Here is a 57,671-nt window from a genome sequence, read left to right on the forward strand (position 1 = left end):
CTTCCATTTCGAAAAAATCCGCTTCCACCGACGGTTTGCTGTCCGAATACCGATACAATTTCCATCGCTTTCGATTGTATTCCAGCGCAGTAAGATTCTCGATCCAGTCGCCTGAGTTTAAGTAGGTGGTTTTGCCGTGCCGGTTTGAAACCTCGGTGATTTTCGGCTCGTGGATATGGCCGCACACCACGAATTCGTATCCGTTTTCAATCGCGAGATCGGTAGCGGTATTTTCGAAATCGGATATGAATTTGACCGCCTTTTTCACACTTCCCTTTATTTTTTTGGAGAACGAATACGGCTCTTTGCCCATTTTGCTGAGGCACCAGTTCACGAAGCGGTTGAGCAAAATCAGGTAGTCGTAGCCCCAACCGCCGAGTTTGGCGATCCATTTCGAATGTTGGACGGAGGCATCGAACACGTCCCCATGGAAGATCCAGGCTTTTGCCCCGTCGAGTTCGAGCACGAGTTTGTCGTCGAGTTTGAAGTTTCCGAAATTGGTTCCACTGAACTTGCGCAGCATCTCGTCGTGGTTGCCCGTGAGATAATACACCTTGGTTCCTTTCGAGGTAAAATCGATGATCTTCCGGATGACTTTTAAGTGGGATTTGGGGAAATACGATTTGCGGAACTGCCAAATGTCGATGATGTCGCCGTTCAGGACCAATGTCTTCGGCTTGATCGAATTGAGGTAGTGGAGCAATTCCTTGGCGTGGCATCCGTAAGTTCCCAGATGCACATCCGAAAGGACGACGAGTTCAACTTTTCGCTTTTTCATGAAAGGACGTTTCGCAAATAAACTTCCTTTATGTTACCTGAAACTGAACCGCCGGTTAAGAAATTAAAAAACGAAAAAGTAGTACAAGGCGCCCCAGGTTCCCAAAAAGAAGAGTCCGGGTATGAGGATTTCCCGCATCTTGTGGCGCGGTTGTTTCTTGATCAAGGCCAAATAGGCGATGTAAAGCACAAAGGCAAAGGCGAGCAATATGGGCAGGAAAATATACATATCTCGATTTTTTCTAAATATAATCGTTTTTTGCCGATGTTGATTCCGTTTAAGACATAAAAAACGCGTCTTTTTGCTCGATAATGCTATTTTTGTAAAATGGCAGGAAATTCATACGGTACGCTTTTCAGACTCACGACATTTGGCGAATCCCACGGAGCGGCCCTTGGCGGCATCATAGACGGTTGCCCTGCCGGAATAACACTCGATTTCGAGGCGATCCGGCGGGAGATGGACAGGCGAAAACCCGGTCAGTCCGCCATCGTCACCCAGCGAAAGGAAGAAGATGAAGTTCAGTTCCTCTCGGGAATTTTTGAAGGGAAAACCACGGGAACGCCCATTGGTTTCATAATCCCGAACACGGACCAAAAATCCCACGACTATTCCCATATCAAAGACCAATATCGTCCGAGCCACGCCGATTATGTCTATGAAAAGAAATACGGCTTGCGCGACTATCGCGGCGGCGGACGCAGCTCGGCACGGGAAACGGCTTCGCGCGTAGTGGCTGGTGCGATCGCAAAGCAATTTCTCGGAGATATCGAAATCCATGCGTTCACGTCATCGGTTGGCGATATTTTTATCGATAAACCCTACCAGGCCCTCGATTTTTCAAAAATCGAATCGAACGACGTGCGATGTCCGGATGCCGCGACCGCCGAAAAAATGGAAGCCTACATACGCGAGATCCGCAAACAGGGCGACTCGGTTGGCGGCACGGTGACCTGTGTGATCCGCAATGTGCCGATAGGATTGGGCGAGCCCGTTTTCGACAAGCTCCATGCCGAATTGGGAAAAGCGATGCTTTCGATCAATGCCGTGAAAGGGTTTGAATACGGAAGCGGTTTTTGCGGGGCCAAAATGAAAGGAAGCGAGCACAATGACTTGTATAACGAGGATGGGACGACAAAATCGAATCTTTCCGGCGGCATCCAGGGCGGAATATCCAATGGCATGGACATTTATTTTCGCGTCGCCTTCAAACCGGTGGCCACCATTCTGCAGAAACAACCGGCCCTTGACAACAAGGGGAATATTGTCGAGATGCAGGGCAAAGGCCGTCACGATCCCTGCGTCGTGCCACGGGCGGTGCCGATTGTAGAGGCTATGGCCGCAATCGTATTAGCCGATTTCCATCTGATAAATAAAACATACGCAAGATAAGTTTACCTAATTGAGTCCCGACACCTTGTCCGCAAGCCCAGTCGACCGAATCGAATACCACCATTTGTTTTCAAAACAACCAATATGACCCAAACCACGAAAAAAACGTCATTTTTCAAGAGCCTTACCGGGCAGATCATCATTGCAATGCTACTCGGTGCCGGTCTCGGCATTTACGTACACGGCAATTACAGTCCGGAGTCGGCTAAGGAATTCAGCAATATCATCAAGCTGCTTGCTACGATATTTATCCGGCTTGTACAAATGATCATCGCGCCTTTGGTTTTTACAACACTTATCGTGGGGATTGCCAAGCTCGGCGATCTCAAGACGGTTGGGCGGATAGGAGGAAAGGCTCTTGGCTGGTTTTTTACGGCCTCGTTCATCTCGTTGCTCATCGGGCTTTTTTACGTCAACGTACTCGCTCCTGGCGAAGGGTTGCAGCTTGGCGGCATCGATACGGACGCGGCTAAGGAAGTCACCGAAAAGACACAGGTTTTTTCGGCCCAGAACTTCGTCGAACACATCATTCCAAAGAGTGTTTTCGAAGCGATGGCCACGAACGAAATCCTGCAGATCGTGGTGTTTTCGATTTTCTTCGGATTGGCGGCTGCCTCTATGGGCGACTATTCCAAACCCGTCGTGAACGCTCTCGACAAAGCGTCCCACATCGTGCTCAAAATGGTCAATTACGTCATGAAATTTGCGCCGATCGGTGTGTTTGGTGCCATTGCGGGAGTTTTCGCGATCCGGGACGTAGAGGAATTGTTGGTTACCTATGCGCGTTTTTTCGGCTCGTTCCTCGTGGGGATCAGCTCGCTTTGGATCGTTTTGCTCCTTGTCGGAATATTGTTCCTGGGAAGGTCGATGTTTGATTTGCTCCGACGCATCGGCGGGCCACTCATCATTGCCTTCAGTACCACAAGCAGCGAGGCCGTCTTCCCGAAGTTGACCGAAGAATTGGAACGTTTCGGGATAAAAAATAAGGTGGTTTCGTTTATGTTGCCGCTGGGTTATTCCTTCAATCTCGACGGAAGTATGATGTACATGACGTTTGCGAGTATTTTTATCGCCCAGGTTTATGGCATCGACCTGGATTTGTCGACCCAAATGACGATGCTTCTGGTCCTGATGCTAACCAGTAAGGGAATCGCGGGAGTTCCACGAGCGAGTCTTGTCGTTGTGGCGGCAACCTGCGGGATGTTCGACATTCCTGTCGAAGGGATCGCGCTGATTCTTCCGATCGACCATTTTTGCGATATGTTCCGCAGTGCGACGAACGTGCTCGGAAATGCATTGGCGACGTCTGTTGTGGGCAAGTGGGAAAAGGACGAGCCTATCGTTGGTTCCCCGTCAATAAATTAACAGATTTGTCGTGTAAATATTTTGTTTTTTGATTGTTATATTGTTTAATTTCGTTACAAACAATCCTTAATCAGATATTTATGAAAAAATCTTTACTCTTATCTTTTGCATTCTTCACCGTTTCCCTGGCAAGTGCCCAGTCGTTGTTCAGTGAAAATGCTTCATCGCTCACCGTCGGGAATATCGGTACTGATATGACCGGAGTCACGCCTGGTCAAGGCGGTTGGCTCACTACCGTAACTGCTGGCGCCAATTCTGATTTCCAGGTTGTGAACGTCGGAGGAACCAACGGAAATCTGATCCAGATTACAGGATCGAACTCCGCCGTGAATACAAGGCGGATGTTTAGGGACGTTTCGTCTGTGTGGGGCTCACGCACCGCAGGCAATGACGTCGCCCAGGTTCAGTTTGACTTTTTTACGGGCCCCGCAACCACGAGTGCAAATTCCCTGCGTGTAGCCGTTTACAATGCCGACAACACCAGGATTATCGCCGGTATGACCTACATTGCCGCCACACGCGAACTGCGCGGGCTTGGCTATTACGACAACGCAGGTACTGTCGGTAACTTTTCGTTTACGCTGGGTTTCAACGGAACGACCTATTCCCCTTTGATCCTGCAACCGAGCACCTGGTACACGTTAGGCTTTAGCTTCAACAAAACCACGGGCGAACTGAAATTCAAGGAAGTTTCCAATACGCTTATCACAGCGCCGCCGATCGCAGGAGCTTCTGCAGGAATCGACTTTACCACGCTCAACATTGCGGCGACCGCCATCTCGACAACCGGGCAAACCAATTCGGTTTCGGCTGTCGGCCAATTCGACAACATCAGCCTTCGCGCCCTCGTTGCCGATGAGAATTTGTTGAAGGTCAAGGATCCAATCGTTGCCGCCGACGTACAGGTCTATCCGAACCCGGCTGTCAGTGAAATTAACGTCTCGTCTTCGGCAGTGGTTAAAAGTATCTCCATTGCTGATCTCAACGGTCGAGTCGTAAAAAGCCAATCGTTTTCCGATGCTGCGGACATCCAGGTCAATGTTTCCGATCTTTCATCAGGAATTTACGTGATGACAATCAATGGGGACGGTGGCACGTTGACGCGAAAAATCGTCAAACAGTAACACTTATGAAAATGCAAAAGCCGGTTCAAGTGACCGGCTTTTTTTATTCAAGGAATTTTGCTTTGAGTTCCGGTGTCGGAATCATGCAGCTTTCTTTTTTTCCGTACCATTTATAACGGTTACGGGCCACGAAATCATAAAGGCCGTTTCTCACGAAATTGGGAAATATCTTTAAAATCGACGCGAGCCGCAAAAATCCGCCGAGGCTGTTGGCGATCTCTATCGCGGCGCCGGATTTGTAAAAGTAAGCGATGCCGGGTTCATACAGGATAATGCTGTCGATGCGCTGCCGGTCGATCCCGATGTGTGCGAGGATACTTTCGCCCAACTCCGACTGTAGCGGCACGAACCGGAAAACGTCGTTGCTGTCGCGCCTGATCACGAATTGCACGAAAGAATCGCACAGGTTGCACACACCGTCGAACAATATGATTTTTTTGCCTTTTGGAAGATCGGAGAGTTTCATGGGTAAGTCCTAACGTGTCGAAGCACTGTCGCACGAAAGTAGTTCAAAAATGAAATTTAACGCATTCGGTTTAACAACAGTTTATTTCTTTTTGGCTTCGACAAGCTCGAGTTCGTCGAGGCTGACCTTCGAAGTGAACAATCCGTAATTGACCGTCGCCTTGTTCTTTTCAATCGCGTCGATGCTTCCGACCGCCTTTCCGTCGAGCATGCGCACGCGATCGCCAACTTTTAAAGGAATATTGAGTTTTGGCGCAGCGGCTTCCTTTTTCTTCTTTTCCTTTTTTTCCTGTCGGATTTCCTCAACCACGACTTTAACTTCCTGGATGACCTCCTTTTTCTTTTGCTCTTCGACCTTTTTTTCTTTGGGCGTGACCTTCTTGCGCTTGGAGTTTTCTATTTCGACCATTTTGAGAAATTCCCCTATGAGCAGTTTTTTGTCCTTGTTGCCAAAATACTTGTCGGCCATATCTTCAACCTTTTGGCCGAGGTATATCGTCTTTTGGTTGCTGTCGTACAATTCCTGGTAGCTTTCGAGTTTTTGGCGGATGCGTTGATTCGTATCTTCCAGCTTTCGGCCTTCTTCTCGCGCTTTTGTTTCCTCTTGTTTGAGATTCTCCGACGTTTTCTCGAGCTTGGAGCGCTCCTTCTGCAAGGTGGCGATGGTTTTGTCAAACCGGACTTTCCCGCCTTCGATCTTCTTTTTCGCCCGGTTGATCAAACCGAACGGAATACCGTTCTTTTGGGCCACTTCAAACGTAAACGAGCTTCCGGCCTGGCCCAATACCAATTTGTACATCGGCTCTAGCGATTTTTCGTCGAACAGCATGTTGGCATTGGTCATGTGCGGCATTTCGTTGGCCAGCATTTTGAGGTTCGCGTAATGAGTTGTGATGATCCCGAACGCCTCGCGGTGGTAGAATTCCTCGAGGAAAACTTCCGCCAAAGCGCCTCCGAGCTCAGGGTCGGATCCCGTACCGAATTCATCGATAAGGAACAACGTCCTGTTGTTGCACTTTCGAAGGAAGTAGTTCATGTTCTTGAGTCGGTAACTATAGGTACTCAAATGATTTTCAATAGATTGGTTGTCGCCGATGTCTGTCATGATCCTGTCGAACAAAAACGTTTCGCTTCGTTCGTGAACCGGGATCAGCATGCCGCTCTGTAACATCAATTGCAGCAATCCGACCGTTTTCAACGAGATTGTTTTTCCTCCGGCATTCGGGCCCGAAATCACGATGACGCGGCTCTCCTGCGACAGCTCAAAGGTCTGCGGATACGTCTTTTCCTGTTTGCGTTTGTTGGTCAGGAACAAAATAGGGTGGAAGGCTTCGCGAAAATACAGGCGCCTATTTTCGGTAATGTTCGGCAACAATCCATTGATGCGTTGGGCGTATTTGGCTTTGGCCGAGACGACGTCAATGTCGGCAAGGAATTCCTGGTACTGGATCAGGATGTCCACGTACGGTCGGATATCATCCGAAAGCTTGCGCAGAATCCTGTTGATTTCCTGTTTCTCCTCATATTCGAGATTGGAGAGTTCGCGAGAGAAACGCAAGGTTGCCTCGGGCTCTATGTAGGTAATGCTTCCGGTTTTCGAACTTCCGAGAATTGAACCCTTGACTTTTCTGCGGTACATGGCCAAAACGGCAAGGACGCGACGGTTTTCGACGATGCTTTCCTTGATGTCGTCGAGATAGCCAAGGCCGTTGTAAGACGTCAACGCCTGGCCGAAACTTTGGTTGACCTTGACGCGAACGAGGTTCATCTCGCTTCGTATTTCCTGCAACCCAACCGATGCCGTATCCTTGATTTCCCCGTATTTGTCGATGATGACGTCGATTTTGGCCACGATGTCCTTCGTGAATTCCACCTCGGCGGCCCGCTTATGGAGCTTCGGGTAGTAATCGTCGAATTTTTTCAGGAATTGGATCAATGTGTTCGATGTCTCGGAAATGTTGGCGATTTTGCGAAACGAAGCGGAATCGAGAAAACTGTCTTCGATCGACAAAAACTTGATTTCATGCGCGATCGGCTCAAAACCGTGATTCGGAAGGGCATTGTTGTTTTGAAACGACGAAGCATATTCCGAGGTTTGGGCGAGGGCATCCATCAATTCCTCGCGAACGCGGAACGGCCGTATCGAAAGTGCTTTTTCTTTTCCGAGATCCGTGACGCAGGATTCTGAAATCGTCTCAAGTATGGTGGGGAACTGCAGGTCTTGCAGAATCTTATCTGTAACTATCATGAAATGTCCTAAAAGGTTTGCAAATTTACTCAAAATTCGCCAGTGTCAGATCGGGCGAAACCCACCGTGGTCGTATATTTGGCGCAAAATGACGCCATGGAGATCGAACAACGCTGGAAGTCGGAACTACAAACCGAATTTGAACAACCTTATTTCAGGCAACTCATCGAGTTCGTACGCTCCGAATACGACGTGAAAAACGGGAAAATCTGCTATCCGCCCAGTCCCAAAATTTTCGCGGCCTTCGATCACAGCCCGTTCGACAAGGTCAAGGTCGTGATCATCGGGCAGGATCCGTACCACGGCCCGAACCAGGCTAACGGTCTTTGTTTTTCGGTTGCGGAAAATGTTCCGGTGCCGCCTTCACTGGTCAATATCTTCAAGGAAATCCGCGACGATGTCGGCAAACCGATCCCGTCAGACGGCAATCTCGAGCGCTGGGCTGACCAAGGCGTATTGCTGCTCAACGCCACCTTGACCGTGCGCAAGGGCGAGCCCGGAAGCCACCAAAAAAAGGGTTGGGAAACCTTTACCGACGCGGTAATAAAACGCATTTCGGACGAAAAATCAAATGTAGTGTTCCTGCTTTGGGGCAATTACGCCCAACAAAAGGGTAAAAATATCGACATGGCCAAGCACCTTGTACTCAAATCCGGACACCCGTCGCCAATGAGCGCCAATCAGGGCAAATGGTTCGGAAACCGGCATTTCAGCCAGGCAAACGCTTACTTAAAATCGAACGGACTTCCCGAAATCGACTGGTAATTAATTGACGGTAAACGTGTAAAATCCTTGCGGATTGAGCTGGGTCGTCGCCGAATTGATATTGAGGAACAAATTGTTGCCCTGCGTAAGGGAACGCAGTTCGACCAGGTTCGCTGCGTCGCTGTTGACACCGAAGCTGATCCTGTAATTTCCCGCTGACGTCAACGGATAACCGACTCTGTATTCGTATGATTCATCGGACGAATCGTATTGCGCCGTTCCCAACACATAAGAGGATGCCTGAACGGAACCTTTATCGATAAGCATTTGCGCGGCCGTTACAGTCACTTCCTGCCAAACTCCCGCCGAGGTTTCCCGTTCCACGATATAGGAAAACCGGAATCCCGTTGCGCCGCTGGTGGTCTCGAAAAGATCGAGTGGCGTTGCAAAACCGGGTTCGGCCTGATACCGCGAGATGTCGGCAGAAATGTAAATGAACTCTCCAACGAGGTAAACATCCTGATTTTCTACCGTGACGAGATTGGGGACGTCAATGTATTTCTCGTTGTAGAATCCGTCCTCGTCGTCGCAAGAGGAAAAGAATAGGGCCGATAAAGCCAATGCGAAATATCCAAACTTTTTCATAGTGCAGTTTTTAGAATCTGTAACCAAGGTTCAAACCGATGCGCGAGATCACGTCCGGGCTTTTATCGCCGTCGAGAAGGTTGAATCCCGCACCTACCAGAAACTCCAGTGCGACGCGCTGCGCAAAATAGACTTTGTATCCGAGGCTTGCACCGGGAGCGACAGAAAAATATTCCTCCTTCGATATTTTGTAAAAGCCGGTTGCACCATCGTCTACCCTTACGATCTCGCGAAAATCCCCACCGTTGGCCGAGATAAAGCCTTCAACGAAATAGTAATGGGCGTCGCTGTTCGACATTTTGTAACGTATGTAGGGCACGACTTCATATTTCGGCAATGTGCTGCGATAGCCTTCGTCGAAATCGTCCTCAAATTTGTCTCCGAAGGCAAAACTTCCGGTAACGCCATAGGACCATTTGGACGACCCAAACCTTTCGTACGAAATATTGGCCTTGCCGAATGCGATTAGCGATAACGCGTCGATTCTGATCTCGTTTTTCCTGGAGGCGACCGGTCCTTCCGTATCGCCCTCAGAGTCTTGCGCAAACGCCATTCCAGAGAACAGCAAACACAACAGTAGCTTTTTCATAAGCAGGATTTTGCGGCTAATTTAGTGTTTTTGGGTTGTTTATTTGCCTAACTGTTTATTTGTTTGTCAGAGGTTCGTCTATTCGGATCGGCGGCTTATCGGTTGATAGGAAAAAAGGTAAAAAAAGAGCGATGCAAAACAGCGATCAGCAACAAGCTCAATCCAACGTCAGCGCCCCTAAAATCTCCTCGTGCATAAAAGGTCCGCCGGGATAAGTGGCGGTGTAGTCGAGGTTGAGCCACACCTGTCCGCGCTCATCAATGTGGTAATGGATGGTTTTGTCCTTGCTTTCCTTTACGAACAGGATTTTTTTGATCAGGTAGTTGATGGTTTCAAGGTCGCGTTTGTCGCCGATCAGGATTTCGGGATAAATATGCCCGCCGGTGTGGATGAGACGAGGCGTTCCACCGATCGCCTTTACGCAGGCCGACATAAAAATCGAATGGTCATCGCAATCGCCCGAAAGATGGCGCAACGATTCGGAGGCGGAAGCGATATACTCCCGTCCTTTGGGATCGCTCACGTAATTCCACCGACTGTTGATTTCCTTGAACACGGCAAAACATTGAATGATCGTCCGGTAATCGCCATAGCCTTTCACATCCTTGAAGTGTTTGGTGGTGGCCGTCACAGAAAAATTACGCACTTGCGGATTGTCGTATTGCACCGCTTTGAGGATGCGCGATTTGTTCGGGAACGGAAGCAGGCGCGAAATGATAAGATCCTGAGGATTGGGGCTGTCATCCATCGCATACACCATATAGCGATAATCTTCGTATACGTCGTTGAAGCCGTAATTTCCAAAAAGCGTTCCCCATCCTAAAAACAACAGGTAGAGAAAAATCGCGAATATGATGATTTTCCGGAGCAGGCGCAAGATCAACTGGATCGCGATCAAAATGCCCAGGAACATCAGGATGCGATCGAGATGGAAAGGCCAACCCGGGTCGATAGTGTAGCGATGGCAGATGATGAACACCGGGATGGCGATCAACACGTTGAGCAAAAAAATGATGACACTGTCCCACGGCTTCTTTACGGTGAGCCGCTCCTTGATTTTCGAGAAAGGAATTTCGCTGAATTTGACCATGGGACGTGGGCGCGGATTACCCGTGCACGATATCGGCAAAAGTACCTTTTTTGTCAATAATCCCTAAATCGGCCAACTGATTTTGGACATTGTTTAACATCGGCTCGTCAAAGTTCGATTGTGACCAGTGCGTAAGGTCGAGCCATTGCCGTATGTCTTCGGGTTTTTGCCCGTAGCGGCGGGACAATATTAAATCGATATCGGGAATTTGCTTGAATTTCGAAGTTTTTTGGTTGATGACCGACAACATCGTCTCAATGATTTCCGAATTGTCTTCGAGAATTTCGCTCCTCACGGCAATCACGAAACACGGCCAGGGCGTCGGGCAATCCCCAAGGCGACGGAACGTTCCGTTGTCGACAAGCGGTTTTGTCATGAAGCGTTCCCACATGAAATAATCGGCACTACCGTTTTTTAACGCCTGGACGGCTCCATCGATGGTATGCACGATCTCGAATTTCAGGTTATCCTTTGGCCAGCCCTGGTTGTCGGCATTCACGAACGCCATCAGTTGGGAGCCTGATCCTATTCTCGAAATGGCCGCGGTCGACCCTTTGAGATCCGAAATTTGGCGATAATCCGACTCCGATGCTACGTGTACGCCCCAAATCAATGGCGACTGCACGTAAACTTGGACGATTTTCGACGGATTGCCCGCAACGATATCCTTGATGATTCCTTCGGTCAGGATCACGGCCACGTCGGTCTCTCCAGATCGCAACATCTGGCAAAGCTTGCCCGTTCCCTCGGGAACATCCGTCCAGGAAACGTCGAGCCCGGCTTTTTCAAAATCGCCATCTTCGATACTCAAATGCCACGGGAGGTTGAAATGTTCGGGGACGCCGGAAATCTTCATTTTTCTAGTTGTTGAATTGTTGAAATGTTTAGCTGGAACGCGTCTATCCTGCTTGCTTAGGGCGTTGCGCCGGAACGGCATCCAAACCCGAACTAAACCGGTGCCGGCGCCGGGCTTTCCGCTGTATCTTTTGCACGCCGCTGGCGCGTCATTCAAAAGGATGCCGCTTCAATCCCTAACGCTTGCCTCAAATTACGCCATTTGTGCAAATCACAAACCCGATTTTGCCAAAAATTAACGAATGCCCGAACCTGAATCGATCTGTCGCAGGTGGCCACCGAGATGATCGGCGTAGTCGCGCATCAGGAATTCGAGGTCTTTTGTCGTGCCGTCGGCAAAAACAACGGCAATGGAGCGATCGCCCGGCCCGACGTTCGCAATCAGGAACGCAATGCGCTTATTGAGCGAAAGCCAAAGCACGAGCAAATCTTCGGTTTCCTGGTTTTGGTAGTCGTTCAAACGCACGAGTTCGTCCTGGTCGTAAGGCCGGTGGCGATACGGCTGGGTGTGGCAGCGCGCTTCGGTAAAACGCACGAGGTTGTGTACCGCGGAATCGATAAGGTGGCCAAGAATCTCGCGTTTCGACCATTTGTCGGGCGAAGGCTTGCGCGAGAGCTCGTCTTCGGACGCGTGCATGAAAAATCGCGTGCCTTCCCTTAAAAGCGCTTCTATCTGTTGTGAGACGTTTTCCATCGTTACCAAGCTGCGATTTTGTCGAGCGTGTACGTGATGAGTTCATCCACCGCTTTGTAGGGATCGGCGCTGAAAGTTCCGGTAGCCCGGTTGGCGATGATGGCGTTCAGCGACAGCGCGTCGTGTCCAAGCAAAGCCGACAGGCCGTAAATGGCGGCAGTTTCCATTTCGAGATTGGTGATTTTTGAGCCCTCGAACTCAAAATTGTCCATCGTGGAATTGAGTTCCGCATCTTGCAAGGCCAGGCGAAGCACACGTCCCTGGGGCGCATAAAAACCGCCTGCGGTCGCCGTTATGCCTTTGTGCATTTTTTCGCCTTCAATCATCGCCTCCAGTTTTTCGGAGCAGCGCGTCACGTAAGGACGGCCCTTTCTGGAATCCCAATCGGTGTGTTTTATGAAAGCGTCCTCGAGATTCGTATCCGAGACCGAATCGATCTGGTAGGAGCGAAGCATGTTGTCGAGACCAAGCCCGAATTTCGACATCACGAAACTATCAGTCGGAATGTCGGCTTGAAGCGAACCGGATGTGCCTATCCTGATGATGTTCAACGAGGTCAGGTTTTCTTTTGGAAGACGCGTCCCAAGGTCTATATTGGCTAGGGCGTCGAGCTCGTTTATCACGATGTCGATGTTGTCCGGCCCGATTCCGGTTGACATAACCGATATCCGCTTGCCTTTATAAATACCGGTTTGTGTCTTGAACTCCCGCTTTTGTGTCGAAAATTCAATGCGATCGAAGAACTGCGTGATCTTCTCCACTCGATTTTGGTCGCCCACGAAAATGATGTCGTTGGCTATGTGCTCCGGACGCAGGTTCAAATGGTAAACGCTGCCGTCTGGATTCAATATAAGTTCAGATTGTTGGATCATTTGGTTGGGAGGGAGGTTTCAGGTTTCCGATTTAAAGTTTAAGGGTTAAGGTTCGAAGTTTTAGGTTTAAGGTTTGAAGTGTTAGGTTTGAAGTTTTAGGTCTAAAAACACGCTGTCGCATACAGATTTCCCCAATTTACCAATTATCCAATTTTTAAATTATCTAATTATCCAATCATCTAATTATCCAATTATCAAATTTCCAAATCATCTAATTATCCAATTTTCAAATTTTCAAATTATCTAATTATCTAATTATCCAATCATCTAATTATCCAATTATCCAATTTTCAAATTATCTAATCATCTAATTATCCAATTTTCAAATTATCCAATTATCCAATTTTCAAATTATCTAATTATCCAATTATCCAATTGACAATCTATCCGCCAACGCGCTTCACATTATATCCCTCAGCCTTTAAAATCTCCATGACCTTGTCGCGGAAATTGCCCTGGATGATGATTTCGCCGTCTTTGGCCGCTCCGCCTACGCCACACTTTGTCTTGAGTAATTTGCCGAGTGCTTTCAGGTCGTCTTCACTTCCTTCAAAGCCTTTGATCACGGTGGCGACTTTTCCGCCCCGGTTCTTTTTGTCGAGATGCGCCTCGAGCCGTTGTTTTCCGGCTTCGGGAGTTTCGTCGGTAGATTCGTCGGCATCGAATTCAAAGTCTTTGTTCGTAGAGAATACGAAACCGCCCAGATCGTTCAGCGATGTAAGTTTTTTTGCCATCTTGAGATCAAAAGTGTAAGGTTTAAAGCTTAAAGTTGCCTACGTAACCTCAAACCTTAAACCTTAAACAAATTATAACGTTTACTTTTTTATAAGTCCCAGTTCCACCAAGCGCTCGTGCAGGAATTCGCCGGCCGTGATATCTTCAAATTGCTTCGGATGGTTTTCGTCGATCGTGTGTTCCAAAACGTCGAGTTTCATCTCACTTATCGGATGCATGAAAAACGGGATCGAAAAACGCGAAGTTCCCCACAATTCGCGAGGCGGGTTTACCACTTGGTGAATCGTCGATTTGAGCTTGTTGTTCGTATGGCGAGAGAGCATATCGCCCACATTGATCACCAATTCGTCAGGTTCGGCTATGGCGTCGATCCATTGGCCGTCGTGGTTTTGCACCTGGAGGCCTTTGCCCTGGGCGCCCATCAACAACGTAATCAGGTTGATGTCGCCATGGGCTGCGGCGCGCACGGCTCCGTCTGCGGGTTCGTCCGTGATGGGCGGGTAGTGTATCGGACGCAGGATGCTGTTGCCGTTCTTGATGTAATTGTCGAAATAGAATTCGTCCAATCCTAAATATATCGCCAGGGCGCGCAGAACGTAAATGCCGGTTTTTTCTAGCATCTGATAAGCTTCTTTCCCTACGGAATTGAATTTCGGAAGTTCTTTGACCTCTACGTTTGCCGGATATTCCGCTTCAAGCGCCGGATTGTCCTGTACGTATTGCCCAAAATGCCAGAACTCCTTCAGGTCGCCGGCAGAGCGCCCTTTGGCGTGTTCTTTCCCGAAAGAAACATAGCCGCGTTGTCCGCCGATGCCGGGAATTTCGTACGTTTTTTTGGTTTCCAGCGGCAGATTGAAAAAGTTGCGTACCTCTCCATACAATTCATCTACCAGTTTGTCATCTAAAAAATGACCTTTGAGTGCTACGAATCCGATGTCTTCGTAGGCTTTTCCGATTTCATTTACAAACTTTTGTTTACGTTCCGGGTCGCCCGAAAGGAAATCACGTAAATCCACACTTGGAATGTTCTGCATAGGTTTACTTTTTTGAGTTTTCAAAGCCAAAGCGGCCTTGTGTCACAAATGTAAATAAAATGAGGTTGTTTTTTGTTTAAGGTTCAAAGTTTAAAGTCGGAAGTTCGAGTCCGTACAACTTTAAACCTCAAACATTAAACTTTAAACTTCCATTTTCATACTTTTGACAGAGTTTTTACCAAACAGACATTAATACGATGAATTTCGAACGCCGTAACCTCACCGACGACCAACTGCTCGACCTTTACAAACGTTTGCTTAAACCTCGTCTCATCGAGGAAAAAATGCTGATCCTGATCCGTCAGGGAAAAGTCTCGAAATGGTTCTCGGGAATTGGGCAGGAAGCGATTTCGTGCGGGATTACCGCTGTCCTGGAAAAGGACGAATACATTTTGCCGATGCACCGCAACCTCGGTGTTTTCACGGGACGCGACATACCTTTATACAGACTGTTCTCCCAATGGCAGGGCAAGGCGTCCGGATTTACGAAAGGCCGTGACCGATCTTTTCATTTCGGGACGCAAGAGTATAAGATCATCGGGATGATTTCCCACCTCGGCCCTCAATTGGGTGTCGCCGACGGAATTGCATTGGCCAACCGACTCAAGAAGAACGGAAAAGTAACCGCGGTTTTTACGGGTGAAGGCGCGACTTCTGAAGGCGACTTTCACGAAGCGCTCAACATCGCCGCCGTTTGGGATTTGCCCGTACTGTTCATCATTGAAAACAACGGCTACGGATTGTCTACTCCGACCAACGAGCAGTACCGATGTGAAAACCTGGCTGACAAAGGCGTAGGCTATGGAATGGAAGCCCATATCCTCGACGGCAACAATATACTTGAGATATTTAATGAACTGAGCGAGATCGTCGAATCGATGCGAACCAATCCGCGCCCGGTCCTCATCGAATTCAAAACGTTTCGCATGCGAGGACACGAGGAAGCCAGCGGCACTAAATACGTTCCACAGGAATTGATGGACATGTGGGCTGAAAAAGACCCGGTCGACAACTTCAGGCGTTACCTATTGAAACAAAACATACTGCGAGCCGACAAGGATGAACAGTGGCGTGAAGAAATACGTAAAGAGATCGACGACAACCTGTTGATCGCCAATACAGAAGCGGAAATAAAGGCAAGTTACGAACAGGAAATTGGGGACGTCTACGCGCCTTATGAATTTGAGGATGTAAAGCCGGGTTCCGAAACTGAAAATATACGCTATGTGGACGCGATCGCCCAAGGTTTGCGCCAATCGTTCGAGCGGCATGAAAACCTGGTGATCATGGGCCAGGATATAGCCGAATACGGAGGTGCGTTCAAGATAACGGACGGCTTCGTCGACCTTTTCGGAAAAGACCGCATCAAAAATACGCCAATATGCGAAAGTGCCGTCGTTTCTGCGGGAATGGGGCTTTCGATCAACGGATACAAAGCGATTGTCGAAATGCAGTTCGCCGATTTCGTCTCAACAGGATTCAATCCGATTGTGAATTATCTCGCAAAAGTGCACTATCGTTGGAATGAAAATGCCGATGTCGTGGTGCGCATGCCTTGTGGCGGCGGTACACAGGCCGGGCCTTTCCACTCCCAGACAAACGAGGCATGGTTTACGAAGACGCCGGGCCTGAAAGTGGTCTATCCCGCGTTTCCTTATGACGCAAAAGGACTTTTGACCGCCGCGATCAACGATCCCAACCCGGTAATGTTTTTTGAGCACAAATTGCTTTACAGGAGCGTCTACCAGGACGTACCGACAAATTACTACACATTGCCACTGGGCAAGGCCGCGGTTTTGCGACAAGGAAAGGACGTCACGATCGTCGCTTTTGGAGCAGCCGTGCATTGGGCGCTGGAAACCCTCGACAAGAATCCCGACATTTCCGCCGACCTTATCGACTTGAGAAGCTTGCAGCCGCTAGATACCGAGACGATTTTCGCATCGGTGAAGAAAACCAGCAAGGTGATACTGTTGCAGGAAGACAGTTTGTTTGGAGGCGTCGCCAGTGATTTGGCGGCTATGATCACCGAACATTGCTTTGAATACCTCGACGGACCGGTTCGACGCGTGGCCAGTTTGGATACGCCGATTCCGTTCACGAAAGCTTTAGAGGACCAATATCTGGCGAAAGGTAGGTTTGAGGAAGCGCTAAAGGAATTGGTGGCATATTGATTTAAGGATCGATTCCAGGTTTTCGCGTGGCTTTTACCATGGATTGAACCTATTTTGTCCCCGTACCTGGATTTCGCGGGTTTGGAATTGCGAACACCATTTTGATCTTAGCGGTATTACTCTCAATGGCCGAAGTATGGACTTGATTGACAAACTAAAGCGATCGCGTCCGTAAAATTCGTGAACTTAACGCCAAAGAAGCCTTATGAATTTTAAGTCCAAACTTCCCAATGTCGGGCGCCATATTTTTTCCCACATGACCGCTTTGGCCAACGAATATCACGCGGTAAACCTCTCCCAGGGTTTTCCCGATTTCGATCCCGATCCCGATTTGTTGAAGTTCGTCGGTGAAGCCTTGTCAAAAAACACCAATCAATACGCGCCTATGCCGGGCTTGCCGCAACTTCGAATGCAAATTGCCGCGAAAATGAAATCCGGTTACGATCTCGATATCGATTGGGAAAACGAAATTACGATAGGCACTGGCGCAACCGAAATGATCTTCGCTGCGATCGCGGCGACCGTTTGGCCCGGAGACGAAGTTATTTTGGTCGAGCCTTGTTACGACTGTTACCGCCCGGCTGTAGAAAGCGTAGGAGGGAAGGCAGTCGTTTACAAAATGAAGGCGCCGGAATTCAGAATAGATTGGAAGGCGATTCGGGAGCTGGTCTCTCCAAAAACCAGGATGATTTGCCTTTGCACGCCCAATAATCCCACAGGGAAAGTGTTGGACCAATACGATATGGGCCAACTCATGGCAATTACAGCGGGAACCGATATACTGCTGATGTGCGACGAAGTTTACCAATACATGACCTTTGGCGGCAGGCAGCACCTCAGTCCCTTGCAATTTCCTGGATTGAGGGAACGAACCTTTGCGGCATTCTCGTTTGGAAAAACCTATCACGTAACGGGTTGGAAAGTGGGTTATTGCGTGGCTCCGGCTGCGCTAACGGCGGAACTCCGGAAAGTGCACCAGAATATGACGTATTGCACGAGCCATCCGTTCCAGCATGCCATTGCGCACTATATGGAAAAATCTGATAGTCATTTACAGCTGGCGGCTTTTTTTGAACGCAAACGCGATTTGTTCCTCGAGGCCCTGGGCCAGACGAAGTTCAACGTTCTCGATTGCGATGGCGGCTATTTCCTGTTGTTGGATTATGCGGAGATTTCCGATGAGAACGATTTTGATTTTTGCGTACGGCTGATAAAGGAGTTTGGGATTGCGGCCATCCCGGTTTCACATTTGTATTCGGATTTGCACGACGACAGGCTGATCAGGATTTGCTTCGCGAAGAAAGACGAGACGTTGCTCGAGGCGGCCAGGCGGCTTAAGGCGGTTTGAAAACGATGGATTCCGATGGTGGGTTTCCGGGACGGTGCGCGAGGGATGGAAGCGGTTATCCTTTGTTTTAAGGGCCGGCGAAGCCGGCCCCTAAAACAAAGATAGAAGCGGACAGCCCGACAGCGGCTAGGGTAAATGCGATCAGCTTTTGCCTAGCCGGTGACGCGCCCTTGAAAATAAAATTGCAGATCGCCGTCGCCGTACATTAGCACTTTTTTCACACTTTCCCTATCAATAAATCGTAACTTCGGGAAAACCTCTAAATCACAACTATGCGACTATCGGTAGAACGAAAGGATGTAAAAGTCTATCCTGACCCGAGACGCGTGATCGCCCGTTATTTTTTTAACGGTGAAGAACGCGCGGTTTCCCTCTTAAAAAAAATTATGGCGCTCGATACGGAAACGGTCCAGGCCATCATCCTGCCATTGTTGCAGGACTTTTCAAAACGCCACCGCAACATCACCAAAAAACTTTCTAAACACTGCGAGAAAGTCAAGCCGTATATCATAAAAGCCGGTTTTGATTACAGCCAGCTCAGCGACTACCAGAAGTATTTGATTGGGTCTTATTTCACGCATGAATATTCGATCGAATCGGCTGCGTTTTTCAATCCATCGATTATCATCGATCCCGATCAGAGCCATCTCGAAGAGGGTCAGCAGCGGTTGCTTATCAGTTTCAGGGCGGTGGGCGAAGGCCATATTTCTTCGGTGGTGTTCCGTCGTGCGATGATCGACAAACACAACAACATTATGGTGATTCCGGCGGGAAACTATATTGACGAAGCCGAGAAAATGCACCAGACGATCTACCAGAAAAAACTGTTTCTCAAAAAAGGGGAGGAGGCGGACATCGATCCTGGTTTTCTCAAGGAAGTGGATGAAAAGCTCGAAGATCGGTTCGATTACGAAAGCCTCAAGAAAATCGTGATCGCCGCACGCGAAAAGACCGATGACGAGGAGCGCATTGCACAGTACAAGCAGATCCTGGCGTTGTCCGACAGTTATCGCAAAATCAGTTTTTCAAGAGATACCGATATCAGCGACCGCGTGATTTTCCCGATTTCGGATTTTGAGAGCAAGGGAATCGAGGATGCGCGTTTTGTAAGGTTTATCAAAGAGAACGGCCAAGTCATTTATTACGCGACTTATACTGCATACGACGGCGCCCACATCATGCCGAAATTGTTGCAGACGACGGACTTTTACGATTTCAAGACTTCTCCTCTCAACGGTGACGGCGCCAAGAACAAAAATCTCGCTTTGTTCCCGAGAAAGATCAACGGGAAATTTGCGATGCTCTCGCGTATCGACGGATGGAACAATTACCTGATGTATTCGGACAATATCAACATCTGGGACAATCCTGTAAAGATACAGTCACCGGAATATTCGTGGGAATTGGTACAAATCGGAAATTGCGGTTCGCCAATCGAGACGCCTCACGGCTGGCTTGTGATCACGCACGCGGTCGGGCCGATGCGCCGCTATTGCATTGGAGCATCGCTGTTGGACATCGACAACCCTGAAAAGGAAATAGGCAGGCTCAAAGAACCGCTGATCATGCCCAATCCCGACGAACGCGAGGGTTATGTGCCTAATGTCGTATACTCGTGTGGCTCATTCGTCCACAATGGCGACCTGATCATTCCGTATGGACTTAGCGACCACAGCTCGGGATTTGCTTCGGTGAACCTGAATTTACTGTTGGATCGCTTGGTCAAAGGTGGTTGACCAGCTGTCAAATTAAAAATTAGTGCAAAAAAAAGCCCCGAGACTTGATCCCGGGGCTTTTCTTATTTTCAGACGTTAAAATCGCCGTCGAATTTTCCTGCTTTATCCACTTCTTCATCGGTCGCATTTTTATCGTACGTACGCGTGAAAGTTGGTGTGTGATTGCGGGCATTGTGGTTGGTGGCGGCATTGCTTTGCGCAATCGCGTCGTTTTGGTCTACGTTGCTGTTTTCTGTATCGTCATATTTGTGAAAGTCGTCCGTATCGTCGAAACTTTCATCTTTGTCGTAAGTTGACGCGTCTTGGTTGAGTTCCGGGTCGTCGATATTTCTTTTTTTGTCATCTGCATTCATGGCTATCGTTTTTTAAGGTTAGACGTCGCTTCGTTTAAAGCCGGGCTTGTCGGTTTGGTTCGGATCGGTATCGGGATCCTCCTGGATTGTTTGGGACTCTCCTTCAGGACGCGGAAAACCGGTCGTGTTCACTTCTGAATCAAGATCGAGATCCGTTTTGGGAGCGCGCTCATCGTTTTTATTTTGGTTTCGCTTTTCCATGATATAAGGTTTTATGTTCAAATGTCGGAAACCGGGAAATCAAATCCTTACACCATCCGCATTTAGAATTGCACGATTCAGCATCATAAAAAAAACCGCTCATTGAGCGGTTGTAGGTTAGAATCTGCCGAGCAGCCAATATACGATGATAAAGACGATAATAAAGCCGAAGCATCCGCCTCCTAATTTCTTGGCCGTGAATCCGGCGATGATGGTTTTGAAAAATCCGTTCATTTTGGTTTGTTATTTAGGTTGTGGTTTGAGATTCGCTATTCCATTCCGTGATCGTTCTTGTGCGGATCGACATTTTGTCGCTTGTCGTCGAATTCGCCCTCGGTCGTCAAACGTCCCTTAGCATCGTAATTCTCGTCATTGGTCAACGTCTCGTCATGCTCTTTGTACTCGTGTTTGCGAGTGGCGTTGCGAACGTTGTCTGGGTTGCGCTGGTTCGAATGGTCGTAGTTTTTTTGTCCGTCGTGGCGATTTTGCCCGTCTTTGTTTACAGTTCCCATAGTAGTTGTGTTTTTTGTTGATATAAAAGTAAGCGAGATCAGCTGGAAGATGTTATGCAGTTTTCATCAAACCTTTCAACTTTTCGCAAAAAAAAGCCGGCCTTTGCGGGCCAGCTTCTCTCGTGGTTGTTGTTTCTTAGCGGTTGTTATCGTTTAGGAGAGCGAAGTACATCTCGTTCGGATCGTAATCGAGGTCGTAATCCTGCTCGTCGCTGTCTTCCTCGTACCCGTTGTTGATTCGGATGATGTTGTCGAAATCTTCGTTTGCGTTGTAATCGATGTCAAAGTTGTTGTAGTTTGTCTCCATGGTAGTAGCTTTTTGTGTGCTTGACAAAATTGCCGAAAACGTTTTAGAGATGTCTTACAAAATTTTCACACTGGATTACACAATTTCCGATATCGGTTTACGGAGTTGCGATTTATCCGAAGTTCCGGTAAATCACGATTCGCTCTAATAGCTTCCGCTCAACAGCCTTCCGCCAATTGGAGCTTTTGCCTCTATCCCGAGTTTCTTCATCATTTCGTATGTCGTGCAGACTGCGGCAGAAGTGACCGGAATTCCAATCTCTTTTTCCAATAGATCAATTGCTTCGAGCGAAGGCATCTGCACACAGGCCGAGGCGACCAGCACGTCGACGCCGGTAAGATCGAGTCGTTTGTAGATTTCAAGCAAGTTCATAGGATCCTGTGCGGCGACCTCGAGATTGTCAGGAATTTCAAGCGCGATCGAGTCCACGACTTCAAAGCCCTGATGTTCGATGTAATCCACGACGAGATCCGTCAACGGACGCATATAGGGCGTGATTACCGCGACTTTTTTTGCGTTCAGCACGTTAAGCCCGTTTATCAGGGCTCCGGCGCTCGTCACGATTGGCGTCGGAAAGTCATTGGCGATGGTCTCCTGGTGGAGATTAACTTCGGAAACACAGTGATAGCCGCGCCCCATGCTCATGATGGCCACAAGGCAAGCGTAGCCCATCACGTCTACGTGTGCGTCCGATAACTCCTGTGCGCATTTGAGGCTCATCGCGTCCATCGCTTCCAATTCCTCTTTCGTCACTTTTTTCATTCGCATCCGGCTCGAATGGAACGTGAAGCGCTCCGGCAAAATGGTTTCACGGGAGCGGAAAAGCGCGGGAATTTCAGTCTCCATCGTAACGTTCGACGATGGCACGATCTGGCCGATTCGGTATTTTTTCATTTCTAAATTACATTATTTATGCGCCATTCACAGGTTTTCACGCAGTTCAGGCTGGCGTTCATTCAGTTTGGTAATTGTCCTTTTTTCACAGTTGATGCGTTGATTATCCGTATCAATCGCCTTTCGAGTTACGTTGGATTGACTTCCCTTGATTTCCCGGCTCGAAGCGTTGTCGCCCCGGTAACCGTCAATCGCGAACCAGTTTCCTGACCGTGTTGACAAGCGTTCCGATTTTTTCCACGGTCGCTTCCACGACGTCGCCGTCCCACATCCATTCCTGCGGATCGCGGCCGGCACCGACTCCGGCGGGCGTTCCCGTTGCGATGATATCACCGGGCTCAAGCGTGAACACTTCGCTCAAATCTGCGATAAGCGCCGGAATGTCGAACAACATGAACTTCGTATTCGAGTTTTGTTTCTCAACGCCGTTGACTTGGAGTGAAAGTTGGAGATCATGAGGGTTATCGATCTCGTCCTTCGTCACTAGAAACGGGCCCATCGGGGCAAACGTATCTTGTCCTTTCGAAACGATCCATTGTCCGGCACGACGGCAATCGCGGGCCGAAATGTCGTTGATCACCGTATATCCGAAAACATAGTCCATCGCATTTTCACGGCTTATATATTTTGCCTTTTTACCGATGATCACCGCGAGTTCGACTTCCCAATCGAGTTGTTTCGTGAGGTTTTCATTGTGGATGATGTCCGTATTGGTGGCCGTTACGGTAGTGGGCGGCTTCGAAAAGATAACGGGCTTCTGCGGAAGTGCATTGTCCGTATCGAGGGTTCGCGCACTTTCCGCTACGTGTTCGGTATAGTTCAATCCGATGCCGATGATATTCTTTCGCGGTCTCGGAATCGGGGCCAGCAAAGTAATTTCGTCTTTGGGCAGCGAGCTCGAGGCGATCGTGTTTTCGCTCGACTGTTTGATCGCGTCCTCGATTTTCTTGAGTTCGGCACTTCCGCCGTCGATGATGTCGAGAATTGATTTCGGAAATGTGATATTGAGCTTAAAGCCCAGTGTTTCGAGGTCAAGTATGACGTCGCCTTGCACGACTCCGACTTTTTGGCCCGAGCCGTTTGTGGTATAAGTAGCTAATTTCAAATTGATTGTTCATTATTGGTGTGCCATTCGTCGATCGAAATAGCTTAGCGGTCGAGCGGAAGCCTCACATCGCAAATCGACATCACCATCATTATTAATTATTCATTATTAGTTAGAAACGCAACCTCCGCCAATAACCTTCAACTGTCCGCCGAAATCTTTCCAAACCCGTATGTAATGAAATTCTCCCGAGAGCGGCTGCCCCAGCATCGTACCACTTGCGTTGAGTTTTACGTTCGAGATCGCGCAGTCGCCAATTATCGATATCGGGCCCTGCTCGAAATCTGCTTTTTCAAGGATCATCGCTTTCGACCCGTGGGCGTCGAGATCGGTTTTCTTATCGACAGTCGCGCCGTTCGGAAGCAGGAAGATCAGCCGGTCGTGTAACAGCCGGTCCAAGTTGTTCACGTCGCTTGACTTCATGGCCTGCAATAAATCCTGTTCGGCAATCAAAACACTGTTTATGTCGATCATTTGTATTCGTAGTTATCGTAAGTTAGGTTTAGTCAATACCTTAGCCAATTTTGGCAGTGAATCAGTCGTTGCGCAATAATTGAAATCCATCATTCTCCAAATATTCGCGCTGTTGGAACAGTCCCAAAGCCTCGATTGTAGGCAGGTCGTGAAACGAAAACAGGCAGGCATCCTCGGTTTGGGACAGGTTGACGTGTTCGTGCCATGCCCAGCTCGGGACACAGAAAATATCGCGTTCCTTCCATTCGTAGCGCCTACCGTCAATTATCGAATAACCATGCCCTTTTGCGCATTGATAAACGAAAGACCCGGTGTGTTTGTGCGCTTTGCCTTTAAAACCCGGACGCAGCAATTGCATCGAGGCACCCATAGTCTGCATGACATGGCCACCGGTAAGCGGATTGGTATAATGCATGCGGATGCCGTCGACCGGGCAATCTTCGGTCACTTTCGCAGCCTCGGTAAGGGTCGGATACACATCTTTCCAGGCATACTTGAAAAGAGGGGAATACGGCTTGTCCCAATCGTGCGCAGACGGACGCAAACCCGCCCCGGAATAGGAAACCGGCAGGAAATTGGTTGGTGCCTTGAGCGGCTGTTTCCCGTCGAACACCGCATAATCGTTCGCTTCCAGAGCGTTGACAAGCGGAATATCGAGGCCATCCTGCCAGATACACGTCTTCCCAAGAGGATCGCAACCGTGTTCGTGCCATGCGGAGTTCGGCGTAATCACAAAATCGTTGACTTCGAACGTTACCTTGTTTCCGTCCACGACCGTATAGCCGCCTTCGCCCTCCATGATGAAACGCAGGGCGGAGGCCCGATGGCGGTGAGCCGATGTGCTCTCTCCCGGTCGCGTCACCTGTATTCCGGTATACAACCAGCCGACGGCCGCCGAAACGTCACGTCGCTTGTCGTTGACCAGGTAGACGACGCGTCGCCCGGCCTGTTCTGGTGTGACCAGTTCTGAGGATTTAAGTACAAGCTCGCGCAACTCATCGTACTTCCACAACATAGGAATTGAGTTGGCGCGTGGTTCCCAAGGCTCGATATCGTTGGCAACCGTCCACAAAGCGCCGGCTCCGAGCGTTTCCAACTCTTTGTAGTAGGCCTCGAGTTCGGGCGTATCGGTAACGCGGGCGCGGCCTAAAACGTCGTCGGAATGTTTTGCGTCCATAAGAAGATGTTTGTCTCCAAACTTACGATTCCTGATGCTACTACGCAATCGTTTTCTTTAGATTTGCGACATCAGTTGACACGTTTGGCAACGACGGAGTTCCCGTTCTGCAACAACATGGCCCCGGCAATTTCGCCCGCCTCGTTCTTTTCGAACTTGATTTGGGCATCGACGATCTTCAGGAAAAACAATACGTCGCTTTCGGCAAAAATAGGAAAGGCGTCCTGTCCCGGCAGTTGCGTAAAAAGTTGGTTGTCCTTCAAGGAAATGACCATTTCGAAACCTTTCTGCACTTCATACGAGCCGACGAATTTTTGGAGCTGGTCCAAACCAAGCGCGATTTCCTGTCTTGTTTTGACGCTTTCGAGCGGTTTGCCGTAGAGAATGTTCCGGATCGATTTTATAGGGACTTTGACTCCTTCGTGGTTTTGGAGGGCGATGATGGTCTTATCGTGGTCGAGATGTCGATCGATATAGGTCACATAACCTGGCCAGCCGCCGCTGTGATTGGCCAGTTTTCCGAAATCCGGATTGTCGTCTACAAAAAATCCCATTCCGTATTTGGTTTTGGAATTGTCGCTCAACGTGCCCGCCTCGAAAAGTTGCTTCATGCCGTTTTCAGAAAGCAATTTGTTGGTGTACAAAGCGCGGTCCCATTTGAGCAGGTCATTTACAGTGGAGTTCACCGTTCCGTCGCCGACAATGCCGTCGAGCCAGACCACGTAATTGTTTTCCGGGGAATCATCGGGAAGGATGTATTTTTTGGCACTTTTCGAATATACGTACCCAAAGGCGTAATGCGCTACTTTTCTCGGCTGGAAACGCCTGTTGTAGACAAATGTGTTTTTCATCTGCAACGGCTTGAAAATGCTGGCGGCCAAATAGTCCCCAAAACTTTTTCCCGAGGTTTTTTCTATGATCGAACCAAGCAATGCATAGCCGGTGTTACTGTATTCGAACTTCGTATTGGGCTTGAAAACGACGGCCGGCTTGTGTTTGGCGAAAACGGCGATGATGTCTTTGTTGGAGACGATCTTGGTCTTGTCGGATAAACTGTCCATCAAGTTCATGTAGTCGGGCAGGCCACCGGTGTGATGCAAGAGGTTCCTGACGGTTATGCCCTTGTAGTGGGAAAGTTCGGGCAGGTACGTTGAAAAATCGTCATCGAGATTCAGTTTGCCTTTTTCACTGAGTATCATGATTGCCATGGCGGTAAACTGCTTGGAGACCGACGCCAGTTCGAAAATCGAATTCTCGTCGAGCTTTTCGTTTGTGCGTTCATTGGCAAGCCCGAACGATTTCTTGTAGATCACATTGCCTTTTTCCGCCACGAGGAAATTCCCGTTAATGCTTTTTTCGGCGTACAAAGCGTTGAGCAAGCTGTCAATCTTGGCAACCCTGTCCTGGGCGCCGGCAAACTGGGTGAACAGCAAAAGGGCCGTCCAAATTCTGATTGTCTTCATGTTTTGTAATGTGGTTTGGTTCGGGCAATCTACGCGTTTTTTCCCGGATTCTTCAGCGTTTGAGCATTCTGAAAACGGGATAGGAAAGGGCCGCTATCATCGCAATGACCAAGGCGCTGCGGTGATCGCTTAGTGTAAATCCGACGAGCAGCGCCAATGAGATCGCTACCAGGATGATGGCCGTAAACGGATAGCCCCAGGCTTTGAACGGACGAAGGAGATGCGGTTCGGAAATGCGCAACCTGATCAACGAACAATAGGCTAATCCCCATACGATCACAGACATGAACGTCGCCAGTGCGAACAATACTTCAAATGATCCGACCACGACCAGAACGAAGGTAAACGCCGACGAAGCGACCAAAGCCACGATGGGCGTTCCGCCGGAATTGACGCGCGTTCCCGATTTGATGAAAAAACCATCGCGGCTCAAGCCATACAAAATCCTCGGCGGGATCATCAGGAATGCATTCAGTATCCCGATGATCGAAAATACAGCGATCACCGTTACGATTTTCGACCCTTTGTCGCCAAAGACCGTCCGGGCCACATCTGAGGCCGCCAGGGTGGAATCTGCCATTTCAGAGGCGGGAAGTACATGCAGGAAGGCCATGTTGATCAATGCGTAGATCACGATTACGATGATGGCGCCCGTATAAAGTGACCTCGGGATGTTTTGGCTCGGATTCTCGTCTTCTTCGGCAAAAAAACAGATTGCGTACCAGCCGTCGTAAGCGCCCAACACCATCTGCAACGATTTTATGAACCCGATGACAAGTCCGGCTGAGGCCACTTTTGCATCCACTTCGACAGACTCGGCTTTCACGCCCGAATACAGGAAGCAGGCGGCGATCAATCCGACAAAGAACACTACTTTGATCACGCTCGTGATTTGCTGGACGACGCTGCCATTCTTCACGCCGCTTGCGTGCAGCAACGTAAAACCAAGCAGAAAGGCGACGGCGACAATCGTCTTTACCGATTGGGTTTCGGGAAAAAGGATGGCGATATACTCACTGATCACGATACAAAAAAACGAAGGCGCGATGGCGTTCGTGATATAGTCGAACCATCCGGACAGGAATCCGGCATAATCGCCGAACGCGCGCTTGATGTAATTATAGGAACCGCCTGCTTTGGGAATCGACGTTGCCAATTCCGCATACGCACCGCAACCGAGCAAAATGTAAAGCCCGCCCAAAAGCCAGCACGATACGATAAGCCCGCTGCTGTCGAGATGCGTGGCGATCTCTCCGGGCGTTCGCAAAATCCCGACGCCTATCGTCCCACCCACGAAAATCGCGATCCCGAATCCGAGACCGAGGACTTTCCTAAGTTTGTTGTCTGTCTGGCTCACGTTGTATTTATTTGGTGAAGTAAACTTTGCTGATTTCCGTCCTTGATGTGGTAGAACGCAATGACTTCCACATTTCCGTCTCAGAATTCCACGCTTCCTTTGTCGATCACAATATTTCCATAGGACGATACGCCCGAGGATTCCCTAGTGTTTACGCGTCGGTTCCCGTGGCGATCACGACGTCCGCATCAGATAACTTCTTAATATTCCGCGACACCGTTTCATTGAGGCGTTTCAATGCAGGCAATCAGCGGAAGTGCGCCTATGTATTAACTAGCCTGATTGTCAAAACCATCCACAAACGTGATCTTTTTCGTCGGCGCTATGTTTACCCTCAAATCGAATATGTCGAATCGGTTGTAATGTCCGAGGATGTCGTGCATTTGCTTGGGTTGTATGCATTTTGACAAGTCGATTTCCGCATACGCTATGCCTTCCACATCAATCAGCGGTTCGCCTATCACCGCTCCATTCGGTCCTATGAAACCTGAAAACGCCGAGCTTTTGCGCGTCAGCAGCTCCTGCGCGTTGGGGACATTACCCTTCATGGCGTCTATGATTTCCCCGGAGATCGTCGAACACGAGACGATCGTGAACAATTTCCCTTCAAAAGAATGTGCCGCCGCGCGAATCTTGATCGCCTCGGCCATATCGTAGTCGGGTGGGGCAACGGGAAGCGAAATGTAGTTGGCGATATGGACCAGCTCTCCCTGCGCCAGCAAAGAGAAACGCGCCAACGTATTCGTGTTTTCGCCGCAGGCAAGCGTTCCTATCGGGCCGACCTCTGTCTTATAAACTTTTAGGGAAGAGCCGTCGCCGGACGTCCAGGTCAGCTTTTCCGCCCAGGTCGGCACCAGTTTGCGATGCTTTCCGATAAGGTTGCCCAGATTGTCGATAATCAAATTCGTGTTGTAAATCTCCCCGAAACTCTCGCCCCGCTCATTGATGCCAATGACAACGTGAATGTCGAACTGTTTTGCCGCATCGTAGATTTTCTGCATGTCCGCACCAAAAACGTCAACGGAATTCCGATACAGTTTTTCATACCAAACGCTGCCCTGAACCGGCGTCATGATCCAATTCCAGTATGGGTAACCTGAAATAAAAACTTCCGGGAATGCGATGAGTTTTGCCCCGTTTGACGCCGCTTCGGCTATCATTGCGACTGCCTTTTCCACGGTTTTTCCTACGTTGAGATAGACAGGAGCGGTTTGTACGGTGGCGGCTTTGAACTTTGGAAAATCCATTGTGTTGCGTATTTGAATTAGGAATTTTGGATCAGGAAACCTGAGATTCTTTCACGAGTGTCATCGGTGAACGCGACGGCTTTGATCTGTTCTGATGTTTTGTCAAGACCGACGTTTACGAGCGTCACCTCTCCGTCAAGGCAGATGCTGTCGTCGGCCTTCCGGAACTCGAAGCCACAATTTATCGAAGCGCTGCCGAGGTTTTTTACCCAAAGCGCCTTCGATAGTTCGTCCCCGATGCGCGCCGGCTGCCTGAACTGGACTTTCAAATCGACCGTCGGAATCCCGTTGGTCTGATGTATTTCGGCGAACGGGCGATCGAGTTCTTCCCCGAACCAATCCTCGACGAGATCGTTGAGCATTTCGAGGAATCTCGGATAAAATACGATTCCCGCGAAATCCACGTGTTTGAACCGGACCGTTTCTTTTTTCTGGAATTTTTTCATTTTATTTTTGGCAGGCATTTCCGGCTTTCCGCTTCAATCTTTTGCCCAACCTCAAAGGTTTTACTCCGCTGCGCTCCATACGATTCGGTGCGCCTTGGGTTAGAAAACCTTCGAGGTTTCCGCAAAAGGATTTCCGCTGCAATCCGGGCTGCGATTATGTTTTAAGTTCAACTTTCATTTAAAAACGCTCACTCGAGGCCTTCTTCCAATCGTAAAAGAAACGGTCCGGGACCGTCTCGGCAGCAAGCATGCAACCCGTTTTCAATTCGGGAAACAGCTCGGCGAACGTCCGGATGTTGATCTTGTCGATCCTCATGCTCACGACGTCCCGTCCCACTTTGTCCGGATGGTCGATGCCCGCCGAAGCCATCAATTCCATAGCCGATTTCACCGTCTCGTGCTGGTAGCGGGAAACGCGGACGCTTTTCAAATCGGGATCGAGCCCCGCCACGAGCTTCGGATCTTGAGTGGCGACTCCGGTAGGGCAGGTATTGGCATGACATTGCAGCGCTTGTATGCAACCCAGGGCAAACATCATCCCGCGGGCGGAGTTGCAAAGGTCGGCGCCCATCGAAAGCGCACGGATGATGTCGAAACCACTGATGATTTTACCGCTGGCAATGATCTTGATCTGGTCCTTGATCCCGAATCCGTTAAGGCAATCGTAGACAAATGCCAGGGCGTCGCGCAACGGCATTCCCACATGGTCGGAATATTCGATGGGAGCGGCGCCGGTTCCGCCTTCGCCACCGTCTACGGTAATGAAGTCGAAGTAGGTTTTGGTCTCGACCATCGCCTTGCAGATTGCAATGAACTCGGACTTGTTGCCGATGCAAATTTTCATCCCCACCGGTTTTCCTCCGGATAAATGCCGCAGCGTCTTCAAAAAATCGATGAGTTCCAACGGTGTCTTAAACGCCGAGTGTTTCGGAGGGGAAATGATATCGTCTCCTTTCTTGACCAGGCGTATCGCGGCAATTTCGTCCGTCACTTTTTCCTTCGGAAGGATGCCGCCATGACCCGGTTTGGCGCCCTGTGAAAATTTGATCTCGATCATCTTCACGCTTTCTTTATGAGCGCGTTCCGAGAAATGTTCGGGAGAGAAATTGCCATATTCGTCCCGGCAGCTAAAATAGCCTGTTCCCACGTTCCAAACGACGTCGCCACCATTCTCGAGGTGATAGGGTGAAAGCCCGCCTTCTCCGGTATTGTGGAAAAAACCGCCTAATTTTGCGCCCCTGTTCAGCGCGACGATCGCATTCTTGCTCAGCGATCCGTAACTCATCGCACTCACGTTAAAGAGGCTCGCCATATACGGTTTTTCGCATTGGGACGATCCGATCTGCACTTTCGGGTTTTCATCTATGTCCGAAAACGCGATCGCCTTTATGCTGTGGTTGATCCATTGGTAGCCTTCGTCGTACACGTTGAGCTGCGTCCCGAAAGGTTTGGTGTCGAGCTCTTTCTTGCTGCGGGCGTAAACCAGGCCGCGCTGCAAGCGGTCAAACGGGCGCCCGTCTATATCGGTCTCCACGAAATACTGCCTGATTTCCGGCCCTATCGATTCCAAAAGGTAGCGCAACCGCCCGACCAGCGGGAAATTGTGGCGTATGGCGTGCCTGGATTGGTACATGTCGAACAATCCCATGGCGATTAACGGAATGAAGAACACCAATAGAAAAATGAATTTCCAGTTGATGAATGCCAGTATTGCCGTAAGGGTCAAGGCTGTTACGGAAAAAACAAGGAATACTTTTCTCATGCCTGCTTGAGTTTGAATCGTTGGATTTTACCGGTTTCCGTCTTCGGAAGCTGGTCGATAAAGTTAACGATTCTGGGATACTTATATGGAGCGGCCGCCAGTTTGAACCATTCCTGTATATCTTTTGCCTTTTCAGGACCGGCGGTTTCTTTGTCTTTCAACACGATATGGGCACAAACGAGCATGCCGCGTTCTTCATCAGGAAACGACGTCACGGCACATTCTGAGATATCAGGATGCCCGAGCAACACGCTTTCGACTTCGATAGCCGAAATGTTGTAACCCGAAGAGATGATCATATCGTCTCCACGCGCCACAAACCAGAAATAGCCGTCGTCGTCCTGTTTGAAAATGTCGCCGGTGATGTTCCATCCGTTTTCGACATATTCGCGTTGCTTGTCCGGAGCGTTCAGGTATTTGCATCCCGTGATGCCGCGAACAGCAAGACGTCCGGCTTGACCGCTCGGTAAATCATGACCGAGATGATCGACGATTTTTGCTTCATATCCGTTCACGGCAAGCCCCGTGGCGCCAGGTCTCATGTTTTCCTCCGACGAGGATATGAAAATGTGCAGGATTTCCGTAGAGCCAATGCCGTCGATGATTTTCAACCCGGTCGCCTCGAACCAATCTTTCCAGACTTTCAGAGGCAGAGTCTCTCCGGCCGACACGCATTTGCGCAGTGAGGAAATATCGAAATCCTGGACCAAAGGCGTCAGCACGCGGTAAGCCGTCGGAGCCGTGAATACGATCGTGATCTTGTGCTCGGAAATCGCCTTGAGCAACATATCGGGAGTTGGCTTTTCGATGAGGAACGTCGACGACCCGTAATAAAACGGGAACACTACCATGCCGCCAAGACCGAACGTAAAGCCCAGTGGCGGGCTACCCGTAAAAATATCGTCCGGCGTAGGTTGAAGCGAATACTTTGGAAAGGCTTCGCAAATCAGCAGCACATCTTTATGAAAATGAGCGGTCATCTTGGGTTTCCCGGTCGTGCCCGATGTGAATCCGATCAGCGAAATGTCGGTTGCGGATGTTTTAAAATTATCGAAGGCCTTAGGTTTGCCTGCCATCAACCGATTGAGTTCCGCCACCTCATTTTCCTCCGACCCGAAAGTGTAAATCCTCTTAAGGAACCCGGATTGCACGTGTCGCATTTCTTCCGAAAGCCGGAAATCGCAGAGTACGTGCGAAATTTCGGCGCTGTCGCACATCACCGTCAGTTCCTTTTGGCGCAAAAGCGGCATGGTAGCCACAACGATTCCCCCGGCTTTGAGAATACCGAACCAACAGGCGACGAACATTGGGTTGTTCGACGACCTTATCAGCACGCGGTTTCCGGACACGAAATCAACGTCGTCCGTGAGTACGTGCGCAATTTGGTTGGCTTTTTCGAAGAGTTGCCCAAAGGTCCAGCTGCCGTCAAAAGTCCGGATGGCGATTTTGTCGGCATTTCCTTCGCGTATGTGCCGGTCGAGCAGGTAGTCGACACAGTTCAGCACTTCTGAAAACTGAAAATCGCCTTGATCTGGCACTATTTCCGGCATCAATTCTTTTGGAGGAAGATGGTTCTGGGCGAAATGATCTTGATAGGACATTTTGTTATGGTTCGAATTGGCGAATTGTCGGACGTGTCTCCGACGCTCTTGAATGTTTGGTATAACCTGATGTTTGTCGCGGATTATCTGATTTTGGGCAAATGCGCACACTTGCCGGTTACCAACGAATCGGTAAAGTCGGTAATTTGCGATAAACCTTATTTACGTTTGTGCGAATCCGGCTTCAAGGCCTTTTTCATGTTTTCTTTTTCCCGTCTTTCGGATTTTTTGGCGCTAAAAAACGCATTCGTCGCCTGTGTGTACTGGTTCGGGATGTCGTCCGGCTGGAACTGTTCGTAAGCCTGTGCGTGTCGTACGAAATTCGGGTCGAGCAGCAACGGTTTCCCAAGCGCGACGAGATCGGCCCGTCCATTGAGCAAGATGGTGTTGATTTGATCGATATCGTTGATCTGGCCAACGGTAATCGTCGGAATGTGTATCGTGTTGCGAATCGCATCCGAAAACGGCGTCATCCACATGCGGCCGGTCTCCGGCTTTTGGTGAGAAACGGTATTTCCCGTAGACACGTCGATGATGTCCGCTCCGGCGTCCTTGAACGCTTTGGCGATGTCGAGCACTTCGGCGTCCGAAATCCCGTTTTCGGCCCAATCGCAAGCCGTGATACGCACTGACATGGGTTTCTCCGGATTAAAGACTTCCCGCATGGCCGTAAAGACCTGTAGCGGGAAACGCAACCTGTTTTCGATGTTTCCGCCGAATTCGTCTTCGCGGATATTGGTCAGAGGGGACAGGAAAGAGGCGATCAAAAAGCCGTGATGCGCCTGCAATTCTATCATGTCGAAGCCGGCTGCGTCCGCATTGATGGCGGCGTTGACGAACTCGGCCGTAACCTTGTCCATATCGGACAGCGTCATTTCGCGCGGCGTCGGCATGGCTTCGCTGAACGGTATGGCCGATGCGGAGATGATTTCCCATCCGTTTTCCAAAGGCAATGTATATTGTCCGTTTTGCGGCAGCTTACAGGAACCTTTGCGGCCGCCGTGCCCTAGTTGTATCCCGATTTTCGACTTGGAATTCCGATGGACGAAATCCACTATATTTTTCCACGCAAGTGTCTGTTCTTCATTGTAAATTCCTGCGTCACCTAAAGTGATGCGCGCTGCTTCGGAAACCGCCGTGATTTCTGCCATTATCAATCCGACGCCTCCGGTTGCACGCGCTCCGTAATGCACGAGATGCCAGTCTGACACCACGCCGTTTTCTGCCGAATACTGGCTCATGGCCGGCATTACGATGCGATTTTTAAGTTGCAGACCTCTCAGTTTGAACTTCGTAAAAGCCGCCGGGACGCTGACCTTGAAATTGCCGATGGCGCAATTGAATTCGGTCAAAACCTTTTGTGTGAACGACGGATCGCGCAGTTGGAGGTTTTCGAATGTCACTTTTTTGGCGCGTGTCATCACGCCGAACGCAAACTGGTAAAAATCGTGCTGTACATGCCGGTCCATATGCTCAAACCAATCGAGGGAAACACCGGCGGCATACTGGATCTGCTCCACGCGACTGCGGCGTTTGGCTTCGTATTGCGCAAAGGCTTTTTCCCTGTCGGATTGGTGTGCGATTATCGAATCGGCCAAACCGATGGCGCATTCCATCGCGAGTTTGGTCCCGGAACCGATCGAGTAGTGGGCCGTCGCTTTGGCATCGCCCAGTAACACGATATTTTCAAAGTGCCACTTTTCGTTGGTGATCGTCGGAAATTGCCGCCAGTGCGAACGGTTTGAAATCAGACCGTGCCCGTCGAGTTCTTCTTTAAATATGTCCGAAAGTTTTGCGATGGTGTCGGCTTCGTCTTCGGTAGAAAAACCGGATTTTTCCCAGGTTTCCGGCGTGCATTCAAAAATCCAGGTACTTTTTCCCTGTTCGTATTGATAGCTGTGGGCGACGAATGTGCCGGCTTCTGTGGTGCGGAAAAAATAGGTAAACGCGTCGAGCGGTTTCGTCGAGCCGAGCCAGACGAATTTGTTGCGTTGAAGCGCGATCGCAGTTCCGAATTCCGAAGCGTATCGGTCGCGTACCTGGCTGTTGATTCCATCTGCAGCGACGATATAATCCGACTCAGGAAACTGGCTCAAATCGGAAATATTGGCCTCAAAATGCAGGTTCACGCCTTCCTCGCGGCAGCGTTGTTGTAAAAGCTGCAAAAGCGTCTTCCTCGAGCAACCGCAGAAACCGTTCCCGGTAATGCGTACGATTTCGCCGTCACGCGCCACGTCGAGGTCGTCCCAATACGCGAAACTGCTGCGTATGAGCTCGTACGATTTTGGGTCGCGCGAGAGGAATTCGCTAAGTGTCTCGTCCGAAAACACGACGCCAAAGCCAAACGCGTCATCGGCTTTGTTGCGCTCATAAATGTCGATTTGGGTTTGAGGAAGCGCTTTCTTGAGCAATATCGAAAAGTAGAGACCGCCCGGGCCACCACCGATTACTGTAATTTTCATGTGTTGTTTTTTGTTTAAGGTTTAAAGTTGCGGTTACCCTCAGGCGAACCTTGAACTTCTTACCCTCTTTTAATCGAAAAAACTTCGCCCAACTTTGCATAATTGGCACCCGCCAACCGTGAAACCGGGCGATACGTTTCCATATTGACCTTGTGGTTTTCCAGAAGTACGCTTTCGTCGAAATGCATCATCACAACTTTGCCTACCATCATTACGGCGCCTCCGTTCTTGTGGTTTTCGAGCGCAAAATGATGCACGAGTTCGCATTCAAAATGAATCGGACTCTCGGCAACGCGAAACGGCCTTATTTTTACCGACGTGACAGGAGTCAATCCGGCGAGATCGAATTCATCTACGTCATGGGCCACGATGGCCGCGGTAATGTTCATTTTTTCGACGGTTTCCTCGGTCACCATATTGACCACGAATTGTTTGGTGGCCATCACGTTATTGAGTGTGTCCTTGTTTTTATCGCCTGTCCTGACGGTCGAAAACATCACATGAGGAGGGTCTTCCCCAATGGCGTTAAAAAACGAAAAAGGTGCGAGGTTGCTGATTCCGTTTTCACTGATGCTCGATACCCAGCCTATGGGACGCGGGATTACAGCTCCCGTCAAAAGTTTGTAAACGGCCGATTGATCGAGCGTTTCAGGATCAAATTGCATGTGTTGGTTGTTTTCACAAATTAAATAAAATCCAAGCGTTATTTTTCGGATTTTTTTGCCGTATGCCGATAAAATTATCGCCTGTGGAATTTTTTCCTAAATTTCGAAACCAAACCAATATTTATGAGCGACAAATCGACGCGTGGCATCTGGAAGGTCATTTCGGCTTCTTCAATGGGCACTTTGATCGAATGGTATGACTTCTATATTTTCGGAAGCCTCGCCGTGGTCATTTCCACAAAATTTTTCCCCGATGCCAATCCCACCGCGGCGTTTCTGTCGACACTGGCCACATTTGCAGCCGGTTTCGTCGTAAGGCCGTTCGGAGCCTTATTCTTCGGGCGACTCGGCGATATCATCGGACGCAAATACACGTTCATGGTCACGTTGCTGCTTATGGGTGGCGCGACTTTTCTTATCGGATGCGTGCCAAGTTTCGAAACCATCGGATACGCCGCACCCATACTGGTTTTAGTCTTGAGATTGCTGCAAGGTCTGGCGCTAGGAGGCGAATACGGAGGAGCGGCTACCTATGTGGCCGAACACGCCCCGAAAGACCAGCGTGGCTATTGGACATCCTGGATACAAACGACCGCTACGGCCGGTTTGTTCGTTTCGCTGGTCGTCATCCTGGCCACCAAAACGGTGTTGTCAGCCGAACAATTCGATCAATGGGGTTGGAGAATCCCGTTCTGGATTTCGATCCTGATGGTGTTGGTCTCGTACCAGATCCGAAAAAAAATGCACGAATCGCCTGCGTTTGCCAAAGCCAAATCAGAAGGCAAGACCAGCACGAATCCTTTGAAGGAAAGCTTCGGGAACAAATACAACCTCAAATTCGTACTGCTTGCGCTCTTCGGGGCCACGATGGGGCAGGGCGTCGTTTGGTATACCGGGCAGTTTTATGCCATGAGTTTCCTCAAGACGGTAATGAATGTCGATTCCAACCAGGTCGATATGTTGCTCGGGATTGCGCTGCTGTTGGGAACGCCGTTTTTTGTGTTTTTCGGATGGCTAAGCGATAAGGTCGGACGCAAGCCGATCATGCTCGCCGGGATGTTGCTTGCCGTCTTATTGTATCGTCCGATCTATAAGACGATGTACGAAACGGTCAATCTCGAGAACAGGCCGAGGGCTGAGGCCGGAATCTTGCCTGACGGGATAGATGTCGAAAAAGGCGAGGTCTATCTTTTATCATCGGCAAACTACATCGACGGCACCGTAACCTCTACGCGTGAGACCTACGAACTCGACGAATCCAAGACATTGGGCATGGGAAATGCCAAAGACAGCAAAACTACCGTTTTCGTGAACGATACCGATAAATGGACACTGGTTTTCCTGGTCTGGATACAGGTCCTTTTCGTGACGATGGTATACGGGCCGATCGCGGCTTTTCTCGTAGAGATGTTCCCGTTGAAAATCAGATATACGTCAATGTCGCTTCCGTACCACGTCGGCAACGGGATTTTTGGCGGATTGCTGCCGGCCATCTCAACCTATCTCGTCACGAATGCCAAGTCTTCAGGCGATCCTAAATTTTATCTCGAAGGCTTGTGGTATCCGATCATCATCGCCTCGATAAGTTTTACGATCGGCCTGCTTTACCTGACCAAAAAAGACATGACGCAAAACGACTGAAATGGACATCATCAAAAAAATACTCGGAATAGTTTGGATCGCAATGGCTTTGGCGGCGGCCTGGTTTTGCATTTTCGACTTCGGATTGCCTAAATTTTCGACTGGAAAACAGGAAGACCTTGTTTTCGGCATCATTATTTTATTCGTACTCACGCCTTTGATCGTCGCCGGTTTGGCCGCTTTCGGATGGTTCGCGCTCAAAGGGGAATACGACGCCAAAAAAATGTAGCATTTGACGGGATTGTACTAGCTCGTAAACCTCGCGTTTGTTAAATTTGTAACTACCAAAACCCGACTATGAGCTATTATAAGATTGCCAGCCTCGAACAATATTTCAAACACTACAACAAGTCCATACGCGAGCCGCGCAAATTCTGGGGCAAGATAGCCGAAGAGAATTTTACCTGGTACCAGATGTGGGACAAAGTCATGGAATTTGATATGGCCGAAGCCGATGTCAAATGGTTCGTAAACGCGAAAGTCAACATCGTCAAGAATTGCGTAGACCGACATTTGGCGCGCCGTGGCAACAAAACTGCGATCATTTTCGAGCCCAATAATCCGGAGGAGGATGCCCAGCACATCACGTATAACGAGTTACACCAACGCGTCTGCAAAATGGCCAATGTGTTGCGCGAACAAGGCGTGAAAAAGGGCGACCGCGTGTGCATCTACCTTCCGATGATTCCAGAACTGGCCGTTGCCGTCCTGGCGTGTGCGCGCATCGGGGCGATACATTCGGTGATATTTGCGGGGTTTTCGGCTTCGGCCGTCGCCACCAGGATAAATGATTCCGAATGTTCGATGGTCATTACCTCAGACGGCGGCTTCCGCGGAGACAAAACCATACACCTTAAAAGCATCATAGACGAAGCGCTTCAAAATTGCCCTACGGTGCACAAAGTCCTTGTCGCGAAACGCACCGGAGAAGAGGTCACGATGACGTACGGACGCGATATGTGGCTGCAACCGTTGCTCGACGAAGCGTCGGACAACAACGTGGCGGAAATCATGGATGCGGAAGATCCGTTGTTTATCCTTTACACATCGGGATCCACCGGAAAGCCAAAGGGAATGTTGCATACGACGGCAGGCTATATGGTCTACACGGCCTATACGTTCAAGAATATTTTTGCTTACGAAGAAAATGACGTGTATTGGTGCACGGCCGATATCGGCTGGATTACCGGTCATTCCTATATTTTATACGGTCCGCTGCTCAACGGGGCAACGACGGTGATCTTCGAAGGCGTACCCTCTTACCCGGATTACAGCCGCTTCTGGGAAGTCATCGAAAAGCACAAGGTCAGCCAGTTTTACACCGCGCCCACCGCCATTCGATCGCTCGCCAAGGAAAGTATCGATTACGTCCAGGGCTTTCCGTTGAAGTCGCTCAAGGTAATTGGCTCCGTCGGTGAACCGATAAACGAAGAAGCCTGGAATTGGTACAACGACCATGTAGGAGGGAAGCGATGCCCGCTCGTCGATACCTGGTGGCAGACCGAAACCGGCGGCATCATGATTTCGCCCATTCCGTTCGTGACGCCTACGAAACCTACGTATGCGACGCTTCCGCTGCCCGGAATCCAACCGGTCCTGATGGACGAGAAGCGCAATGAGATAGAGGGCAACCAAGTCGTCGGAAGCTTGTGCATCAAATTTCCGTGGCCGGCTATCGCGCGCACCATTTGGAACGATCACCAACGCTATAAAGACACTTATTTCTCGACATTTCCGGGAAAATATTTCACCGGAGACGGCGCCCTTCGCGACGAAGTCGGTTATTACAGGATTACGGGCCGCGTAGACGATGTGGTGATCGTTTCGGGACACAACCTCGGAACGGCGCCTATAGAAGATGCGATAAACGAGCACCAGGCTGTTGCCGAAAGCGCCATTGTGGGATTCCCTCATGACGTCAAGGGGAATGCGCTGTACGGCTACATCATTCTCAAGGGACACGGCGAAACCCGTGACCAGACGAATCTGCGCAATGAAATCAACAAAGTGATATCCGATCAGATCGGGCCCATTGCCAAGCTCGACAAGATTCAGTTCGTTTCAGGTTTGCCCAAGACGCGTTCCGGGAAGATCATGAGGCGCATCCTTCGCAAGATTGCCGAGGGCGATTTCAGCAACTTCGGCGATACCACGACGCTGCTGAACCCTGAAATCGTCGAAGAGATCCGATCCGGCAGAATTGACTGACAGTCTTTTACAGATTACGCGGCTGCAGGTTGAAGGATTTCTCGTTCGCTTCGACATTTTTATACTGTTTGAAATTGGAAAAATCGTACTGTAAATCCTGTAAGAAATTCAAATCGGTTTGCAAATCGCATACTTGACGAATCCTTAAATTAGCGGCTATGCGCAACCGACAAGTCATTATCATTGGAGGCGGGCTTTCCGGACTGACTGCCGCCATCCACCTTTGCCGTGAAGGCAAGGATGTCGTGCTTGTCGAAAAGCAACACTATCCAAAGCACAAAGTGTGTGGGGAATATGTGTCCAATGAAGTGTTGCCGTATCTGGAATGGCTCGGAATCGACGTTCTTGCGGCCGGAGGTGTCGCAATCGAAAAAGCGTCGTTTTCTACAGTAGATGGAAACGAGATTCATTGTGCGTTGCCGCTCGGCGGAATCGGCATCAGTCGTTATGCCCTTGACAATTTATTGTACAAGGAAGCGTTGCGCAACGGTTGCGAAGTAATACAGGAGACGGTTTCGACCGTGGATTTCGAGAAAGATTCTTTTCGCGTTGGCCTTTCAGACGGACGTGAGCTGACTTCGACGATAGTGTTGGGTGCGTTCGGGAAGCGGTCCAATATCGATCAAAAGATGAATCGCGATTTTATGAGGCGCAGGTCGCCCTGGCTGGCGGTAAAGATGCATTTCGATGGCGATTATCCTGACGATCTGGTAGGATTGCACAATTTTGACGGCGGCTATTGCGGCGTGTCGAAAGTAGAAAACGGAGCCGTCAACGTTTGTTACCTCGCCGATTTTGAATCGTTTAAAAAATATCGGAACATTGATGACTACCAGGCCAAAGTGGTCTGTAAAAATCCCCGTCTGAAGGAACTGTTCGACCGTTTTATCCCGCTGTTCGACCAGCCACTGACAATCAGCCAGATTTCGTTCGAGCAAAAAAAACCGGTGGAATCCCATATCCTCATGATTGGCGACACGGCAGGACTCATCCATCCGCTTTGCGGAAACGGCATGGCCATGGCGATACACAGTGCCAAATTGGCTTCGGAATGTATTTTAGGTTATTTCGGGCACGATATGTCGCGGGACGAGCTCGAGGCGAACTATAAAAATGTTTGGAAATCGCATTTCAAGAAGCGATTGAAAATGGGGAGGATACTGGCGAGCTTGCTTCAAAAACAAGGTATCTCACAACTTTTGTTGGCCGGTTTGTCAATATTCCCGTCTTTATTGCCCCGAATTATAAGAATGACCCACGGAAAACCATTAAAAACAGCAGCATGAACCTGACAGTAGATACCACATACCGCAGCGAATTGCCAGAGATCATGGACGATCTCGACATGAAAGGAGAACAGCTTCGGGAAACGCTTGACAAAATCTCGCGACTCAATCGCAAATTGGGCGGCAATAGGCTTACATTGCAAGGCGTGAAGGAATTGTTGCGCAATGTTCCCGTCCACAAAAAGATCAGGATTTTGGACGTCGGGTGCGGAAACGGCGATATGTTGCGCGACCTGGCCGATTTGGCCGATTCATCGGGACGTAATTTCTCGTTGGTCGGAATCGATGCAAACGCCGACACCATTGCATATGCCAGGAAAATGTCGCTTCACTATCCCGACATTTCCTACGAACGCCAAAATATTTTTGATTCCGGTTTTGCTACTTTCGATTGCGACATCATCATCAGTACGTTGACCTTGCATCATTTTTCCGATGCTGAAATAATGAGCCTGCTCACCAAATTCCGTCATCAGGCCTCGATTGGCATCGTGATCAACGATTTGCATCGATCGGCGATTGCCTACCGGCTTTTCCAGTTGGTATGCCGTGTCTTCGGACTTGGGGCCATGCCTAAAAACGATGGTTTGATTTCCATCCTGCGCGGGTTCAAAAAGAGTGAATTGCGAAAGTATTCGCACGAGTTAAACTTTGAAAAATATAGCATCCGTTGGAAATGGGCCTTCCGCTACCAATGGATAATCTCCACCACATGAGTGTAAAAATCACGGCAGTAGCCAAAGAACTACCAAATTACAGCAAGGAAACGCCCGAAATAATCAATTTTGTTGACGGATGGCTCGACGGTCAGGACGACCGCTTCGTTCGAAAAGTCAAGAAAATATTCGAAGGCGCGGCAGTCGACAAACGCTATTCCATCATGGATCCGATGGAAGTCTTTACGGCAAGTTCGTTCGAAGAAAAAAACGACATCTATACAAGGGAAGTCATCGATCTAGGCGAGAAAGTGCTGCGAAAAGCCTTGCTCAAAGCCGCCTGGGATCCTTTGGCGCTCGATTTTATCATTACCGTCAGTTGTACCGGAATCATGATCCCTTCGTTGGATGCTTACCTGATCAACCTCGTCGGGCTTCGACAGGATATCGTCCGGCTTCCCGTTACCGAAATGGGCTGCGCGGCCGGCGTCTCCGGTATCATTTACGCGAAGAATTTCCTAAAAGCCAATCCCGGTAAACGGGCCGCTGTTATAGCGGTCGAAAGTCCTACGGCCACGTTCCAGCTCGATGACTATTCGATGCCTAACGTGGTAAGCGCCGCCATTTTTGGAGATGGGGCCGCTTGTGTCTTGCTTTCTTCGGATGCTTCCGACGAGGGCCCTGAAGTGATTGCTGAAGAAATGTATCACTTCTACGACAACGAGCATATGATGGGTTTCAAGCTAACCAACGGCGGTTTGCAGATGGTGCTTGACGTCGAGGTTCCGGACACGATTGCCGCGCATTTTCCAAAAATCGTGCATCCGTTCCTTGACAAGCAAGGATTGACGATAGAAGACGTGGACCATCTGATTTTCCATCCCGGCGGGCGCAAGATCATACAAACCGTTGAGGAACTCTTCGCCGGACTCGGTAAAAACATCAACATGACCAAGGAAATCCTGCGCAATTACGGCAATATGTCGAGCGCGACCGTATTGTACGTGCTCGAAGAAATCCTCGAGGAAAAACCTGAAAATGGGCAATATGGCTTAATGCTGAGCTTCGGACCCGGATTTTCGGCCCAACGCGTACTGCTTCGTTTCTGATGGGCACCTTTTCGAATACCGATTACTGGACGGTCGTCCTTGGCGGCAGCTCCGGTCTCGGATTTGCCTCCGCGCTAAAACTCGCCCAGGAAGGCATGAATATTTGCGTGGTACATCGCAGCCCAAGATCTGAAATGGAAATAGTGGACGCCAATTTTTCTGAGATTCGAAAAACCGGCGTGGAATTTCTCGGGTTCAATGCCGACGCCATGCGAAGCGACAAACAGATTGAAATAACATCGAAATTGAGAGAGGCGATGGGGAACGGCAAAGTACGCTGTTTGCTGCACAGCATCGCAAAGGGCAACCTCAAGCCGATGACGGGGCCGGAAAGCCTTTCGCCCGACGATTTCAGGACAACTCTCGATGCCATGGCGGTTTCGCTTTACGATTGGGTCAAACTGATTTTCAACTCGCAATTGTTTGCAGACGACGCCCGTATCTTGGCATTCACAAGTGAGGGAAGCGTAAAGTCATGGAAGCATTACGCGGCGGTCTCTGCTGCAAAGGCGGCACTCGAGGCCATTTCGCGCGGCATTGCGCTGGAATTCGCACCTTACGGTATCCGCTCGAACTGCATCCAAGCCGGTACGACCGACACGGCTGCGATGCGCATGATTCCCGGCAGCGAAGCGCTCGTCAAACACGCGATTTCAAGGAATCCTTTCCAGCGCATGACCACGGCCCGGGATGTGGCCAACGTCGTATATTTGATGGTTCGCGACGAGTCGTCGTGGATCAACGGAGCCGTAATTCCCGTAAACGGAGGCGAACACCTGCAATGATGGAAAACGATACGATATTAGCCCGGCTGCCTTATGCCGACCCATTCCTGTTTGTCGACGAGTTGATCGAAATCGACGAAAACGGCGCAAAAGGGGCATTCATCTTCCGCGAAACTTTGGATTTTTACAAAGGGCATTTTCCTGAAAATCCTGTTACTCCCGGCGTCATATTAACGGAATGCATGGCGCAGATCGGACTGGTTTGCCTCGGCATCTTTTTGTTGAATGAACACTTTAATACAAAATCGTCAATAGCATTGACTTCTACGGAGATAGAATTTTTGAAACCTGTATTTCCCGGTGAGCGGGTAGTGGTGCAATCCACGAAAAAATACTTTCGTTTCGGAAAGCTCAAATGCGAGGTGGAAATGAGAAACGAGAACGACGAAATCGTATGCAATGGCGTCATCGCCGGAATTTTATCCGAATACAAATGAAAAAAAGAGTCGTGATTACCGGAATGGGTGTTTGTGCGCCGAATGGAATCGGCCTGACGGAATTCCTCGAGGCTATCCGCTCAGGCAAATCAGGTATCGCATTCGATACGGAGCTCGCCGATCTTGTCTTCTCTTGCCAGATTTCGGCAAAACCTCAAGTATCCGACGAGACAAAACGCGAATACTTTACCGAACTTGAGCTTCGCAATTTCGATGCGGACGGAATCCTTTACGGTGTCATTGCCGGCATGCAAGCCTGGAAAGACGCCGGATTGCCATTTAATTCCGAGCAGGCGGACTTTGGCAGCGGGACGATTTTCGGGAGCGGGACGTCGGGAATCGGAAAATTTCGCGAAAGCATCTACAAAATCGACGATAAAAACGTGAGGCGCCTTGGCAGCACTGCTGTTGTGCAAACGATGGCAAGCGGTGTAACGGCCTATTTGGGCGGCAAACTCGGATTAGGGAACCTGGTGACGACCAATTCGTCGGCTTGCACCACGGGAACCGAAGCCATTCTATTGTCGTATGACAGAATCGTTTCCGGACAGGCCAAACGCATGCTCGCCGGTTCAACAAGTGACTCCGGGCCTTACATTTGGGGCGGTTTTGACGCCATGCGCGTGTGTACTTTCAAACACAACGGCGATCCCGAACAAGGTTCACGACCGATGAGCCAAACCGCTTCGGGCTTCGTTCCCGGTGCGGGAGCGGGCGCGCTGTTGCTCGAAGATCTCGAATCTGCGTTAGCGAGAGGCGCCACCATTTATGCCGAAGTGCTCGGCGGAAACCTGAATTCCGGCGGACAAAAGGGCGAAGGTTCGATGACGGCTCCGAATCCCGTGGCTGTACAACGCTGTATTTCCGATGCGTTGGCGAATTCGGGAATCGAAGCCAAAGATCTCGATGCGATAAACGGGCACCTCACGGCGACATCAAAAGACAGCCTTGAAATCGAAAATTGGACGAAGGCGCTGGGACGAAGCGGCGCGGATTTTCCGTACATAAATTCGCTCAAATCGACCGTTGGACATTGTCTTTCGGGAGCCGGAAGCGTCGAAAGCGTGGCGGCCGTTCTCCAGGTAAAATACGGATTTGTCTTTCCGAACGCCAACTGCGACGATCTGCATCCCGAGATCGCCGCTATGGTCGCCCGCGAAAAAATTCCGACCCAACTCGTTGAAACCCAATTGCAGTATGTGGCCAAGGCGAGTTTCGGTTTTGGCGATGTGAACGGATGTGTTATATTTAGTCGATATTTGACCGAATAAACACCAGAACATGAACAAAGCCGAAACCATTGAAACGCTGAAAAGCATCGTAAAACCGTATGTCAAGAATGCCGAGGCTTTCGAAAACCTATCCGAGGACACCGACTTCTTACGCGATCTCCAGATCAATTCGGCTAACCTCGTCGACGTCGCGCTCGACGTAGAGGAAGCCTTCGACATCACGATCGACAACGCCTCGATGGAAAAAATGCTCAACGTCAAGGCGGCGCTCGAAATAATCGCAGCCAAATTGGCCGAAAAATGATCGGCAACGACGTCATCGACCTGAAATTGGCTGCGGCCGAAAGCGATTGGCGTCGCAAAGGGTTTCTCGAAAAACTTTTTTCCGGTAAGGAGATCGCCATGATCCTTTCTTCCGCGGCGCCCGATGTTTCGGTTTGGAACCTTTGGAGCAGGAAGGAAGCGGCGTATAAAATCTTCAATCGAACAACGGGCATGCGCCTGTTCAATCCGCTATATTTTGAATGTCGCGATTTGTCGGCAAGCAGTTATGTGTTTTTTGCCGGACAGACCGTTTTTTGCCGAACCGAAATCACACCGGATTTTATCCACACGGTCGCATGCGAAAAAACCGAATATTTTCAACATCTCCTAACGGTACACCAATCTGAAATCACAAAGATGAACGGCCTTCCATTTTTCGAAAAAGCCGAAAAACCGCATATAGCGACGGTAAGCCATCACGGGAATTTTGTGAAATGCGTGTCGTTAGTTGGCAATGGTCTCAATCTCGATCTTGCCGTGCAAGGCCCGGTGGACGGGACATTTCTCGGCGATCTCAAGTAAACGGGCACATTGTTCCTGGGTAAGCTCGCCTTTTAGTTCGATGTGTCGGATAAACAACGTCTTATCTGCTTTATCGTCTCGTTCGACACTTACGCGCGCAATGATTTCGTCGAGTTCCCAACCTTTTCTGTCGGCATACATTCTCAACGTGGCCGAAGTACATGCTCCGAGAGACGAGGCCAGTAATTCGAAAGGAGAAAACCCGAGATCTTTGCCGCCAAGGTGAGGCGGTTCGTCTGCAATCAGCGTATTTCCTTTCGAGGACGTGATGGTCATTTTGTATCGCTCACGTCCGATTCTTGTTGTGGTATCAGCCATTAAATGCGCGGTTTTGGAAGTGGGACAAACCCGGTTTCACCAGGAACTTTATCGAACGCCTGGTCGATCCAACGTTGTTTGGCCGCTTCGATGAGCTCCTTTGACGAGGCAACGAAGTTCCAGAAAATATGGCGTTCTTCCTCAAACGGTTCGCCTCCGAAGATGTAAACCGTAGTATTTTCGCCCATTTCAAATGCGCACAATTGGGCATCTTTGGCGACCAGGAGTTGCTTCGGACCGAAAAGATGACCACCGCTAGAGACGTTCCCTTCGAGTATGTACATGCCGCTTTCGCCAAAAAGTTGGTTGCCAATGCTGATATTTTGCGCGCGATCGGATTTGATCTCGAGTAAATACAAAGGGCTGTAAACCGGCACGGGCGATTTTTTTCCGAATGCTTCCCCTGCGATCAGCCGGAATTTTAAGCCTTGTTCTTCCCAATGCGGAATGTCATCGGCCTCGACATGGTGGAAGGAAGGCTCGCCCTGTTCGAGGTGTTTGGGGAGCGCCACCCAAATTTGCAATCCGTGGAGGCTTTTCTCGGAATGGCGCAGGTGTTCCGGCGTGCGTTCCGAATGTACGATACCTTTTCCGGCCGTCATCCAATTGACTTGTCCTGGCGTAATTTCGATTTCCGAACCCAAACTGTCCTTATGCATTAGGGCGCCTTCGAACAAATAGGTAAGGGTCGAAAGCCCGATGTGCGGATGAGGACCGATATCCAGGTTTTCGTGGTCGCTGAGTTTGGTTGGCCCCATGTGGTCGATAAAAGCGAACGGGCCGACCATGCGTTTTTCGCGGAAAGGCAGCAATCGTCCGACAAGGAAATTGCCGATATCTGCCGGGCGCTCCTCTATGATAAGTTGAATGTTTGACATATGCGTTTAATTTATCCCCAGTCGGGATTTGAGTTTCAGGAACAGCAGCGCCATGATGTAGGCGTCGTCTATGGCCGTCATGCGGTCAGCCGACGGAATTTTATAAAATTGGGCGAGTTCGTCCAGCGAAAATTGGCGATCGGTGATATCGTTGAGCTTTCGGTGCATGATCTCGATGTCGAGCGCTTCGTTCTTGAGCCGTCCGCAGCCTAATTTTTCAAGTGCTTCGTTGATCAGGTCGACATCGTGGTGAATGCGGTGGCCCACCAAAACAGCGTTGCCGATGTAGTTTACGAAAGCTTCTATTGCTTGGTTTTCAGATAGTTTATCCTGTTTCGATTCAATGATGAATTCATTATCGAGGCCGTTGTCGTGCAGGTATTTGTATTGAGGGATGATCACCTCGAAACTGTCGCCGACTACGATTGCGTTATTGAAAACACCGATGCCGCCGAACGAAAAAATAACGTCTTTTTGAGGGTCATTCCCTGATATTTCGAGATTCAGCGTGATAAAGCGCTTCGATCTATGGTCGAATTTGGAAAGGTATTTTTTCCAGAATTCAGGGTATTCTTTGTTGATGTGTTTGATCCAATCGAACATTATGAAAACTGTGTTAAGCGGAATTTGTCTTTGATTATTTCCTCAAGTTCGCGCATAGGTTCGAGCGCGGCCTTGAGTTTTTCCTTGTCGATTTTTGAAAGCTCCTCAAGGTTGACGTAACGGCCGTCGCTGTCGTATTTCATCCCTTCGAGCGCGCGGTATTTCGAAAGCGTGAGGAAGGCTTCGGCACAGCTAAGGTACGTTTCGGAAAATTTAGGCTCGAGCATCGCCAATTGCTTGAAACGCATATAGGTATTGGTGATGCCGCGCAGGTTTTGTCCCAATGCAAGCAGTCGCGCGCCGTCTACGAGTGGCATGATGCCTTTTAGCTTGATGTCGAACTTATTGCGGTGTTCACCTTCTTCCTCCACATTGAATTTTTTGAAAAAACTCAACGGCGGCGGTTTTCGCAAGGCATCGTTCCCGAGGTAGTCGAAAAACGAATTTCGCCTCGCATTGGAATATACGACGTCAAGTAGCGCTTCCTCCAGCTTCGATTCCCCGAAGGCGAGTTCAAAGTCAAAGAAAACAGGGCTGATCTCGTTCGATTTTTCGCCCGGCGTCGTCATCCAGCTTTGGTATTGTTTGACCCAGTCCGAAATGGATCTGCACCAGACGATGTTACTTGCGATATGTCCGTTCGGGCAAGGCGGATAGCCAACCTTTTCGAGGACAGCGACCGTGCGTTTTGCCAGCCTCACGAAATAATCCTTGACTTCTTTGTGTTTTTCGGCCGCCACATCTTCAAACACCAACATGCTGTCCTGATCGGTGAGGAGCAACTGCTCTTTTCTTCCCTGGCTTCCGATAGCCAACCACGTAAACCGGGCAGGAGGGGAGCCAAGATCGAGAATGGCGATCTCTACCGAACGTTTGATGATGCCCATATTGATTTCGCTCGCAATATTGGCTACATGCGGCATCGGGATGTTTTTGGAAAGCGAGGAACGTATGAGTTCCGCCATTTTCTCCCTGACGTTCTTGAGTTCGCGTGGATGTTGGGAGCGCTTGATTTCCTTGATCAAAATCCCCGGATTATTGGCTTGGGCGGCGATCAGGTCGTGTTGGGAAATGACGCCTTTCAACGGCGATTTGTCAGATCCGTCGACGGTCACCACCAAATGCGTGACGTTATTCTTTAGCAGCAACAACTGCGCTTCGGCCAACGAGACGTTCTCGGGAACGGAAATCACCGGCGCGGCCATGACACGGTCGACGGCGATCGTAACCGGGAAGCGCCCTGTTGCGATTTTAGAGCGCAGATCGGCATCGGTCAGGATTCCCAGCGGGATTTCGCCTTGGGTTACGATGGCGCAATCGCTGAGATGTTCCGTCATTTTGGATGCGATGTCCTTTACCAAAGTGGCTGTGGAAGCGGTCAGAGGCGATTTATTATAGCTGAGCGACTGGAAAAACTGCATTTCCGGTTGGGGCTCCGTTGTGATATGCGTATCGGAAATCAGCTTTCCCCGAACTTCTTTATCGGCCGGATTGCGGCTGTTCGTAGCAAAACTTTCGAGTAGGAAATCGAGAACAGCGGAATTTTGGGCCACGAACGGTCGGAAGGCCGCGATCGGAATTGCGTAAACGATGCTGTCTTCGCGCGCCTTGGCCGTCATCATATAATTGTTGCGCGCAAAAAACGGCCGCAATCCGAAGATATCGCCCGGCACGCATTTGTTGAGCAGGTTCTCCTCTGCATCGGCTATGACGGTAAGGTTGACCACGCCAGACCCGACGACATAAAAACTGTCGTGCAGCGTGTCGTTTATCTTGAAAAGTGTCTGGTTTTTGTCGAGGGTTACAACGCGAATATCGGAAGCGATGCGCAGCAGGTCATCGTAGGACAATTTGTTGAAAGGAGGGAAGTCCTTGAGGAAATCGGCGATTCGCTCGGCAATGCTGTTTCTCATGATCTGGGTTCAAAAACCTAAAAATACAAATAATTGAGGCGCTGCTAAAAGCCGGGCAGTGTAAAATTTCAGTTAGTTTTCAACGACGTAAAATCGGATTCAAGCCATTGGTTGCTAGCGAAATATCCGTAAATTTAGCTGTGAAATACTTGAATTATGCCTTTTGTGGATTATTACGCGACGCTGGGTTTGGGCAGGAACGCCTCGGCTGATGACATCAAGAAAGCCTATCGGAAACTGGCCAGGAAACACCATCCGGATGTAAATCCCGGTGACAACCAAGCCAACCTTAAATTCCAGCAGCTCAGCGAAGCTTATGAAGTACTCGGCAATGAGCAAAACCGCCGGAAATACGACACTTACGGCGAAAACTGGAAGCAGGCCGAATCTTTCGGGAACGCACGTCAGTCCCGTCAAAGTCAGGGCTCGCAAGAACAGGGTTACACATATAGCGGCGATTTTGGAGGCGATGATTTTTCGGATTTTTTCGAGTCTATGTTCGGAGGCGCCAAGGGAAGAGGCGCCAGACAGACATCGTACAAAGGCCAGGATTACGCTTCCGAGCTCCATCTTGGGCTTCGTGATATTTTGCAGACACACAAACGGACGCTTACTGTCAACTCAAAAACGATAAGGATCACAGTCCCGGCAGGAGTCGCGAACGGCCAGGTCATCAAACTTACCGGCTATGGAGCTCCCGGCGTGAATGGCGGTCCGGCCGGCGATTTGTTCATCACGTTCGTCATAACACCGGATGCCGAATTCAAGCGACTTGGAGACGACCTATATAAAGGTGTCGATATCGATGTGTTTACGGCAATCCTCGGGGGCGATATAACCGTGGAAACGCTATCGGGCAAAGTAAAACTTAAAATCGTCCCGGGAACCCAGAACGGTGCCAAGGCGAGATTGAAAGGGAAAGGTGTACCGGTATACAAAAATGAGGGACAATTCGGGGACCTTATCATAACGTATACCGTGAAAATACCGACCGATTTGAACGAACGACAAAAACTAATATTATCCGATATCGCCAAAAACTGGACACCATGATCACAATAGACGAATATTGCAGGCTTCACAATGCCACGCTTGACTTTATACTGTCGCTTGAGCAAAACGGGTTGATAGTTCTCGAGACCAGGGATTCGCTGCGGTTTATCCCGGAGAACAGCCTGTCGGATCTCGAACGCTTCCGAAACTATCATTATGAACTGCACATCAATATAGAAGGAATAGATGTTATAGAAAACCTGTTACAACGACAGCGCCAACTTCAGCAGCAACTTCGTGACCTGGAAGAAACGCTGAAACTGTACGAGTCATAGTTAACTGGGGGCAAAAAGCTACATTTTCTATTTTACATAATATAAATTATAGTTCAATTATTTGTAAGGAATAGCAGGCCGACAGACAATTGCGTATCGACTACGCAACTGATTGCTTCAATCGTCTGTTTGTAGCGATATAACTTCGGAATTCTATCTGGCCGGATGACTCAAACCGTGATTTTGATCCGCGGCTGATTCCAGGATAAAATTTCCAAGCGAAAAATCCGTTAGACAGTCTTAGAATATTTTTAAATAATCGACGAATTTCATCTTTTTCCGACCAGTAACAAAGTTGACTTTTCCTGCCAAAATTTTTAGTTATGAACAATTCTAATCCAAATTGTTAAAAACCTGAATAATACTTTTGTCGGATAAATTCTTACAGTCAAAAATATTTTAGTAGGAAAATACCTCTTTAAAATCATAAATTTTACAGTTTATCGGTTAAATTATGTTTTTTAACACTTGTTTCTCTACATTTAAAACGTCGACGAACTAGTTTTGTCGGCGAAATATTGTCTACTGATTTTGACGATATTTCAATCAAGACGCCCTAAATCGAATTGTATAATAATCCTTGGAAGCAGCGTAGTGTTTCCTAAAATTTGACCTACTATCATGAAGAAATTATTGGCCCTGTCAGGGGCGCTGATTTCCTTTTTGGGGATCGCGCAAACCTCTACCGTAACCTATGCGCCTACCACGGCGAGTTTTGCAAATCCTGAACGAGGATTTTACCGCCACACCGAAACCCATTCCGACGCTTACGACAACCTCAATCAAACGACGCTGACCAATTATCGGGTAAACAGCAAGTATACGCTGATCCTAAGGGTTTGCTATCTTGAGAATTTCGTCAACGGCTCGATATCCTCGACTTATCTCAACAGTTTGCAGGCTGATTTTACCAAGATCCGCAATTCGGGAATGAAGTGTATTTTGCGTTTTGCCTATTCGGATGATAACGATAACGGAAATGCACAGGATGCATCCAAAAACCAGATCCTCAACCATATTGGCCAACTTCAGACATTGCTGCAGTCGAATGCGGACGTGATCGCCGTTGTCCAGGCGGGATTTATCGGCGCTTGGGGCGAATGGTATTACACCGATCACTTCGGCATGGAACCCACCGCGGCCGATTACGCCAACCGACGCGCTGTCGTCGATGCGATCCTGGCTGCTTTGCCGGCTTCGCGAATGGTCCAGATCCGGACGCCTTCCCTAAAGCGCAACACTTACAGTACCCAAGCCGCGCTTACCGCTTCCCAGGCATTCAACACCAATTTGCCGGTGGCGAGACTCGGACATCACAACGATTGTTTCCTTGCGAGTTCGGACGATTACGGAACCTATGAGAATATAGCCAACGAATACCCGTACCTCGAGCAGGAAACCAAGTTTACGCCTATGGGAGGCGAAACCTGCAAAGTCAACGTGCCTCGATCGGAATGCGCCACGGCTATGCTCGAAATGGCCAAATTCCACTGGTCGTATCTAAATGTGGATTACCATGCCGATGTGATCGACGGATTTGAGAGCAATTCTTGCCTCGACGATATGGAAAGACGACTGGGATATCGGTTTGAACTGTTGACGGGAACCTTCCCGAATTCCGTGAGCGCCGGAAGCCCATTGGCCATCGCATTTTCGGTCAGGAATACCGGGTTTGCCGCACCGTATAATCCGCGTACCGCTTACATCGTTCTGAAAAATACGACAAATGGCACCGTCCATAGTTTCCCGCTGGCCACCAACGTGAGATTGTGGCAGGCCGGAACTACCCAGAACATATCCGAAAACATTATCCTGCCGGCCAATTTTCAGACGGGAAGTTATCAGATGTACCTCAATCTGCCGGACGCCTCTGCCTCGCTAAGCACGCGTGCCGAATATTCGATCAGGTTGGCCAACGACAACATGTGGGAAAATGCGACCGGATACAACAGCCTCAACCATACGCTGAACGTAGGCGGTTCGCTTGGTGTCGGGGACGATCCTGTCGCGATGGGATTGCGCATTTATCCGGTTCCGACAAAAGGGGAACTTACCGTAGAATATGACGGGATCGACGGTTTTACCTCCACGGTTTTCAACTCCGTCGGACAAGTCGTCAGCGTGCCGTCTAACCTTAACGGAAACAAATTGCTGCTGAATACCTCGGGATTGAGCAACGGGATTTATTTTGTCCAGCTCGAAAACGGATCGACAAAGACTGTCCGCAAATTCGTCGTAAGCAATTAACCGAATGGTTACGTTATTGATTTGATGACCGGCGCCAAAACGTCGGTCATTTTTTATTGCGCTTTTTGAGATTGTATTTGATGCCCAGCAAAAACGCATTCGAGTAAAACTTGTCCTGCGTATACATTTCGATCGTGGCCGTCAAGGCCGTGTAGTCCCAAATCTGGTAGTTGAGATCTCCTGTGTAACGCATAAAGCTTGAACTGTAATCGTCTCCAAAATACGCCGCTTCAAGCCGTGCGATCAGGTTGCTGTCGGTTTTCCCGTACCGCCATCCGAGACCACCGCCGTAGTAAAGACGTTGGTCGAGCATCCAGTAAGGATAACCGAATTCCGTATCGGCATTGATGCTTTTGCCTATCGAACCCTGGGAGAACGACGCCTCGACGAACGGAAGGAACCTCCATCTCACGTCCGCGCCATCATCCCAAATGGTCTTGCTGGTCGCGATAACTTCGTAAGATGCGCCAATCTTGACCGGAGTGCGCGATTTACTTGCGGAATAATAATTCCCTTCGACCGTAAAATTCTGGTTGATCTTCTTGAAGAAGAAAAATTCCCCGTAAGCGACTGCCTGCGTCCTGTAAATTTCTTTGCGATAGGCCGGCCCGGTTTCAGCTGGGAACAATTTGGCCTCGGCAGAAAGAAACGTTTTTCCAAACGATTTGCTCGCGCCAAGCCCTGCGTGAAAATAAATGTTGCCGTAATCACTGTATTCCACGCGCCCGCGTCCCCAATATTGGAGTTTTTCCGGATTGACGGGATTGTTGAACTGATATTGCAATCCGTAAATCGAACTCGTCTGGTTGTCGGCGGGATCGTAAAGCTGGATATCGACGTCGTAAACCGTACTATAGGTCACGCTGAAACTGTGCATGTTCTTTTTCTTGTCGAAGCGACCATAAGTCAGGACGTTCTTGAAGAACTGCGGCAGGTCTTTGTTGGTTTCCATCGCGCTGTTGATCGAGACGAAATCGCCGTACTGTTTCCGGAAATCTTTGGTCAGGGCCGCGAGCACTTCCGGATAGAACAATTCCGGATGCTTGATGATCAATTCCTGTTGCAACGGCTCTTCGACATAGACGACATCTTTGTTGAGCATGGCGCGCAACTCGTCTTTTTCAGGACTGTCCGGCAGTGATTTGGCCAATATCCACGCCTCTAAAAAACGCCCTTGCTCATGGAAGATGCCCGCCATAAGCGCCTTTGTCTTATAATCATCAGGGTTGATGGCGATGTATTTTTTGTATTCCATCTCCAATGCCTTGTAATCCTTGAGTTCGATCAGCCACGACATTTTCGAGGCCAGGTCGACATCGTCGGTAAACATCGACCAGGTATACGCCTTGTCGAACTCGTTGTTGTCGGCGTAAAGCCACGCGGCATCGGCAGCGACCGGGGCATATTTCTCCTCCGGCTTGATCTTGTCGAGTTCGGTCTTGGCGGTTTTCGGGTCGTACAACATCAGATGCTCGAGATATTGCAGGAAGGTATCGAAATTCGTCTCAACCTTCAGCAGTGCCTGCAGTGCCGCCTTGATGCGTTCCTGGTTTTCAGGCGTGTTGAACGAAGCCACGTAACTGTTGAGCAGATGTACGTCGTTCGGTGTGACGATGAGTTGCGCCTTGAGCCATTTTTCCATCGTGAGGTCGTTCGGATAACCGATAAGCCTGTCGAGTTCCTTGGAATACATGATGTTTTGAGGCGCAGGGTTTTTGAGGCAGTATTCCTCGAGCATTTTCCAAACATCGAGCGGGCGTTCCTTGTCCCAGGCCACGAATTTGGCGTATTGGTTCCACTGTACCGAATCAATCGTCGGTTTGGCCATTAGTTTTTGCCTTAATTGGAACATTTCCTTCTCGAGCAAAGCATCGGCGTCTTCTTCGGGAACTTCGTCCGTGATGCCCGCAAGATAATTGCGTTGTTTAATCGTATAAGCCTTGTATTGCTGGGCTACCGACTTGACGATTTTCTCGGCTTCTTTCTTTTGGGCCGCCGATTTCAGGCCAAGATCACTAATATTGAGTTCGGATTTGTGGGTGTAAACCGAATACAGATACCCGTCGAGCAACGGTGTTTTGGAATACAATGCCTCCTCTTTTTGAAGCGACGCATCGATTTTAGGCCCGTTCTGGAAACTCGAATACAAAAACCAATATTGGGTATTCCCGATCGAACTTTCAGGCTCGAGCTCGCGAACCGAATACAAACCCTGTCCGCTTTCGTGAAGGAATTTCGAGGCGCGCCAGTCGTTGACGATCTTCCCTCCTTCTCCGGCGTTCACGTATCGGATTTGAGGATAACATTTTCCCATTTCATCGAGAATGATCGTGAATTCCCCGAGCATCGAGGTCGGTTTGCCTTTGGTTTTGCGCCATCCGAGCTCGCGATTGTTCCTCAAGTCGAAATCACCCGCACTTTTATTGAACGGGCTCGGGATTTGGTATACGTCGTCAGGATGCACGAAGTGCGTCCAAATCCCGGTGTAAATGAAAAGGGATTCCAACGAGAACTTCTTGTCGGTTTCCATGTAGAATCCATCGGAAATCCTCGGATAATCAAAAAAGTCCTTGTTATAAGGGTCAAAATCGAACTCCCGTCCTCCTCCTTCGGCAGGATCGCCGAGGTAAAGACTGCAGATGTATTTGATCGAAGGCATGCCTTTTCTCAGGTAGTTCACACCTTCCGGATCGATGATGTTGGACGGAGGGACGTACGTCACCGGAAGCGGTCCGTAATTGGCGATTCCCCATTTTTTCTGGACCGATTTCAACGCCATGCCGATAAACTCCGGGTTTTTCCAGTGCCCTTTTTTGAACTCGACGTGGTTGTAACCGTGAAAGGCCAGTTCGTGCCCGTGTTTTTTGGAATCGAATACGAGCCAGTCCGACAGAATTTCGGTTTTTTTATTGACCTTGACCTTGTGCGTGTCCCATTGGTCGAACAGGAAAGGCGGCTCGACATTGTTTTTGTAATCGAAGGCGATCATCGCGGAATAGCTGATCTTGTATTTGTCCGCGATCTTTTTCATGTCCGGCCACCATTCGTCCTTGACGAAGTCTTTGATGCTGATGTTCATCTCGGATTTGATAGGCTCAGATTTGATGTCGTAAACCGGAGACGGGAAATCGTCCAGGAAGATCGTGCTCGTGTTCGCGATAGGATACGGAATGCCTTCCAGCCCTTTGAGCAAACCGGCGAAGAGCAATCCCCTGTGGATTTTCTCGTATTCGATCGTCGTATTGAGGAAAACGACGCGCCCCTTCCCTATCGCATTTTCGACGATTGTCGGATACTCGCGATTCGTCGCTGCGGTCGCCAGGATTTTGACGTCTTTCCTGAAACCTTCTTTCGCATAACCGTAATGGATCTGGTCCTCGGCATATGTTTTCCCTTTGAGATTCGGCAGGATCGCGGTATTGAAATAAAATCCTTTGGACGTGACGTCGGTTTCGAAATCATTGTCCGGCTTCAAACCGGCGAAATACGCGAGTCGCTTGTCATCGCTGGCCAGCGGAAGCAAAAGATTGCCGCCCGAGGCGACGAATTCCAGTAATTTATTGAGCGAGGCCTGGTTGAGTTTCTTGATATCGTGAAGGCAAATCGAGCGAACCGAAGCGGGAAACCCGGGTTTGGTATTGAACGCCTCAACATCCATCGAGCGGAACGGCATCTTGATATAATCGCACACTTTGCGGATGTTGCGGTCGTTGGCGACACTCTGCTTGCTGCTGTTGTCGCGGATGTAAAGCACCAAAGGCGTCTGGCTTTCGCCGGGAAGGCTGTACTGCCGCAATTCGGTCGCTTTGGATTTTCCCTCATCGTCGAAGAAGCTGAACGTGTCAGCGTCAAAATTGTCGAGCGACCCGCAACTCGCCAGCAACATCACGACAGCTAAAGTCATGATCCGCAAAGCTTTTGAAGCGGTTATATGTAGTGTTTGGTTCATAGGCTAGAATATCAAATCGGATATACGGCTGGCTTTTGGCTGGTTGACGATCTCGTACACCTTGACGTGTTCGTTGTCGTAAAACAATCTCACCTTTCTCCCTCTCTTTTGGAGCATGGCCAGCTGGTCCATCAATATGGGTTTCAATTCGCCGTTTTCGGCATAAGTTTCGGAATTTGCAGACTTTTCCTGATCGAAAATAAAGACAAGAACGGCCTTTGGCAACACTTCGTCTGCGTGTGCCTTCATGAATTTCGGATTGTTGATGTTCTTGAAATACACCGAATCCTGCTGCGGATATTCGTACAGGAAATCCGAATAGTTCATAAAATAATGCTTGTCCGCGCTTAAAATCTGGGT

The 57,671-nt window shown here is 49.4% G+C and carries 55 protein-coding genes (2 of these 55 running past the window's edge); 22 read left to right on the forward strand and 33 right to left on the reverse strand.

Annotated elements, in window-relative coordinates:
* Positions 1–778: the 5' portion of a UDP-2,3-diacylglucosamine diphosphatase gene (locus HC229_RS00495; protein ID WP_191018477.1), read on the reverse strand. Its footprint begins 71 nt before the window's first position; 778 of the gene's 849 nt are visible here — the first part of the coding sequence; the start codon lies at positions 776–778; its stop codon lies off the left edge, out of view.
* 30 nt (positions 779–808) lie between these two features.
* Between HC229_RS00495 and HC229_RS00500 the strand changes: the two genes are divergently transcribed.
* The 4 genes from HC229_RS00500 to HC229_RS00515 all read left to right on the forward strand — a co-directional run bounded on the left by HC229_RS00500 (position 809) and on the right by HC229_RS00515 (position 4,659).
* Entirely contained in the window at positions 809–1,066 is a 258-nt protein-coding gene (locus HC229_RS00500) for a hypothetical protein (RefSeq protein WP_191018478.1), read from the forward strand.
* A gap of 39 nt (positions 1,067–1,105) precedes the next feature.
* Entirely contained in the window at positions 1,106–2,170 is a 1,065-nt protein-coding gene (aroC, locus tag HC229_RS00505) for a chorismate synthase (protein ID WP_191018479.1), read from the forward strand.
* A gap of 84 nt (positions 2,171–2,254) precedes the next feature.
* Positions 2,255–3,535: a dicarboxylate/amino acid:cation symporter gene (locus tag HC229_RS00510; protein WP_191018480.1), complete on the forward strand. Its 1,281-nt coding sequence runs from the start codon at positions 2,255–2,257 to the stop codon at positions 3,533–3,535.
* An 80-nt stretch (positions 3,536–3,615) separates the two neighbouring features.
* On the forward strand, positions 3,616–4,659 hold the full coding sequence (locus HC229_RS00515; RefSeq protein ID WP_191018481.1) for a T9SS type A sorting domain-containing protein: 1,044 nt from the start codon (positions 3,616–3,618) through the stop codon (positions 4,657–4,659).
* 43 nt (positions 4,660–4,702) lie between these two features.
* On the opposite strand, the gene HC229_RS00520 is transcribed toward HC229_RS00515, so the two are convergent.
* Together HC229_RS00520 and HC229_RS00525 are read right to left on the reverse strand one after the other, a co-directional pair.
* A complete protein-coding gene (locus HC229_RS00520) occupies positions 4,703–5,125 on the reverse strand; it encodes a thiol-disulfide oxidoreductase DCC family protein (protein WP_191018482.1) in 423 nt (140 codons plus the stop codon).
* A gap of 81 nt (positions 5,126–5,206) precedes the next feature.
* Entirely contained in the window at positions 5,207–7,372 is a 2,166-nt protein-coding gene (locus HC229_RS00525; protein WP_191018483.1) for an endonuclease MutS2, read from the reverse strand.
* Between the two features lie 96 nt (positions 7,373–7,468).
* On the opposite strand from HC229_RS00525, the gene ung reads away from it, so the two are divergent.
* Entirely contained in the window at positions 7,469–8,137 is a 669-nt protein-coding gene (gene ung / locus HC229_RS00530; RefSeq protein WP_191018484.1) for a uracil-DNA glycosylase, read from the forward strand.
* On the opposite strand, the gene HC229_RS00535 is transcribed toward ung, so the two are convergent.
* The 8 genes from HC229_RS00535 to HC229_RS00570 all read right to left on the reverse strand — a co-directional run bounded on the left by HC229_RS00535 (position 8,138) and on the right by HC229_RS00570 (position 14,591).
* Positions 8,138–8,722: a hypothetical protein gene (locus HC229_RS00535; RefSeq protein WP_191018485.1), complete on the reverse strand. Its 585-nt coding sequence runs from the start codon at positions 8,720–8,722 to the stop codon at positions 8,138–8,140.
* 10 nt (positions 8,723–8,732) lie between these two features.
* A complete protein-coding gene (locus tag HC229_RS00540) occupies positions 8,733–9,311 on the reverse strand; it encodes a DUF3575 domain-containing protein (protein WP_191018486.1) in 579 nt (192 codons plus the stop codon).
* 157 nt (positions 9,312–9,468) lie between these two features.
* Positions 9,469–10,401, reverse strand: a complete 933-nt coding sequence (locus HC229_RS00545; protein ID WP_191018487.1) for a transglutaminase — start codon at positions 10,399–10,401, stop codon at positions 9,469–9,471.
* A gap of 16 nt (positions 10,402–10,417) precedes the next feature.
* Positions 10,418–11,257, reverse strand: a complete 840-nt coding sequence (locus HC229_RS00550) for a substrate-binding domain-containing protein (RefSeq protein ID WP_191018488.1) — start codon at positions 11,255–11,257, stop codon at positions 10,418–10,420.
* 234 nt (positions 11,258–11,491) lie between these two features.
* Entirely contained in the window at positions 11,492–11,950 is a 459-nt protein-coding gene (locus tag HC229_RS00555) for a DinB family protein (RefSeq protein ID WP_191018489.1), read from the reverse strand.
* A 2-nt stretch (positions 11,951–11,952) separates the two neighbouring features.
* Positions 11,953–12,822: a nucleoside phosphorylase gene (locus tag HC229_RS00560; RefSeq protein ID WP_191018490.1), complete on the reverse strand. Its 870-nt coding sequence runs from the start codon at positions 12,820–12,822 to the stop codon at positions 11,953–11,955.
* Positions 12,823–13,205: 383 nt separating this feature from the next.
* Positions 13,206–13,556 carry a translation initiation factor gene (locus HC229_RS00565; RefSeq protein WP_191018491.1) on the reverse strand — a complete coding sequence of 117 codons (351 nt, stop codon included), beginning with the start codon at positions 13,554–13,556 and terminating at the stop codon, positions 13,206–13,208.
* 81 nt (positions 13,557–13,637) lie between these two features.
* Entirely contained in the window at positions 13,638–14,591 is a 954-nt protein-coding gene (locus tag HC229_RS00570) for an isopenicillin N synthase family dioxygenase (RefSeq protein ID WP_191018492.1), read from the reverse strand.
* Positions 14,592–14,788: 197 nt separating this feature from the next.
* Between HC229_RS00570 and HC229_RS00575 the strand changes: the two genes are divergently transcribed.
* From HC229_RS00575 to HC229_RS00585, 3 genes are all read left to right on the forward strand, one after another.
* Entirely contained in the window at positions 14,789–16,765 is a 1,977-nt protein-coding gene (locus HC229_RS00575; protein WP_191018493.1) for an alpha-ketoacid dehydrogenase subunit alpha/beta, read from the forward strand.
* Between the two features lie 205 nt (positions 16,766–16,970).
* On the forward strand, positions 16,971–18,113 hold the full coding sequence (locus HC229_RS00580; protein ID WP_191018494.1) for a methionine aminotransferase: 1,143 nt from the start codon (positions 16,971–16,973) through the stop codon (positions 18,111–18,113).
* Positions 18,114–18,385: 272 nt separating this feature from the next.
* Complete coding sequence (locus HC229_RS00585) at positions 18,386–19,849, forward strand: glycoside hydrolase family 130 protein (protein ID WP_191018495.1); 1,464 nt, start codon at positions 18,386–18,388, stop codon at positions 19,847–19,849.
* Between the two features lie 68 nt (positions 19,850–19,917).
* Here HC229_RS00585 and HC229_RS00590 read toward each other — a convergent pair whose 3' ends face one another.
* The 16 genes from HC229_RS00590 to HC229_RS00665 all read right to left on the reverse strand — a co-directional run bounded on the left by HC229_RS00590 (position 19,918) and on the right by HC229_RS00665 (position 35,875).
* A complete protein-coding gene (locus tag HC229_RS00590; protein ID WP_191018496.1) occupies positions 19,918–20,202 on the reverse strand; it encodes a hypothetical protein in 285 nt (94 codons plus the stop codon).
* Positions 20,203–20,220: 18 nt separating this feature from the next.
* Positions 20,221–20,403, reverse strand: a complete 183-nt coding sequence (locus HC229_RS00595) for a hypothetical protein (protein WP_191018497.1) — start codon at positions 20,401–20,403, stop codon at positions 20,221–20,223.
* 269 nt (positions 20,404–20,672) lie between these two features.
* Positions 20,673–20,915, reverse strand: coding sequence for a hypothetical protein (locus tag HC229_RS00600; protein WP_191018498.1), 243 nt, complete (start codon positions 20,913–20,915; stop codon positions 20,673–20,675).
* 136 nt (positions 20,916–21,051) lie between these two features.
* Positions 21,052–21,222 carry a hypothetical protein gene (locus tag HC229_RS00605; protein ID WP_191018499.1) on the reverse strand — a complete coding sequence of 57 codons (171 nt, stop codon included), beginning with the start codon at positions 21,220–21,222 and terminating at the stop codon, positions 21,052–21,054.
* A 144-nt stretch (positions 21,223–21,366) separates the two neighbouring features.
* Complete coding sequence (locus HC229_RS00610) at positions 21,367–22,116, reverse strand: maleate cis-trans isomerase family protein (protein WP_269808146.1); 750 nt, start codon at positions 22,114–22,116, stop codon at positions 21,367–21,369.
* A 187-nt stretch (positions 22,117–22,303) separates the two neighbouring features.
* Positions 22,304–23,221, reverse strand: coding sequence for a fumarylacetoacetate hydrolase family protein (locus HC229_RS00615; RefSeq protein WP_191018500.1), 918 nt, complete (start codon positions 23,219–23,221; stop codon positions 22,304–22,306).
* A 108-nt stretch (positions 23,222–23,329) separates the two neighbouring features.
* The gene (locus HC229_RS00620) at positions 23,330–23,695 is read right to left on the reverse strand and encodes a nuclear transport factor 2 family protein (protein WP_191018501.1); all 366 of its coding nucleotides are present in this window, start codon (positions 23,693–23,695) and stop codon (positions 23,330–23,332) included.
* 61 nt (positions 23,696–23,756) lie between these two features.
* Entirely contained in the window at positions 23,757–24,872 is a 1,116-nt protein-coding gene (locus HC229_RS00625) for a cupin domain-containing protein (RefSeq protein ID WP_191018502.1), read from the reverse strand.
* 71 nt (positions 24,873–24,943) lie between these two features.
* Positions 24,944–26,335: a serine hydrolase gene (locus tag HC229_RS00630; protein WP_191018503.1), complete on the reverse strand. Its 1,392-nt coding sequence runs from the start codon at positions 26,333–26,335 to the stop codon at positions 24,944–24,946.
* Positions 26,336–26,387: 52 nt separating this feature from the next.
* Positions 26,388–27,692: an APC family permease gene (locus HC229_RS00635; protein WP_191018504.1), complete on the reverse strand. Its 1,305-nt coding sequence runs from the start codon at positions 27,690–27,692 to the stop codon at positions 26,388–26,390.
* A 269-nt stretch (positions 27,693–27,961) separates the two neighbouring features.
* On the reverse strand, positions 27,962–28,939 hold the full coding sequence (locus HC229_RS00640) for a carbon-nitrogen hydrolase family protein (protein ID WP_191018505.1): 978 nt from the start codon (positions 28,937–28,939) through the stop codon (positions 27,962–27,964).
* A 17-nt stretch (positions 28,940–28,956) separates the two neighbouring features.
* Positions 28,957–29,385, reverse strand: a complete 429-nt coding sequence (locus HC229_RS00645; protein WP_191018506.1) for an acyl-CoA thioesterase — start codon at positions 29,383–29,385, stop codon at positions 28,957–28,959.
* Between the two features lie 178 nt (positions 29,386–29,563).
* A complete protein-coding gene (locus HC229_RS00650) occupies positions 29,564–31,147 on the reverse strand; it encodes an FMN-binding glutamate synthase family protein (protein WP_191018507.1) in 1,584 nt (527 codons plus the stop codon).
* Positions 31,144–32,748, reverse strand: coding sequence for an AMP-binding protein (locus HC229_RS00655; protein WP_191018508.1), 1,605 nt, complete (start codon positions 32,746–32,748; stop codon positions 31,144–31,146). Before HC229_RS00655 ends, HC229_RS00650 begins: the two co-directional genes overlap by 4 nt.
* A 158-nt stretch (positions 32,749–32,906) precedes the next feature.
* Positions 32,907–35,210, reverse strand: coding sequence for an oxidoreductase (locus HC229_RS00660; protein WP_191018509.1), 2,304 nt, complete (start codon positions 35,208–35,210; stop codon positions 32,907–32,909).
* A gap of 59 nt (positions 35,211–35,269) precedes the next feature.
* Positions 35,270–35,875 (reverse strand): flavin reductase family protein, encoded by a 606-nt coding sequence (locus tag HC229_RS00665; RefSeq protein WP_191018510.1) that lies wholly within the window; start codon positions 35,873–35,875, stop codon positions 35,270–35,272.
* Positions 35,876–35,998: 123 nt separating this feature from the next.
* Here HC229_RS00665 and HC229_RS00670 point away from each other — a divergent pair, with 123 nt between their 5' ends.
* The 11 genes from HC229_RS00670 (at position 35,999) to HC229_RS00720 (ending at position 46,075) form a co-directional block, all read left to right on the forward strand.
* A complete protein-coding gene (locus HC229_RS00670; RefSeq protein WP_191018511.1) occupies positions 35,999–37,516 on the forward strand; it encodes an MFS transporter in 1,518 nt (505 codons plus the stop codon).
* Between the two features lies 1 nt (position 37,517).
* A complete protein-coding gene (locus HC229_RS00675) occupies positions 37,518–37,745 on the forward strand; it encodes a DUF6814 family protein (protein WP_191018512.1) in 228 nt (75 codons plus the stop codon).
* Between the two features lie 68 nt (positions 37,746–37,813).
* The gene (acs, locus tag HC229_RS00680) at positions 37,814–39,724 is read left to right on the forward strand and encodes an acetate--CoA ligase (protein WP_191018513.1); all 1,911 of its coding nucleotides are present in this window, start codon (positions 37,814–37,816) and stop codon (positions 39,722–39,724) included.
* Positions 39,725–39,882: 158 nt separating this feature from the next.
* Complete coding sequence (locus HC229_RS00685) at positions 39,883–41,010, forward strand: NAD(P)/FAD-dependent oxidoreductase (protein ID WP_191018514.1); 1,128 nt, start codon at positions 39,883–39,885, stop codon at positions 41,008–41,010.
* Complete coding sequence (locus tag HC229_RS00690; protein ID WP_332871618.1) at positions 41,007–41,726, forward strand: methyltransferase domain-containing protein; 720 nt, start codon at positions 41,007–41,009, stop codon at positions 41,724–41,726. The genes HC229_RS00685 and HC229_RS00690 overlap by 4 nt, the downstream gene beginning before the upstream one ends.
* A complete protein-coding gene (locus HC229_RS00695) occupies positions 41,723–42,775 on the forward strand; it encodes a type III polyketide synthase (RefSeq protein ID WP_191018515.1) in 1,053 nt (350 codons plus the stop codon). Before HC229_RS00690 ends, HC229_RS00695 begins: the two co-directional genes overlap by 4 nt.
* Positions 42,775–43,560 (forward strand): SDR family oxidoreductase, encoded by a 786-nt coding sequence (locus tag HC229_RS00700; protein WP_332871619.1) that lies wholly within the window; start codon positions 42,775–42,777, stop codon positions 43,558–43,560. Before HC229_RS00695 ends, HC229_RS00700 begins: the two co-directional genes overlap by 1 nt.
* Positions 43,560–43,997 carry a 3-hydroxyacyl-ACP dehydratase FabZ family protein gene (locus tag HC229_RS00705; protein ID WP_191018516.1) on the forward strand — a complete coding sequence of 146 codons (438 nt, stop codon included), beginning with the start codon at positions 43,560–43,562 and terminating at the stop codon, positions 43,995–43,997. The genes HC229_RS00700 and HC229_RS00705 overlap by 1 nt, the downstream gene beginning before the upstream one ends.
* Positions 43,994–45,268 carry a beta-ketoacyl-[acyl-carrier-protein] synthase family protein gene (locus tag HC229_RS00710; RefSeq protein WP_191018517.1) on the forward strand — a complete coding sequence of 425 codons (1,275 nt, stop codon included), beginning with the start codon at positions 43,994–43,996 and terminating at the stop codon, positions 45,266–45,268. The genes HC229_RS00705 and HC229_RS00710 overlap by 4 nt, the downstream gene beginning before the upstream one ends.
* A gap of 10 nt (positions 45,269–45,278) precedes the next feature.
* Positions 45,279–45,533, forward strand: coding sequence for an acyl carrier protein (locus HC229_RS00715; protein WP_191018518.1), 255 nt, complete (start codon positions 45,279–45,281; stop codon positions 45,531–45,533).
* Positions 45,530–46,075: a 4'-phosphopantetheinyl transferase family protein gene (locus tag HC229_RS00720; RefSeq protein ID WP_191018519.1), complete on the forward strand. Its 546-nt coding sequence runs from the start codon at positions 45,530–45,532 to the stop codon at positions 46,073–46,075. The genes HC229_RS00715 and HC229_RS00720 overlap by 4 nt, the downstream gene beginning before the upstream one ends.
* Here HC229_RS00720 and HC229_RS00725 read toward each other — a convergent pair.
* Genes HC229_RS00725 through HC229_RS00740 form a run of 4 tightly spaced genes read right to left on the reverse strand, consistent with a single transcriptional unit; the run spans position 45,998 to position 49,787 of the window.
* The gene (locus HC229_RS00725; protein WP_191018520.1) at positions 45,998–46,393 is read right to left on the reverse strand and encodes an OsmC family protein; all 396 of its coding nucleotides are present in this window, start codon (positions 46,391–46,393) and stop codon (positions 45,998–46,000) included. The genes HC229_RS00720 and HC229_RS00725 overlap by 78 nt on opposite strands.
* The gene (locus HC229_RS00730; protein ID WP_191018521.1) at positions 46,393–47,271 is read right to left on the reverse strand and encodes a pirin family protein; all 879 of its coding nucleotides are present in this window, start codon (positions 47,269–47,271) and stop codon (positions 46,393–46,395) included. Before HC229_RS00730 ends, HC229_RS00725 begins: the two co-directional genes overlap by 1 nt.
* A 6-nt stretch (positions 47,272–47,277) precedes the next feature.
* A complete protein-coding gene (locus tag HC229_RS00735; RefSeq protein WP_191018522.1) occupies positions 47,278–47,874 on the reverse strand; it encodes a 3'-5' exonuclease in 597 nt (198 codons plus the stop codon).
* On the reverse strand, positions 47,874–49,787 hold the full coding sequence (locus HC229_RS00740; protein ID WP_191018523.1) for a DUF294 nucleotidyltransferase-like domain-containing protein: 1,914 nt from the start codon (positions 49,785–49,787) through the stop codon (positions 47,874–47,876). The genes HC229_RS00735 and HC229_RS00740 overlap by 1 nt, the downstream gene beginning before the upstream one ends.
* A gap of 156 nt (positions 49,788–49,943) precedes the next feature.
* Here HC229_RS00740 and HC229_RS00745 point away from each other — a divergent pair, with 156 nt between their 5' ends.
* From HC229_RS00745 to HC229_RS00755, 3 genes are all read left to right on the forward strand, one after another.
* Positions 49,944–50,840 carry a DnaJ C-terminal domain-containing protein gene (locus HC229_RS00745; RefSeq protein WP_191018524.1) on the forward strand — a complete coding sequence of 299 codons (897 nt, stop codon included), beginning with the start codon at positions 49,944–49,946 and terminating at the stop codon, positions 50,838–50,840.
* The gene (locus HC229_RS00750; RefSeq protein WP_191018525.1) at positions 50,837–51,115 is read left to right on the forward strand and encodes a chaperone modulator CbpM; all 279 of its coding nucleotides are present in this window, start codon (positions 50,837–50,839) and stop codon (positions 51,113–51,115) included. The genes HC229_RS00745 and HC229_RS00750 overlap by 4 nt, the downstream gene beginning before the upstream one ends.
* 621 nt (positions 51,116–51,736) lie before the next feature.
* The gene (locus tag HC229_RS00755; RefSeq protein WP_191018526.1) at positions 51,737–53,362 is read left to right on the forward strand and encodes a T9SS type A sorting domain-containing protein; all 1,626 of its coding nucleotides are present in this window, start codon (positions 51,737–51,739) and stop codon (positions 53,360–53,362) included.
* A gap of 46 nt (positions 53,363–53,408) precedes the next feature.
* On the opposite strand, the gene HC229_RS00760 is transcribed toward HC229_RS00755, so the two are convergent.
* A complete protein-coding gene (locus HC229_RS00760) occupies positions 53,409–57,266 on the reverse strand; it encodes a DUF2194 domain-containing protein (protein ID WP_191018527.1) in 3,858 nt (1,285 codons plus the stop codon).
* A gap of 48 nt (positions 57,267–57,314) precedes the next feature.
* Positions 57,315–57,671: the 3' end of a hypothetical protein gene (locus tag HC229_RS00765; protein WP_191018528.1), read on the reverse strand. It continues 1,623 nt past the right edge of the window; 357 of the gene's 1,980 nt are visible here — the last part of the coding sequence; the start codon falls outside the window, past its right edge — the gene reads right to left on this strand; its stop codon occupies positions 57,315–57,317.

This window comes from Flavobacterium selenitireducens (assembly GCF_014748335.1).
Lineage (GTDB): Bacteria > Bacteroidota > Bacteroidia > Flavobacteriales > Flavobacteriaceae > Flavobacterium > Flavobacterium selenitireducens.

Coding starts and splice junctions, on each gene's coding strand:
- HC229_RS00550 (WP_191018488.1), bottom strand. CDS start 11,257: ATGAAGATTTCCGGCGTCCCCGAACATTTCAACCTCCCGTGGCATTTG.
- HC229_RS00750 (WP_191018525.1), top strand. CDS start 50,837: ATGATCACAATAGACGAATATTGCAGGCTTCACAATGCCACGCTTGAC.
- acs (WP_191018513.1), top strand. CDS start 37,814: ATGAGCTATTATAAGATTGCCAGCCTCGAACAATATTTCAAACACTAC.
- HC229_RS00735 (WP_191018522.1), bottom strand. CDS start 47,874: ATGTTCGATTGGATCAAACACATCAACAAAGAATACCCTGAATTCTGG.
- HC229_RS00705 (WP_191018516.1), top strand. CDS start 43,560: ATGGAAAACGATACGATATTAGCCCGGCTGCCTTATGCCGACCCATTC.
- HC229_RS00725 (WP_191018520.1), bottom strand. CDS start 46,393: ATGGCTGATACCACAACAAGAATCGGACGTGAGCGATACAAAATGACC.
- HC229_RS00625 (WP_191018502.1), bottom strand. CDS start 24,872: ATGGACGCAAAACATTCCGACGACGTTTTAGGCCGCGCCCGCGTTACC.
- HC229_RS00535 (WP_191018485.1), bottom strand. CDS start 8,722: ATGAAAAAGTTTGGATATTTCGCATTGGCTTTATCGGCCCTATTCTTT.
- HC229_RS00560 (WP_191018490.1), bottom strand. CDS start 12,822: ATGATCCAACAATCTGAACTTATATTGAATCCAGACGGCAGCGTTTAC.
- HC229_RS00565 (WP_191018491.1), bottom strand. CDS start 13,556: ATGGCAAAAAAACTTACATCGCTGAACGATCTGGGCGGTTTCGTATTC.
- HC229_RS00525 (WP_191018483.1), bottom strand. CDS start 7,372: ATGATAGTTACAGATAAGATTCTGCAAGACCTGCAGTTCCCCACCATA.
- HC229_RS00675 (WP_191018512.1), top strand. CDS start 37,518: ATGGACATCATCAAAAAAATACTCGGAATAGTTTGGATCGCAATGGCT.
- HC229_RS00620 (WP_191018501.1), bottom strand. CDS start 23,695: ATGATCGACATAAACAGTGTTTTGATTGCCGAACAGGATTTATTGCAG.
- HC229_RS00720 (WP_191018519.1), top strand. CDS start 45,530: ATGATCGGCAACGACGTCATCGACCTGAAATTGGCTGCGGCCGAAAGC.
- HC229_RS00580 (WP_191018494.1), top strand. CDS start 16,971: ATGAATTTTAAGTCCAAACTTCCCAATGTCGGGCGCCATATTTTTTCC.
- HC229_RS00730 (WP_191018521.1), bottom strand. CDS start 47,271: ATGTCAAACATTCAACTTATCATAGAGGAGCGCCCGGCAGATATCGGC.
- HC229_RS00610 (WP_269808146.1), bottom strand. CDS start 22,116: ATGAAAAAATACCGAATCGGCCAGATCGTGCCATCGTCGAACGTTACG.
- HC229_RS00650 (WP_191018507.1), bottom strand. CDS start 31,147: ATGAGAAAAGTATTCCTTGTTTTTTCCGTAACAGCCTTGACCCTTACG.
- HC229_RS00630 (WP_191018503.1), bottom strand. CDS start 26,335: ATGAAGACAATCAGAATTTGGACGGCCCTTTTGCTGTTCACCCAGTTT.
- HC229_RS00685 (WP_191018514.1), top strand. CDS start 39,883: ATGCGCAACCGACAAGTCATTATCATTGGAGGCGGGCTTTCCGGACTG.
- HC229_RS00670 (WP_191018511.1), top strand. CDS start 35,999: ATGAGCGACAAATCGACGCGTGGCATCTGGAAGGTCATTTCGGCTTCT.
- HC229_RS00695 (WP_191018515.1), top strand. CDS start 41,723: ATGAGTGTAAAAATCACGGCAGTAGCCAAAGAACTACCAAATTACAGC.
- ung (WP_191018484.1), top strand. CDS start 7,469: ATGGAGATCGAACAACGCTGGAAGTCGGAACTACAAACCGAATTTGAA.
- HC229_RS00665 (WP_191018510.1), bottom strand. CDS start 35,875: ATGCAATTTGATCCTGAAACGCTCGATCAATCGGCCGTTTACAAACTT.
- HC229_RS00570 (WP_191018492.1), bottom strand. CDS start 14,591: ATGCAGAACATTCCAAGTGTGGATTTACGTGATTTCCTTTCGGGCGAC.
- HC229_RS00500 (WP_191018478.1), top strand. CDS start 809: ATGTTACCTGAAACTGAACCGCCGGTTAAGAAATTAAAAAACGAAAAA.
- HC229_RS00660 (WP_191018509.1), bottom strand. CDS start 35,210: ATGAAAATTACAGTAATCGGTGGTGGCCCGGGCGGTCTCTACTTTTCG.
- HC229_RS00640 (WP_191018505.1), bottom strand. CDS start 28,939: ATGGATTTTCCAAAGTTCAAAGCCGCCACCGTACAAACCGCTCCTGTC.
- HC229_RS00605 (WP_191018499.1), bottom strand. CDS start 21,222: ATGGAGACAAACTACAACAACTTTGACATCGATTACAACGCAAACGAA.
- HC229_RS00655 (WP_191018508.1), bottom strand. CDS start 32,748: ATGTCCTATCAAGATCATTTCGCCCAGAACCATCTTCCTCCAAAAGAA.
- HC229_RS00585 (WP_191018495.1), top strand. CDS start 18,386: ATGCGACTATCGGTAGAACGAAAGGATGTAAAAGTCTATCCTGACCCG.
- HC229_RS00520 (WP_191018482.1), bottom strand. CDS start 5,125: ATGAAACTCTCCGATCTTCCAAAAGGCAAAAAAATCATATTGTTCGAC.
- aroC (WP_191018479.1), top strand. CDS start 1,106: ATGGCAGGAAATTCATACGGTACGCTTTTCAGACTCACGACATTTGGC.
- HC229_RS00760 (WP_191018527.1), bottom strand. CDS start 57,266: ATGACTTTAGCTGTCGTGATGTTGCTGGCGAGTTGCGGGTCGCTCGAC.
- HC229_RS00710 (WP_191018517.1), top strand. CDS start 43,994: ATGAAAAAAAGAGTCGTGATTACCGGAATGGGTGTTTGTGCGCCGAAT.
- HC229_RS00545 (WP_191018487.1), bottom strand. CDS start 10,401: ATGGTCAAATTCAGCGAAATTCCTTTCTCGAAAATCAAGGAGCGGCTC.
- HC229_RS00595 (WP_191018497.1), bottom strand. CDS start 20,403: ATGGAAAAGCGAAACCAAAATAAAAACGATGAGCGCGCTCCCAAAACG.
- HC229_RS00690 (WP_332871618.1), top strand. CDS start 41,007: ATGAACCTGACAGTAGATACCACATACCGCAGCGAATTGCCAGAGATC.
- HC229_RS00590 (WP_191018496.1), bottom strand. CDS start 20,202: ATGAATGCAGATGACAAAAAAAGAAATATCGACGACCCGGAACTCAAC.
- HC229_RS00600 (WP_191018498.1), bottom strand. CDS start 20,915: ATGGGAACTGTAAACAAAGACGGGCAAAATCGCCACGACGGACAAAAA.
- HC229_RS00555 (WP_191018489.1), bottom strand. CDS start 11,950: ATGGAAAACGTCTCACAACAGATAGAAGCGCTTTTAAGGGAAGGCACG.
- HC229_RS00510 (WP_191018480.1), top strand. CDS start 2,255: ATGACCCAAACCACGAAAAAAACGTCATTTTTCAAGAGCCTTACCGGG.
- HC229_RS00745 (WP_191018524.1), top strand. CDS start 49,944: ATGCCTTTTGTGGATTATTACGCGACGCTGGGTTTGGGCAGGAACGCC.
- HC229_RS00740 (WP_191018523.1), bottom strand. CDS start 49,787: ATGAGAAACAGCATTGCCGAGCGAATCGCCGATTTCCTCAAGGACTTC.
- HC229_RS00715 (WP_191018518.1), top strand. CDS start 45,279: ATGAACAAAGCCGAAACCATTGAAACGCTGAAAAGCATCGTAAAACCG.
- HC229_RS00540 (WP_191018486.1), bottom strand. CDS start 9,311: ATGAAAAAGCTACTGTTGTGTTTGCTGTTCTCTGGAATGGCGTTTGCG.
- HC229_RS00645 (WP_191018506.1), bottom strand. CDS start 29,385: ATGAAAAAATTCCAGAAAAAAGAAACGGTCCGGTTCAAACACGTGGAT.
- HC229_RS00515 (WP_191018481.1), top strand. CDS start 3,616: ATGAAAAAATCTTTACTCTTATCTTTTGCATTCTTCACCGTTTCCCTG.
- HC229_RS00700 (WP_332871619.1), top strand. CDS start 42,775: ATGGGCACCTTTTCGAATACCGATTACTGGACGGTCGTCCTTGGCGGC.
- HC229_RS00755 (WP_191018526.1), top strand. CDS start 51,737: ATGAAGAAATTATTGGCCCTGTCAGGGGCGCTGATTTCCTTTTTGGGG.
- HC229_RS00575 (WP_191018493.1), top strand. CDS start 14,789: ATGAATTTCGAACGCCGTAACCTCACCGACGACCAACTGCTCGACCTT.